Below are 57671 nucleotides of genomic sequence, written 5' to 3'. Positions count from 1 at the left end.
GGTCTCGACAACATCCGGATCGCCGGGGTCGGCGACGGCCACCTCGATCCGGAACCGGGGCGGGTCCTGCGGGACGGCGCGCAGCCCGCGTGCCGTACGGCGGATCCAGTCGGCGCGCTGCTGTTCGTCCCGGCCGGCCGGGAGCCTGCCCCGGCCACGCCGCCGTGTCCAGGAGGGTGCGGTGGAGGGCCTCGCGTCGGCCGGGCGGCCAGGGAAGGAGGTGGGAGGCGCCGCTGTGCAGATCGAGGGCGAGGGTGAGCAGCCGGGCCCGGTGGTCCACGTCGCGGGGCAGCAGGTGGGCGCGGGCGGTCACCGTCTCGTACAGGTCGACGGCTTCTCCGTACCGCAGGATCTCGGCCCGGTAGTCCCGGCTGCTGGTCATCCGGCCGAGGAGCCACACGGCCCGCGCGAGGATCTCGGGGTGGTCCGGTGCCGTCCGGAGGAGCCCTGCGAGGCCGACGGCCTCGGCGACCCGCCGGGCGACCTCGGGCCCCGGTCCCCGCCCGTCCGTGGGGAGACTCAGGAGCCGGTCGGGCACGGCCGCCCGGTCCCCGGCGGCCAGGGTGTCGACGAGCGCGCGCAGTTCGTCGCCGCGGGTCCGGTGGATCAGCCACACCAGGGCGGCGGCTCCCCGGTCCAGGGGGGCGAGGGCGGCGTCGACGGGGTGGACGAGTCCGTCGAGCAGGCCGAGGACACGCAGGTACGGCACGTCCTCGGGTTCCGCGAGCCGGCTCAGGAGCCCCAGCCCGGCGGACACGCCCTGGACGGTCGTTCCGCTCCGGACGAGGTGCCGGGCGAAGGACCGGGCGAGGGCGCGGTCGGCGGGATCCTCGGGCGGTTCGATGGCCGCCGCCGCGGCGAAGACGGTCCGCTCGCGGACGACGCCCGTCGAGGCCAGCACGGATTCCGCGTCGGCGGCGGCGTGGGCGAGGTCGAGGACGTCGAGCGCTCCGAGGAGCGGGACCAGGGTTCCGGTGACGGCGGCGCAGGCCTCGCGGTACTGGAGGCCGGGAGCCCGTCGGCGGGGCCGCGCGCCGTCGGGGACGGGGTGGCCGCCCCGGGGCGGCGGCCCGTCGGGGTCGCTGTCGCGCAGCCCCTTGGCGTAGGCGTACAGGGAGGGTGCGAGCGTCGGGCGCTCGTACGGGGCGCTCATCGCGCGGGGTGGTACTCGATTCCGGAGTTCATGGCAGCATCCTCTCGGCCGGCCGCCCACCACGCCAGCGCTTTTCCCCGCTCCGGTACACGGAATCGGACGAAACATCGCCAAGGGGTGCGTATAGGCTGTCGGCCGCAGTTCTCGTACCCGACCTTCCGGAGTGCTCTCGGTGACCATCGCCCTCGACCCGTCCGACACCTCCCCCGCCGTCCCCGCGCCCGCCGACACGTCGGAGGAGTTCTGGGTCCAGCAGCCCGGGCCGCAGGCCGACGGGGCCGTGGAGACCACCGGGACCGCGCAGGCCGCGCAGGCCACCGAGGCGGCCGAAGCCGCGGACGACTCCGCCGATGAGCCCGCCGACTCCACCGACGAGTCCGGCGACGAGTCCGTCCCCGCCGCCGACCTCGATCCCGTCGTCGTCCGTGACGCCCAGGACTTCGGCGTGTACGCGCGTACCGGCGGCTGGGCCTTCGCGCTCAAGGTGGCCCGGAGCGTCCGGCCCGGCGGCCAGGCCGCCGAGGGGACGGCCCGGACGAAGATCTCCGCGAAGGCCTTCGCCGGGATCGCGGGCTGCTCGCCGGAGCGGGTCATGCGCCATTACAAGGCCTGGGACATGGCGGCCGACGACGGTCTGGTCCCGCAGTTCGAGGTGCTCGTCCCCGGCGAGGACATCGAGCTGCCCGACGCGGACGTCTGGCTGTCGTACTACACCTCCCGCAACAGCGCCTCGTCGGTGCGCGGCCAGGCCATCACGGCGGCGGCCGAGGCGGAGGGCATCCGGCCGACGAAGGCACTGGAGGTCGCCGAGAACCCGACGGCGCTGCGGGCCGCGATCCTCGCGGACCCGGGGACGGCGGAGGCGGCGCGCGGCGCGCTGCTCGACCGGATGAAGGAGGACCCGGCGCTCCAGACCGAGATGGCCCGCGCCTTCGCGCGGACGGACGACCTGAAGAAGGCGGTGGCGAGCGAGGCGAAGGCCGCCGACCGCATCGGGTACGTACGCCAGATCGTCGAGAACGGCCAGATCAAGACCCCCGCCGGGCAGACCGTGGAGGCGCCGGCCGAGCTGCGGGCCGAGGCCGAGCGGCACCTCTCGCTCCTCGACGAGCTCGACGACTCCGAGGAGGCGGGCGAATGGGCCGGTGAGGCGTACGACACCGTGAAGGGTCTGGTCGCCAAGGCGGTGGAGGAGGATCCGGAACTGCGCGTCCAGGAGCGGCGGACGAAGTTCTACAACAGCCTGCAGAAGGCGACGAAGGTCTTCGAGGAACTGACGCTCGACGAGGTCATGGAGGAGGACATCTACGAGGCGGACATGCTCCAGCGCCTCGAAGCCCTCCAGGAGGCGATCGGCACCTGCATCAGCGCGCTGCGCAAGGCGTCGACCACCTCCTGAGAACGGCCGCTCAGTCCTGGTGGCCGAGCTGGAGGTCGCGCTCGGTGCGGCCTCCGCCGGCCATCTGGAGGACCGTGGCGACGGGCGGGTAGCCGGCGGCGATCACCGTGTACTCGCCGGAGGACAGGTCCACGAAGCGGAACGTGCCGTCGGCCCCGGTGGTGAGGGTGTCCACGACGTTCCCGGCGGCGTCGAGCAGGGTGACCCGGGCGTCCTCGACGGGGCGCCCGCCGCCGGCCCGCACCGTGCCGCGCAGGACCGCGCCACCGGCGAGTTCGATGTCCTGCCGGGTCTCGCGGGCGGCCTGGACGCTCACCGGGAGCGCGGCGGGCCGGAAGGCGGGGGCGCTGGCGGCGAGCGTGTACTCGCCCGCGACCAGTTCGGTGATCTCGTAGCCGCCCTCGCGTCCGCTGCGGGTGGAGGCGACGACCTCGCCGCGTACGTCGGTGAGGGTGACGGACGCGTCGCGTACGGGCGTCCCGTCGGCGGTGACGACGCTGCCCGCGAGCCGTCCGGCGCCGCCGAGGACGACGTCGAGCTCGATCGGGCGGTCTCCGACGGTCACGGAGACGGCCTGGGGCTGGTGTCCGCCGGCCGCCGCGATCAGGACGTACGCGCCGCCGCCGGGGACGCTCAGCGCGTATCGGCCGTCCTCGCCGCTGGCGCCTCGCCCGACCTGTCGGCCCTGGACGTCGATGAGGGTGAGCGCGGCCCGGGGGACGCGGCTGCCGTCGTGGTGCTGGACGGTGCCGCAGACGGGCATGCCGGAGTGCGGCGGGGCGGCGGCGGGTGCGGTGTGGTGCGGAGCGACGTACTGCGGGGCGGCGTGGCGGGCCTGCGGGACCGCCTGGGTGGAGCCGAAGTCGTCGGCCTCGGTGGCCTCGGTGGTGGGGCTGTGGTGGGACACCAGCGGTTTCTCCTTGAGGAAGAAGGCGAGGACGAGACCGACCGCGAGGACCGGCACGAGGTAGAGGAAGATGCGCGGCATGGCGTCGGCGTACGCCTGGATGTAGGCGTCGCGCACGGCGGGCGGCAGGGTGTGCACCGACTGCGGGGTGATCGACTCGGCCGGCGGCAGGGCCGTACCGGCGGAGAGGACGCCGGCGAGCCGGTCGGCGAGGGCGTCGTCGAGCCGGGAGGCGAAGAGGGTGCCGAAGACGGCGGCGCCGACGCTGCCGCCGATCTGGCGGAAGTAGTTGTGGGCGCTGGTGGCGGTGCCGAGGTCGCCGGGCCGTACGGAGTTCTGCACGGCGAGGATCAGTACCGGCATGACGAGTCCGATGCCGGTGCCGAGGACGGCCTGCCAGAGGCTGTGCTGGAGGCGCGGGGTGTCGGTGTCCATGCGGGAGAGCAGCCACATGCCGAGGACGGCGACGGCCCCGCCGATCACCGGGTAGATCCTGTAGCGGCCGGTGCGGCTGATGAGCTGCCCGGAGACGACCGAGGAGACGACGATGCCGCCCATGAGCGGCAGCATCATGAGGCCGGACTCGGTGGCGCTGGCGCCCTCGACCATCTGCAGGAAGCTGGGGAGGTAGCTGGCGGCGCCGAAGAGCGCGACGCCGATGACGGCGCCGACGAGGGCGGTGACGGTGAAGACCGGGTCGCGGAACAGCCGGAGCGGGATGAGGGGTTCGGGCGCCAAGTGCTCGACGACCAGGAAGAGCAGGGTGCTTCCGGCGGCGCCGCAGGCGAGGGCGATGACGACCCGGGAGCCCCAGGCGTACTCGGTGCCGCCCCAGCTGGTCAGCAGCACCAGGCAGGTGGAGGCGGCGGCGAGGAGCAGGGCGCCGAGGACGTCGAAACGCGCGCGTGCCGTGGGCTTGGGGAGCTTGAGGACGACGGCGACGACGGCGAGGGTGACGAGCCCGAACGGCACGTTGAAGTAGAAGCACCAGCGCCAGGAGACGTGGTCGGTGAAGAAGCCGCCGAGCAGGGGGCCCGCGACGGAGGCGAGGCCGAAGGCGGCGCCGATCAGGCCCATGTACCGGCCGCGTTGCCGGGCGGGGACGATGTCGGCCATGATCGCCTGGACGCCGATCATCAGGCCGCCGGCCCCGAGGCCCTGGACCGCCCGGAAGGCGATGAGCTCGTCCATGCTGCGGGACCAGCCGGCGAGGGCGGAGCCGATGACGAAGACGACGATCGCGAAGAGGAAGACGCCCTTGCGGCCGAGCAGGTCGCCGAGCTTCCCGTAGACCGGGAGGCCGATGGTGGAGGTCAGCAGGTAGGCGGTGATCGCCCAGGACATCCGGTCGAGGCCCTGGAGTTCGCCGACGATCTTCGGCAGGGCGGTGGCGACGATCATCTGCTCCAGCGCGGCGAGGAGCAGCGCGAGCATCAGACCGCAGAAGACGAGGCGGACGCGGCGGGGGTCGAGGGCGGCGGGTCCGGGATCGGGCGGCGGTGGTGCGAGCTCGGCGGGCGGTCCGCCCGCGGCGGGCGGCTGCGCGCCCTCGGTGTCCGCCGTACCCTCGGCGGACTTCACCATCGTGATCGCACCCACGTACCTGCTCCCCTCGTGACGGCGTCTGCGCCGCGCCATTCTTCGCATTCGCCGCGAAGGGGGAGCAAGTCGGGCGGTACGGGAGGCCGGTGACGTCCGGGGGGCCGAACGACCCCACGCTACGGCGCACTTGGGTCGCTCATCAGCGCGTTTACGAGGGGGCCCGCGCCCCCCGATGCGCCGGGGCGCCGTCACGGGGGTGCGGGCGATCCACTCGAATCGGTGAACGCTCCGGGCGTTACTTCTCGACCTCGTCCGCCAGCTTGGCGAGAACGGCGTCGTAGATCCTGCCGAGACCCTTGGGCGCGAAGGTCCGCTCGAAGAAGCCGCCGACGCCGCTCGCGCCGTCCCAGACGGTGGTGACGACGGCACGGGACTTGCCCTCGCCGGCGGGGGTCACGACCCAGGTGGTGACCATGGAGGAGTTGCGGTCCTTCTCGACGAGCTGCCCGTCGGTGGGCTCGGTGACCTCCAGGAGGCAGTCACGGACACGCTTGCTCGTGGCCTGGAGCTTCCAGTGGACGAGGGTCCCCTCGCCGTCGCCGCCCTCGCGCACCTCGTACTCGCTGAAGTGCTCGGGGAGCAGCTTCGCGCGCGTGCCGCTGTAGTCCGCCAGCGCGTCGAACACCGTCTCCGCGTCCGCCGCGACGATCCGTTCCGTGGTGGCCTCGACCTGCGCCATGACTTCCTCCAGCTCGTGGTTCCTCAGGGGTGTGGGCCAAGCGAACCACGTGGGCTCCGGGGCGCGAAATCGGGGTTGCGGCGATCAAGGGAACAAGTGTTCTATTCTGGCCGAACGGTCGACAGCGGGGCCCGAGCGGACCCCGGCGACGACCCGCAGCAGACCGGAGCAGGCCCGCAGCAGAACCACCGAGGAGGCGTCCATGCGCTGGGACAATCTGGGCGACACCCCCGCCACTCCCGCCGACATCGCCCTGTTCGGCACGGACGCGGTCACCACCAGGACCTTCGACACCCCAGAGTTCCGGGGCATCACCTTCCACGAGGTACGGGCCCGCTCGATCCTCAACCGGGTGCCGGGCGCCTCCCGGATGCCGTTCGAATGGACGGTCAACCCCTACCGGGGGTGCACGCACGCGTGCGTGTACTGCTTCGCCCGCAAGACCCACAGCTATCTCGACCTCGACACCGGGCTCGGCTTCGACTCCCAGATCGTCGTCAAGATCAACGCACCCGAGGTGCTGGCCCGCCAGCTCGCCTCCGCCCGCTGGCAGGGCGCGCACGTGGCGATGGGCACCAATGTCGACTGCTACCAGCGGGCCGAGGGCCGGTACCGCCTGATGCCGGGCATCCTCGCGGCGCTGCGCGACCACGCCAACCCGTTCTCGATCCTCACCAAGGGCACGCTGATCCTGCGCGACCTGGACCTCCTCACCCAGGCGGCCGGGGTCACCGAGGTCGGCATCTCCGTCTCGGTCGGCTTCACCGACCAGGAGCTGTGGCGGACGATCGAGCCCGGCACGCCCTCCCCGCAGCGCCGGCTCGATGTCGTCCGCACGCTCGGCGAGCACGGCATCGACTGCGGGGTCCTGATGGCGCCCGTGGTCCCCTTCCTCGGCGACCGGCCCGAGCAGCTGCGCGACACGGTCCGGGCCATCGCCGAGTCCGGGGCGAGTTCGGTCACCCCGCTCGTCCTGCACCTGCGGCCCGGCGCCCGCGAGTGGTTCATGCAGTGGCTGCGCCGTCACCACCCGGAGCTGGTGGGGCGGTACGAGCGGATGTACGCGGACGGGGCCTACGCGCCGACCTGGTACCAGCGCCGGATCACCCGTCAGGTGCACGAACTCGCCGCCGAGTTCGGGATCGGCCCGGCCGACCGGGGCGCGGCGCGCCGCATATCGACATCGGGGCCGGGACCGGGAGACGCGCCGACATCGCGACCGGGACCGGCACGGGCGGGGACGCCGGAGACGCCCGCCGCCTCGACCGTCCCCGAGCAGCTGACCCTCCTCTGACTTCCGATCATCGGACCGATCGCCTGACACACCGTCGGACCGTCCTCTGTTCGGGTCAACTCTGGCCGGAACAGGTCCTGACACGGCCCGTTCGGGGCACGGACGCCCTATGACCCCACGCGCAGGAATGCTGATCGCCGCAGGAGCGCTGGTCGCCGGGACGGTCACCGTCCTGCCCGCCGCCCCCGCGAGCGCCGGTGAACCGACCCCCCGCCCGCTCCCCCCGCTCACCTGGACCGACTGCGCCACCAAGGCGTACCCGAAGCTCCAGTGCGCCACCGTCAGGACGCCCCTCAACCACGACGACCCGGCGGGCCGGACCGTCACCCTCGCCCTCACCCGGGTCCAGCACACCGCGAAGACCTTCCAGGGGCCGCTGCTCGTCAACCCCGGCGGGCCCGGCGGCAGCGGGCGGGGCATGGCCGGGTACGTGGCCGCCACGCTGCCCCCGAAGGTGGCCGCCGAGTACGACGTCATCGGCTTCGACCCGCGCGGGGTGGGCAGGAGCGAGCCCGCGCTCGACTGCAAGCCCGGCCAGTTCAAGCCGGTCCGCCCGGACTCCGTGCCGCGCGGCGCCGAGGGCGAGCGGGTCGGGGTCGAGCGGGCGCAGGCCTTCGCCAGGGCCTGCGGCGAGAAGTACGCGGACGTGCTGCCGTACATCGACACCGTGAGCACCGCCCGGGACCTGGACGTCATCCGCCGGGCGCTCGGCGCACCGAAGATCAACTACCTCGGATACTCGTACGGCACCTACCTGGGCGCCGTCTACGCCCGGCTCCACCCCGACAGGGTGCGGCGGATGGCGCTGGACTCCGTCGTCAACCCGCACGGTGTCTGGTACGAGGACAACATCGCGCAGGACTACGCCTTCGACGCCCGCCACAAGGACTTCATGGCCTGGGTGGCCCGGCACGACTCCGTGTACAAGCTGGGCACGGACCCGGCGGCGGTGGAGGCGGCCTGGTACCGGATGCGCGACCGGCTGCGCGAGACCCCGGCCGGCGGGAAGGTCGGACCGGGCGAGCTGGAGGACACCTTCCTGCCCGGCGGGTACTACAACGGCTACTGGCCGCGACTGGCGAGCGCGTTCGCCGCGTACGTCAACGACGGGAACGCGGTCCCGCTGACGGAGGCGTACGAGCGGTACGGGGAGGCCGACGCCGCCGCCGACAACGGCTATTCGGTCTACACGGCCGTGCAGTGCCGGGACGCGGGCTGGCCCCGGGACTGGAACGTCTGGCGCAAGGACAGCTGGGACGTGCACGCCAAGGCGCCCTTCTCGACCTGGAACAACGCCTGGTACAACGCGCCCTGCGCGTTCTGGCCGGTGGACTCGCTCACCCCGCCGGACGTCAGCAACGACCAGGTGCCGCCGGTCCTCGTCCTCCAGGCCACGGACGACGCGGCGACGCCGTACGAGGGCGGGGTCGCCCTGCACCGGCTGCTGCGCGGCTCCAGCCTGGTCGTCGAGGAGGGCGGCGAGAACCACGGGGTGACCCTCAGCGGGAACGACTGCCTCGACGAGCACCTGGCCACCTACCTCGCCACGGGCAAGGTCCCGCGCGCGAAGGACGACGGCGAGGTCGACGCGGTCTGCGCGTCCCGCCCGGAACCGGAGCCGGCGCCGGCGGCACCCCCGGAGGAGAAGCAGAGCGGGATGCAGGCCGGGAAGCAGACCAGGGAGCGGGCCGGAACCCCCGCGAGCCGGTCCGTCACGGTTCCCGCCTCCGCCACCGCCCCCGCGAGCCGGTCCGTCACGGTTCCCGCCTCCGCCACCACCCCCGCCGAGCCCGCCGCCGCCGTCCTGCACGGGCTCCTCGGCCAGGTGCGCTGACACCGCAGCCCGACCACTGACAGCCTGCCGACAGCCCGCCCGCGACGCCCGCGCCCCTTGGGGCGCGGGCGTTGTCAGTGCCGTGCGCGAGGATGTGGGGCATGACCAGCCACCTCACCCATGTGCCCGCTCCCGAGGGCCTCGCCGCCAGCCCCCAGTACAGCCATGTCGTGTGGGGGACGGGCCGCTTCGTCGCGATATCCGGCCAGTGCGCGTTCGACGCCTCGGGCGCGGTGGTCGGGGAGGGCGACGCGGCGGCGCAGGCCCGTCAGGTCTTCGCGAATCTGGAGCGCTGCCTCGCCGCGGCGGGCGCCGGTTTCGCGGATGTGGTGAAGCTGACGTACTTCGTCACGGACGTGGCGCATCTGCCCGCGGTGCGGGACGCCCGGGACGCGTATTTCGCTGGGGCGCCGCTGCCCGCCAGCTCGGCGGTGCAGGTGTCGGCGCTGGTCCGTCCCGAACTGCTGCTGGAGATCGAGGCGTTCGCCCTCGTGCCGGAGCAGGCCTCGGCGGCGCCCGGCGAGGCCGGGGCGGGGCTCCGTCTGCTGCGCTGAGGGATCAGTCGGCGGCGCCCAGTCTCGCCAGTGACCGTTCGGCCGCCGCGCCGAGCCGGGGGTGCGGGAGCGCCGCTTCCAGGGCGGGACGGGCCCGGGGGTCGCCGAGGGTGCCGAGGCCCTCGACGCAGGCGAGGCCGACCCGCCAGTGGGGGTCGGCGGCCGGAAGGCGGCGTTCGAGGACGGCGATGAGGGCCGGGACGGACTCGGGGGCGCGGAGGTCGGCGAGCAGCCGGACCGGCAGCAGGGCGTAGGCGACGCGGAGTTCGTTGGTGGCGAGGGCGGCGGCGGCGCGGGCGGTGCGCGGGTCCCCGAGCCGGGTCAGGGCGTGGGCGGCCGTGACGCAGCGCTCCGGGTCGCGGTGGTTGAGGAGGAGGACGAGCGCCTCGAAGGCGCGCGGGTCGCGGGCGACTCCGAGTGCGTAGGCGGCGATCTCGCGGGCCCAGAGGGGCTGTCCGGGTGCGGTGAGGACGCGGTGCAGTTCTTCGGGGTCCTCGGTTCCGGCGAGTTCCGTGAATGCCTCCGGGACTTCTCCGGAGGCATTCTCGATCTCGTCCCGCAATCGATCGATCATCGAGCAGAATTCCGGATCCTCGGAGATTTCCATGAATCCGACCCTATCCGCGATCCAGATCACACTTTCCCAACTTGCCGGGACTGGCGCGCTCGTTACCGGCCGGTTAGTCTCAGGTGAGCGGGTCACCCCCCGCACTCCGCACAACGGCCTGGTGACGCAGCCGTTGTGTTCGCTGGTCGGTTCGGCAGTTTCGACGTGGCTCCGGGACAGAGTCCGTCGCCCCTTTTCCCAGGGCATCGCCCTTTCTCCGGGCAGAGCCCTCGCTCTTTCCCGCACCCTTTCGTGCGCGCACTGCCCTCAGTCGTCACTCTTCCTCCCAGGAGTCCCCTGATGGACACCCCTCTCTCCACCATCGCCGTCGTCGGTCTCGGCACCATGGGCACGGGTATCTCCGATGTCCTCGTCCGGGCGGGCCGCGAGGTCATCGGCATCGACATCAGCGACACCGCCGCCGCCCAGGCCGTCGCCGCCCTGGAGGCCTCCACCGCCCGCGCCGTGGCGCGCGAGCGGATCACCGAGGAGGAGCGGCAGGACGTGCTGGCCCGCTTCCGTACCTTCTCCGACCTCCAGGCCGCCGCCGAGGCCGATCTCGTGATCGAGGTCGTGCCCGAGTCGTACGAGGCCAAGCAGGAGGTCTTCCGCGCCCTGGACGGGATCGTCCGGCCCGGGACGATCCTGGCCACCGGCACCAACGCGCTGTCCGTGACCCGGCTCGCCGCCGACTCGGCGCACCCCGAGCGCGTCCTCGGCCTGCACTTCTTCACCCCGGTCCAGGCCATGAAGCTGGTCGAGGTGGTCTCCTCCGTGCTGACCGACCCGCGGGCCGTGGACGCCGTGACGCGGCTCGCCCAGGAGCTCGGCAAGGAGCCGGTGGCGGTCGGGGACCGGGCCGGTTTCATCGCGGACGGGCTGCTCTTCGGATACCTGAACCAGGCCGCCGCCATGTACGAGGCCAAGTACGCGTCCCGCGAGGACATCGACGCGGCGATGAAGATGGGCTGCGGTCTGCCCATGGGCCCGCTCGAACTGCTCGACCTGATCGGCGTGGACACCGCCCGTACGGTCCTGGAGGCCATGTACGCGGACTCGCACGACCGGCTGCACGCCCCCGCCCCGATCCTCAAGCAGCTCAGCGAGGCCGGTCTGACCGGCCGCAAGTCGGGCCGCGGCTTCTACACGTACGAAGCGCCCGGCTCCGGCGAGGTGGTGCGGGACGCGCTGACCCCGCTCGGCTCCGCCGAGGCAGCCGCGGGCCGTGAGGTCCGCTCGGTCGGCGTCGCCGGCTCGGGCACGATGGCCTCCGGCATCGCCGAGGTCTTCGCCAAGGCAGGGTACGAGGTCGTGCTCGCCGCCCGCTCCCAGGAGAAGGCGGACACGGCCAAGGCCCGGATCGCCAAGTCGCTGGCCCGCTCCGTGGACAAGGGCAGGATGACGGGCGAGGCGCGTGACGCGACGCTGGCCCTGATCACCCCGGCGGGCACGCTCGACGCCTTCGCCGAGGTCGATCTGGCGGTCGAGGCGGTCGCCGAGGACCTGGAGATCAAGCAGGAGCTGTTCACCCGGCTCGACAAGATCTGCAAGCCGGGCGCGGTGCTCGCCACCACGACCTCCTCGCTGCCGGTCATCGCCTGCGCCCGGGCCACCACGCGCCCGCAGGACGTCATAGGGATGCACTTCTTCAACCCCGCTCCGGCGATGAAGCTGGTCGAGATCGTCCGTACGGTGCTCACCGGCGACGATGTCCACACCACCGTCCGCGAGGTCACCGCGAAGATCCGCAAGCACCCGGTGGACTGCGGCGACCGGGCCGGGTTCATCGTGAACGCGCTGCTCTTCCCGTACCTGAACAACGCGATCAAGATGGTCCAGGACCACTACGCGACCCTGGACGACATCGACGCGGCGATGAAGCTGGGCGGCGGCTACCCGATGGGCCCGTTCGAGCTGCTCGACGTGGTCGGTCTGGACGTCTCCCTCGCGATCGAGCAGGTGCTGCACCGCGAGTTCCGCGACCCGGGCCTCGCCCCGGCCCCGCTCCTGGAGCACCTGGTGGCGGCCGGCTGCCTCGGCCGCAAGACGGGGCGCGGCTTCCGCGAATATGCCCGACGCTGAGCCGGGAACGGCCGGCTGGGGCGGTCTGCTGAGCCCCCGGGGCGCCGTCGGCGCCCCGGGGGTGCGCCCGCCCCCACCTGGGCACACTCCCCCTCCGATGCAGTACGTTCGGACCATGCCCAAGGCCGCGAAGACACCCCGTGCCACCTCCTCGTCCGACGCTCCGGAGAGCGCGGCGGGGACTCGTGCCGCCGCGCAGCGGCTCAAGATGCGCCGGGAGCTCGCCACCGCCGCGATGGAGCTCTTCGCGACCAAGGGGTACGAGGCCACCACGGTCGACGAGATCGCGGCCACGGCCGGGGTCGCCCGGCGGACCTTCTTCCGCCACTTCCGTTCCAAGGAAGAGGCGATCTTCCCCGATCACGACGACACCCTGGTCAGGGCGGAGGCGGTGCTGAACGCGGCGCCGCCGCACGAGCACCCGCTCGACACGGTGTGCCGGGGCATCAAGGAAGTCATGAAGATGTACGCGGGTTCGCCCTCGGTCTCCGTGGCGCGCTACCGGCTCACCCGTGAGGTACCGACCCTGCGGGAGCGGGAGATCGCCTCGGTGGCCCGCTACGAGCGGCTGTTCACCCGCTATCTCCTCGGGCACTTCGACGAGCGGGACCACCACGACGGCAACGACGACCCGCTGCTCGCCGAGGTGGCCGCGTCGGCGGTCGTGACGGCCCACAACCACGTGCTGCGGCGCTGGCTGCGGGCGGGCGGCGAGGGCGATGTGGAGACCCAGCTCGACCACGCCTTCGCGATCGTCCGGGATACCTTCGGCTCGGGCATAGGAGCGGGCCGTCCGGCCCCTTCCCCGGCCTCCTCCTCGCCGTCGCCGTCGCCCCTCTCCCCCTCCCGTGCCGTCGAGCCGGCTCCGGCCGTGCGGGCCTCCACCACCGGTGACGTGATGGTCGCGGTCGCCCGTACGGACGCATCTCTCGACGAGGTCATGCGGACGATCCAGCAGGCGCTGAAGCCCAGCTGACCCCTCTCCATGACGAAGGCCGCCCCTCTCCGGGGCGGCCTTCGTCCGTTTTCACCCCTGGTTCGATCGATCATCGCTCATCTGTGACCGGCAGATTGCATCTGAGTGAAATTGTTGGCACGCAGTGCCTTGTCAGGTGACACGGCGTGCCATACGTTGATGTTGTCCGGGTGGCCGGCGCGCAGAGTTCTCCTCGTGCGCCGACTGTCCCCACAAGCGATCGTGATTGTGCGCCCGGACGCCTGCGTCACAGGCACCCCCGCGCCTCACCCGGCGCCGCGCCACCGCACCACCCAGCCGAACCGACGGCACACCTCCACAGCAGCAGACTCCCCGCCGTAACCCTCAGGCGTCCTCCCCTCGGACGCTCATCGCCGGAGGCAACCCGTGAAGGAAATCCTGGCCGCGATCCAGTCGCAGGACTCCACGTCCGCCGACTTCGCGAACATCCCGCTCCCCGAGTCGTACCGTGCCGTCACCGTCCACAAGGACGAGGCGGAGATGTTCGCCGGGGTCGCCAGCCGCGACAAGGACCCGCGCAAGTCGCTCCACCTCGACGACGTCGCGCTCCCCGAGCTCGGCCCGGGCGAGGCCCTGGTCGCGGTCATGGCCAGCTCGGTCAACTACAACTCGGTCTGGACCTCGATCTTCGAGCCGGTGTCGACCTTCGGCTTCCTGGAGCGCTACGGCCGGCTCTCCGAGCTCACCAAGCGCCACGACCTGCCGTACCACGTGATCGGCTCCGACCTCGCGGGCGTCGTCCTGCGCACCGGCCCCGGCGTCAACGCCTGGCGGCCCGGCGACGAGGTCGTCGCGCACTGCCTCTCCGTAGAGCTGGAGTCCTCGGACGGCCACAACGACACGATGCTCGACCCCGAGCAGCGCATCTGGGGCTTCGAGACCAACTTCGGCGGCCTCGCCGAGATCGCGCTCGTCAAGTCGAACCAGCTGATGCCGAAGCCCGACCACCTCAGCTGGGAGGAGGCGGCGGCCCCCGGCCTCGTCAACTCCACCGCGTACCGCCAGCTGGTCTCCCGCAACGGCGCCGGGATGAAGCAGGGCGACAACGTCCTCATCTGGGGCGCGAGCGGCGGACTCGGCTCGTACGCCACACAGTTCGCCCTGGCCGGCGGCGCCAACCCGATCTGTGTCGTCTCCTCCCCCGAGAAGGCCGCGATCTGCCGGGCGATGGGCGCCGAGGCGGTCATCGACCGCAACGCCGAGGGCTACAGGTTCTGGAAGGACGAGCACAACCAGGACCCGCGCGAGTGGAAGCGCTTCGGCTCGAAGATCCGTGAGCTGACCGGCGGCGAGGACGTGGACATCGTCTTCGAGCACCCGGGCCGCGAGACCTTCGGCGCCTCCGTGTACGTCACCCGCAAGGGCGGCACCATCGTCACCTGCGCCTCCACCTCGGGCTACAACCACGAGTACGACAACCGCTACCTGTGGATGTCCCTCAAGAAGATCGTCGGCTCGCACTTCGCCAACTACCGCGAGGCGTGGGAGGCCAACCGCCTGGTCGCCAAGGGCAAGATCCACCCGACCCTGTCGAAGGTCTACTCCCTGGAGGACACCGGCCAGGCCGCCTACGACGTCCACCGCAACCTCCACCAGGGCAAGGTCGGCGTCCTCGCGCTGGCACCCCAGGAGGGCCTCGGCGTCCGCGACCCCGAGATGCGCGCCCAGCACATCGACGCCATCAACCGCTTCCGCAACATCTGAGCCCGGGACCATAGATGACTGAGCGTCAGAAGGACCGGCCGTGGCTCATGCGGACGTACGCCGGCCACTCGACCGCCGAGGCGTCCAACGAGCTGTACCGGCGCAACCTCGCCAAGGGTCAGACCGGCCTCTCGGTCGCGTTCGACCTGCCGACGCAGACCGGCTACGACCCCGACCACATCCTCGCCCGCGGCGAGGTCGGCCGGGTCGGCGTCCCCGTCTCGCACCTCGGTGACATGCGGCGGCTGTTCCAGGACATCCCCCTGGAGCAGATGAACACCTCGATGACCATCAACGCCACGGCGATGTGGCTCCTGGCGCTCTACCAGGTGGTCGCCGAGGAGCAGGGCGCGGACGTGACCCGGCTCCAGGGCACCACCCAGAACGACATCGTGAAGGAGTACCTGTCGCGCGGGACGCACGTCTTCCCGCCCGGCCCCTCGCTCCGCCTTACGACGGACATGATCGCGTACACGGTCAACCACCTCCCGAAGTGGAACCCGATCAACATCTGCAGCTACCACCTGCAGGAGGCCGGGGCCACCCCGGTCCAGGAGATCTCGTACGCGATGTCCACCGCGATCGCCGTGCTCGACGCGGTCCGCGACTCGGGCCAGGTCCCCGAGGAGCGCTTCGGCGAGGTCGTCGCCCGCATCTCCTTCTTCGTGAACGCGGGCGTCCGCTTCATCGAGGAGATGTGCAAGATGCGCGCCTTCGGCCGCATCTGGGACAAGATCACACTGGAGCGGTACGGGATCGAGAACCCCAAGCAGCGCCGGTTCCGCTACGGCGTGCAGGTCAACTCGCTCGGACTCACCGAGGCCCAGCCGGAGAACAACGTCCAGCGGATCGTCCTGGAGATGCTGGCCGTCACCCTCTCCAAGGACGCCCGCGCGCGGGCCGTGCAGCTGCCCGCCTGGAACGAGGCGCTGGGTCTGCCCCGGCCCTGGGACCAGCAGTGGTCGCTCCGCATCCAGCAGGTCCTGGCCCATGAGTCCGACCTGCTGGAGTACGAGGACATCTTCGCCGGCTCGCATGTGATCGAGGCCAAGGTCGACTCGCTCGTCCAGGAGTGCCTGGCCGAGATCGAGCGGATCCAGGAGATGGGCGGCGCGATGGCCGCCGTCGAGTCCGGCTACCTCAAGTCGCAGCTCGTCTCCTCGCACGCCGAGCGGCGCGCCCGGATCGAGAACGGCGACGAGAAGATCATCGGCGTCAATATCTTCCAGGCGACCGAGGAGAACCCCCTCACCGCCGACCTGGACACCGCGATCATGACCGTGGACCCGGCGGTCGAGGCCCGGGTGGTCGGCTCGCTGACCACCTGGCGGGACAACCGCTACCAGCCGCCGTTCAACCACCCGCGCCCCTGCAAGGCCCTGGAGCGCCTCAAGGAGGCCGCGCGGGGCACGGGCAACCTGATGGAGGCCACCCTGGAGTGCGCCCGCGCCGGTGTCACCACCGGCGAGTGGACCGGGGCCCTGCGCGAGGTGTTCGGCGAGTTCCGCGCCCCCACGGGCGTCTCCTCCGCCCCGGTCGCGGTGACGGCCGAGGCCGGCACCCCGCTGGCCCTCGTCCGGGAGAAGGTCACCAGGACCGCCGACGAGCTCGGTGTCGGGCGGCTGCGCCTCCTGGTCGGCAAGCCCGGTCTGGACGGGCACTCCAACGGGGCCGAGCAGATCGCCGTACGCGCGCGTGACGCCGGTTTCGAGGTGGTCTACCAGGGCATCCGGCTGACCCCCGAGCAGATCGTCGACGCGGCCCTCGCCGAGGACGTGCACTGCGTGGGTCTGTCGATCCTCTCCGGCTCGCACGCCGAGCTGGTCCCGGACGTCCTCGACCGCCTCCGTGAGGCGGGCGCGACCGACGTACCGGTCATCGTCGGCGGGATCATCCCGAACGCCGACGCCACCGAACTGAAGCGCGCGGGCGTGGCCGCCGTCTTCACACCGAAGGACTTCGGTATCACGGAGATCATCGGACGTATCGTCGATGAGATCCGGACAGCCCACAAGCTCAGCCCCCTTGAAAGTACGGAGGTCCTCGCATGACCAGCCCTGTGAACCGGCTCCGCCCCCGCCGCTCCTGCCTGGCGGTCCCCGGCTCCAACCCGCGCTTCCTGGAGAAGGCCCAGGGCCTCGCGGCCGACCAGGTCTTCCTGGACCTGGAGGACGCGTGCGCCCCGCTGGCCAAGCCCGAGGCCCGGCACACCATCGTGAAGTTCCTCAACGAGGGCGACTGGACCGGCAAGACCCGCGTGGTCCGCGTCAACGACTGGACGACCCACTGGACGTACCGTGACGTCGTCACCGTCGTCGAGGGCGCCGGCCAGAACCTCGACTGCATCATGCTGCCGAAGGTCCAGGACGCCCAGCAGATCGTGGCGCTCGACCTGTTGCTGACGCAGATCGAGAAGACGATGGGCTTCGAGGTCGGCAAGATCGGCATCGAGGCGCAGATCGAGAACGCCCAGGGCCTCACGAACGTCAACGCCATCGCGCAGGCCTCCCAGCGCGTCGAGACGATCATCTTCGGCCCGGCCGACTTCATGGCCTCCATCAACATGAAGTCGCTGGTCGTGGGCGAGCAGCCGCCCGGCTACCCGGCGGACGCGTACCACCACATCCTGATGAGCATCCTGATGGCGGCCCGCGCCAACAACCTCCAGGCGATCGACGGCCCCTACCTCCAGATCCGCAACCAGGAGGGCTACAAGGCCGTCGCGCAGCGCGCCGCCGCCCTCGGTTTCGACGGCAAGTGGGTGCTGCACCCGGACCAGGTCGCCGCCGCGAACGAGATCTTCTCGCCCTCGCAGGAGGACTACGACCACGCGGAGCTGATCCTCGACGCGTACGACTACTACACCTCCGAGGCCGGCGGGAAGAAGGGCTCCGCGATGCTCGGCGACGAGATGATCGACGAGGCCTCCCGCAAGATGGCCCTGGTCATCTCCGGCAAGGGCCGTGCCGCCGGCATGCAGCGCACCTCCAAGTTCGAGATCCCGGAGGCCTGAGCCCGATGCAGTTCGGCCGCACCTACGAAGAGTTCGAGATCGGTGCTGTGTACAAGCACTGGCCCGGGAAGACGGTCACCGAGTACGACGACCATCTCTTCTGTCTGCTGACGATGAACCACCATCCGCTGCACATGGATGTGAACTACGCCGAGAACACGACGGACTTCGGCAAGAACGTCGTCGTCGGCAACTACATCTACTCGCTGCTGCTCGGCATGTCGGTGCCGGACGTCTCCGGCAAGGCCATCGCCAACCTGGAGATCGAGTCGCTGCGGCACGTGGCGCCGACCTTCCACGGCGACACGATCTACGGCGAGACCACGGTCCTCGACAAGACCCCGTCCAAGTCGAAGAACGACCGCGGCATCGTCTACGTCGAGACCAAGGGCTACAAGCAGGACGGCACCCTGGTGTGCGTCTTCCGCCGCAAGGTGATGGTCCCCACGGAGACGTACATCAAGGAGCGCGGCGGCGAGCAGCCCGGCCGCCCCGAGCTGATCGAGCCCGCCAAGAAGACGGAGAAGTAGCCATGGCCCGACTCGCCCAGACCGCCGGGCTCACGGACGTCCAGCAGGAGATCCTCAAGACCGTCCGGGAGTTCGTCGACAAGGAGATCATCCCGGTCGCCACCGAGCTGGAGCACCGCGACGAGTACCCCCAGCAGATCGTCGACGGGCTCAAGGAGCTCGGTCTGTTCGGTCTGATGATTCCCGAGGAGTACGGGGGTCTGGGTGAGTCGCTGCTCACCTACGCGCTGTGCGTGGAGGAGATCGCGCGTGGCTGGATGTCGGTCTCCGGCATCATCAACACCCACTTCATCGTGGCGTACATGCTGAAGCAGCACGGCACCCAGGAGCAGAAGGACCACTTCCTTCCGCGGATGGCGGCCGGCGAGACGCGTGGCGCGTTCTCGATGTCGGAGCCGGGTCTCGGTTCGGACGTGTCGGCCATCACGTCGAAGGCGGTGAAGGACGGCGAGGAGTACGTCCTGAACGGCCAGAAGATGTGGCTGACGAACGGCGGCACCTCGTCGCTGGTGGCCGTCCTGGTGCGAAGTGACGAAGGACACCCGGAGGGCACCGCCCCCCACAAGTCGATGACGACCTTCCTCGTCGAGAAGGAGCCCGGCTTCGGAGAGGTCCGTCCCGGACTCACCATCCCCGGGAAGATCGACAAGATGGGTTACAAGGGCGTCGACACGACGGAACTCATCATGGACGGACTACGCATTCCGGCCAATCGGGTCCTCGGCGGCGTCACCGGCCGAGGGTTTTACCAAATGATGGACGGCGTCGAGGTCGGTCGCGTCAATGTGGCGGCCCGTGGCTGTGGTGTCGCTCAGCGTGCTTTCGAACTCGGTGTCTCATATGCCCAGCAACGTCACACTTTCGGTAAGGCCATCGCTCAGCACCAGGCGATTCAGTTCAAGCTCGCCGAGATGGCTACCAAGGTCGAGGCCGCCCATGCGATGATGGTGAACGCAGCACGCAAAAAGGACTCCGGGGAACGAAACGACCTCGAAGCAGGGATGGCGAAGTACCTCGCCTCCGAGTACTGCAAGGAGGTCGTCGAGGATGCCTTCCGCATTCACGGTGGTTACGGGTTCTCGAAGGAGTACGAGATCGAGCGCCTCTACCGCGAGGCGCCGATGCTTCTCATCGGTGAAGGTACCGCCGAGATCCAGAAAATGATCATTGGTCGTCGGCTGCTCGAGGAGTACCGATTCCAGGGTTGATTGTCGGTTTCGGGTCGGTTTGGCCGCGAAGAAGATCACACCCTGTGTTCGCCTTCCGGCCGCCGACTCGGTTCCTGGCTTACCCAGTTGCGCCCCGCAACCGATAACATCGCGGGAAAGCCGCCGTCCCCCGTTGCCAGTGCGGCATCATCCGCTACGAAGGTCATCCATGCCCCACAGCCAAACCTCTGCACACCGCGACAGCCTCACCGGCGTACGCCTCGCGCGCGGAGCATCGCCGTGGCTTCTGCCGACCGTCGCCACCGCGGCGCTCAGCCTCGTGCGCGCCCGCAAGTCCAGGCGCGCCGCGGCCATCGCCGTGCCGGCCACCGCACTCGCGGCCGGCATGCTGTGGTTCTTCCGCGACCCCGAGCGCGAGATCGCTCAGGGCCGGGTCATCTCCCCCGCCGACGGTGTGGTGCAGAGCATCATGCCGTGGAAGGACGGACGCACCCGGGTCGCCATCTTCATGAGCCCGCTGAACGTCCACGTCAACCGCGCGCCGCTGGCCGGCACCGTGACGTCCGTGGAGCACATCCCCGGCGGGTTCGTCCCGGCGTTCAACAAGGAGAGCGAGAACAACGAGCGCGTTGTCTGGCACTTCGACACCGAGCTCGGCGACATCGAGATGGTCCAGATCGCGGGCGCCGTCGCCCGGCGGATCGTGCCGTACATCCCGCAGGGGACGAAGGTCGAGCAGGGTGACCGTATCGGTCTGATCCGCTTCGGCTCGCGCGTCGACATCTACCTCCCCGAGGGTGTCGAGGTCGCCGTCGAGGTCGGCCAGGCCACCACAGCGGGGGTGACTCGCATTGACCGTGATTGATCCCGACACACGGGCCGCCGACTGGGTCGCCGGCACCGATGCGGAAGCGGCCGAAGAGGCCGAGGAGATGCCGCTGTCGTTGAGGCTGTCCATAGCGGACGCCCTCACGCTCGGTAACGCCACGTGTGGGTTCATGGCGGTGTACTTCACCACCACCGGAATCCTCATCCCGCACCTGACGGGCAGCACCGAGACCGGCATGGCGCGCAACAGCGCCGCCACCGCCGTCATCCTGATGCTGTGCGCGGCGATCTTCGATCTCTTCGACGGGATCGTGGCCCGCAAGCTGCGCTCCTCGCCCATGGGTGCCGAGCTCGACAACCTGTCGGACCTGATCAGCTTCGGTCTGGCCCCGGCCTACTTCGTGCTGGTGTACGGGATGGTCGCGGACGACGCGCAGCAGAAGGTCTCGGCGGTCGCCGCGATCGTGGTGCTGCTCGCGGTGGTGCTGAGGCTCGCGAGATTCTCCTGCGTGACGATGAAGGACGGCATGTTCCAGGGCATGCCGAGCCCCTTCGGCGCGCTGACGGTGGTCTCGATCGTGCTCCTCGAGCTGCCGTTCATCCCGACGCTGCTCGCGATCATCGGTGTCGCCTGGCTGATGGTGAGCCGGGTCGAGTACCCCAAGCCGCGGGGTGTCCTCGCGGTGGCGATGCTCAGCTGGATCGTCGGCGCGATGGGCATGCTGGCGGCCTGGGCGTTCGACGCCCCGGGCGGGCAGTTCCTGCTCCAGACCGGTTGCGCGCTCCAGGTCGTGATGGGCGCCGTGATCCCCCTCTTCGCGACGGCCCGTCGGGTGAACACCTTCCGCGGCAACCGGCGTGAGAACCGGGAGGCGCGGGCGGCCCAGCTGCCGTAGCGCACGATGTGAACGTACGAGAAGGGCCCCGGAGGCGCATCGCCTCCGGGGCCCTTTCGTGTGCCCGGGGCCGGGAACTAGCCGAGCCGCTTGTAGTAGAGCGTGGTCGGGCGCAGGACGCCCGACGGGTCGGCGGCGAAGTCCGGGATCGTGCCGGCGGCCGTCCAGCCCGCGCCCCGGTAGAGGCGCTCGGCCGGGCTGTCGGTCTGGGTGTCCAGGACGAGCAGGGTGAGGCCGGTGGCGGCGGCGTGGGCCTCTGCGGTGGCGAGCAGCCGGTACCCGAGGCCGCGGCCCCGGGCCGAGCGGTGCACCAGGAGGCGGGCGATCTCGCCCCGGTGCCCGCCGTTGGCCGCGCCCACACGGACGAGGGTGACGACACCGGTCAGGCGCCCGTCCGGGCCGCGGGCCGCCCAGACCTCCCGGACACCCGCCTGGGCCTCGTCGGCGACGCCCGCCCACCAGGCGGCCGCCTCGGCCGGGTCCAGGGGCGCAGGGAAGCCCACGGAGGCGCCGCCGTCCACGGCGTCCACGAGGAGCGCGGCGAGACCGTCGGCCGCGTGCGCCCGTACCGCCTCGGGGGACAGCCGCTCGACGGCGTCGAGCGGCTTCTCCAGACAGAGGAGGTCCGGCCGGTCGTCCCAGGGATCCACGGTGGCGAAGCCGAGGCCGCGGTAGAGGGCGAGCGGCTCGTCCCGCCAGGACCAGACCGTGAGGCGCACGGCGGGCGCCCCGGAGGCGGCGGCCCGGCGCAGGGCCTCGGCCATGAGCGCCTTGGCGAGGCCCTTCCGGCGGGCCTCGGGCATCACCCAGAGCCGCTTGATCTCGGGGGCGCGGCCCTCGCGGGTGGCCTTGAGGACCACGCAGCCGACGGGCTCGTCCCCGCCGGGCGGGGTGGCGAGCAGGACGGTGTCGGCGGCGAAGGCGGCGGCCGGATCCTCGGCCTCGGCCCGGTATACGGCCGGGAGTGCGGCGACCGTCGCCACGGCCGTCCCCTTCTCGGCCTGGTTGACCAGGTGGTACGCGGCGAGCAGGTCGGGAAGGCGGGGGTGGGAGCGGTTCTCGTCGATGCGTGGGTTCACGAGGCCCTAGCTTCACACCGGCATGTTTCCGGGACGTGAAGATCTTCTGGCCCGGGCCCGGGGTCCCCGGCGCCGGAGCGCCGAGGGTGCGGGGGTGCCGTGAGGGCCCGGCATCAAAGGGCGCGCCCCCGGACGGCCCTGTCGCGCCGCGGGCTCTACTCCAGGAAGTCCCGGGCGATTCGGGCCGCCGTGTCCTCCAGGAGCGGGCCCGCGTTCGCGATGCACTTCGCCGTGTCCGGTTCCAGGTCCGTGAGGGCGTACGCGCGGCGGATGCCGGCGGTTCCCAGGGCCTCCGGCGGGAGGGCCAGACGGCCGCAGACCGCGACGACCTCCTTGCCGGCGGCGCGGGCCGCCGCGGCGACGCCCGCCGGGGCCTTGCCGTGCAGGGTCTGCTCGTCGAGCGAGCCCTCGCCGGTGATGACGAGCGTCGCGCGCTCAAGGGCGGGGGCGAAGCCGAGGACGTCCAGCATCAGTTCGATGCCGGGTCGGAAGCTCGCGCCGAGGATGAGCGCGCCGTAGCCGATGCCGCCCGCGCCGCCCGCGCCCGGGGCGAGGGCCGCCTCGGCCGCCTTGGGGCCGATCGCCTTCTCCAGGACGGTGGCGAAGTGGGCGAGGGCCGTGTCCAGCGTGCGGACGTCGTCCGGGGTGGCGCCCTTCTGCGGTCCGTAGACGGCGGGGGCGCCCTTGGGGCCGGTCAGCGGGTTGTCGACGTCGCTGGCGAGGATCAGGTCGACCGTCTCGAAGCGGGGGTCGAGACCGCTGAGGTCGGCGGTGGCGAGACCGGCGAGGGCCGCGCCGCCGGGGCCCACGGGCTGACCGTCCGCGTCGAGGAGACGCGCGCCGAGCGCGGCGAGCATGCCGGCGCCGCCGTCGGTGGTGGCGCTGCCGCCGACGCCGAAGACGACGGTGGTCGCACCGGCGTCCAGGGCCGCGCGGAGCAGCTCACCGGAGCCGTACGTGGTGGCTGTGAGCGGGGCGAACAGACCGGCCGGGAGGAGCTGGAGGCCCGAGGCCTCCGCCATCTCGACGACGGCGGTGGTGCCGCGCAGCGCGAACGCCGCGGTGACCGGTTCGCCGACCGGCCCCGTCACCCGCACCTCGTGCCGTTCGAATCCGGCCGCGACGGCCGCCGCGACGGTGCCGTCGCCGCCGTCGGCGACGGGCAGGGTCTCCACCGTCAGCTCCGGGACGACCCGTCGCAGTCCTGCTGTGACCCGCTCCGCGACCTGCACGGCCGTGAGCGAGCCCTTGAACTTGTCGGCCGCCACCAGCACGTGAGCGACCTGAGTTGCTGCTCCGTCCGTCACCTTGCATCCCTTGCTTTCGAACGTGCAGTCGCGCCGAGGCCGACCCTATCCGTACCGCCGGACGGCGTGCCACCCCCGGATCGGCCCATATTTCGCACCATAGTGGGGTCACATGAGTACGGAACCGATGGAACGGGGCCAGATGGACCCGCCCGACCAGCACGCGCCCGACGGCAAGGTCATCGGGATCGGAGTGGCTGCCGTCGTCGCCGTCGTCGCCTGGGCCGCCCTGGGCGAGGATTCCTTCGACAGCGCCTCGTCCACGGCCCTGCGGTGGGTCCTGGCCAACTTCGCGTGGCTGTTCGTCGTCGCCGCCGACACCTTCCTGGTGCTGTGCGTGGCGATCGCGCTGAGCCGGTTCGGCCGGATCAGGCTGGGTCCGGACGACTCGGAGCCCGAGTTCACCAATCTGGCGTGGATCGCGATGATGTTCAGCGCCGGCATGGGCATCGGTCTGATGTTCTACGGGGTCGGGGAGCCGCTCCAGCACTATCTGAGCCCTCCCCCGGCCAGCGGCGCCCCGGCGCGTACCGGTGCGGCCGCCCTGACGGCGATGGAGTACTCGTTCTTCCACTGGACGCTGACCCCGTGGGCGATCTACGGCATCGCCGGGCTCGCGCTCGCGTACGCGGGCTTCCGCAAGGGCCGCGGCAACCGGCTGAGCGCGGCGTTCGTGCCGTTGATGGGGGTCCGGCGGGCGGAGTCCTGGCCGGGCAAGGCGATCGACCTGCTCGCGGTGTTCGCGACGGTCTTCGGCACGGCGACGAGTCTGGGGCTCGGCACGCTCCAGGTCGCCGAGGGCCTGAACCTGACGATGAGCGTGGAGAACTCGACCGCCACCCAGCTGATCATCATCGTGGCGCTGTCGGCGGCCTTCGTCCTCTCGGCGTTCTCCGGGCTCCACAAGGGCGTGAAGTGGCTCTCCACGATCAACATCGTGCTCGCGGCCTGTCTGATGCTGTTCGTGTTCCTGCTCGGCCCGACCGTCTACATCCTGGACACCATCCCCGCCTCCGTCGGAGGCTATCTGGACCAGCTGCTCCCGATGGCGAGCCGCACCGGCGCCTTCACCGACCGTGCCTGGCTGGGCACGTGGACGATCTTCTACTGGGCGTGGTGGCTGTCCTGGGCGCCGTTCGTCGGCACCTTCATCGCCCGGATCTCGCGCGGCCGGACCATCCGGGAGTTCCTGATGGGCGTGCTGCTCGTGCCGTCCGGGGCGACGGTGATCTGGTTCTGCGTGATGGGCGGCACGGCGATCCGGCTGGAGTCCACGGGCGCGGCGGACCTGGCGACGGCGGTCAAGGACGGGGCGGAGGCGTCGCTGTTCGCGATGCTGGAGGCGCTGCCGATCGGCACGGTCACCTCGGTCATCGCGATGCTGCTCGTCATGACGTACTTCGTCACGAGCGCGGACTCGGCCTCGCTGGTCATGGGTTCGCTGACGAGCCGCGGCTCGCTGCACCCGCCGACCTGGCTGGTGGTGACCTGGGGCGTCCTGATGGCCGCGGTGGCGGCGGTGCTGCTGGTGGTGGGCGGGCTGAGCTCGCTCCAGACGGCGACGATCCTGGTGGCGCTGCCGTTCGTCCTGGTGATGCTGGTGCTGTGCTTCGCCCTCCTGAAGGAGCTGCGGGAGGACCCGGGCGCGGGCCCGGCCCGGCACCACGCGCTGCACGGCCTCGGGGACGCGGTGCGGGCGCTGGTCGGGGAGGCGATGACGGAGCAGGGCGGCGACCGCCACCGGCGGCTGCGCCGGGCGGCGAAGTCGAACACGGACATCGAGTCGCCGGAGCACGAGGGCTGAGCGGCCCGGGCGGCAGACCGGCGGGAGCAGGTGATCGGCGGGAGCGGGTGACCGTGGGCGGGTGAGCGGCGGGTCCCCGCCCCATCGGACCGTGCCACCCATCGCGCCCCGCCGCGCGCGCCACCGCCCCGTTCGGTACACCGGAGGTATGGGCCTCACGCGCGCGGAACTCGCCGACCGGATCCTGGGCGGCTGGACGGGCCGGATCGCCGGGAACATGCTGGGCAAGCCCGTGGAGCAGGGCGAGCACTGGACCCGGGAGCGCATCGACGCGTATCTGCGTCTGACCGGCGCGCTCCCCCTGACGGACTACCTCCCTCCCCCTCCCCCCGGCGCGGCGAGCTTCGAGCTGCGCCCCGAGTGGGAGCGGTGTGTGCGCGGCGGGATCGACGGGAGCTGCCGGGACGACGACATCGACTGGTCGATCCTCGGACTGCACCTCCTGGAGGCGTACGGCTCCGGCTTCACGACCGAGCAGGTGGGCCGGGAGTGGCTGCTGCGGCTGCCGTACCTCCAGACCTTCACGGCCGAGCGGGCCGCGTACCGGAACCTCGTCGACGGGCTGCGGCCGCCGCTGACGGCCACGTACGACAATCCGTACCAGGAGTGGATCGGCGCGCTGATCCGCGCCGACGCGTACGGCTGGACCTGTCCGGGCGATCCGCGCCGGGCGTCCTCGCTGGCGCGGCGGGACGCGGTCCTCTCGCACACCGGGAACGGGGTGTACGGGGCGATGTGGGCGGCGGCGCTGATCGCGGCGGCCTTCACCGCACCGGACGTCGGGTCGGCCCTGGAGACATCCCTCGAAGGGATTCCGGCGGGCAGCAGGCTCGCCAGGACCGTACGGGACACGGCGGCGCTGTACGAGGCGGGGCTCGACTGGTCGACCACGCTCACCACCCAGGCGGAGCGTACGGCGGGGCTCGGCTGGATCCATGTCGTCCCCAACGCCGCCGTGCTGACCGCCGGACTCCTGTACGGGGAGGGGGACTTCACCCGCACGATCGCGCTGACCGTGCGGGGCGGTCTGGACACGGACTCCAACGGCGCGACGGCCGGTTCGGTGGCGGGGGTGATGTGCGGCGCGGCGGCGGTCCCGCCGCGCTGGTCGGCGCCGCTGCGGGACCGGGTGAGCAGCGCGGTCCTCGGCTTCGACGGCATCCGGATCAGCGAACTGGCGGAACGGACGCTGCGGTTGGCCGAGCGGGCGGGGTGAGGGGGCGGAGTGAGGGGGCGGCTCGCTCCGTACCCGCGTGACGCCGTCAGCCACCCCGCTCAGAAGAGGGCGTCCGGTTCCGCCGTACCCGATTCGAAGGCGAGCAGCCGCTGCTTGCGGTCGAGCCCGCCGCCGTATCCGGTGAGGCCGCCGCCCGCCCCGACCACCCGGTGGCAGGGGACGATGATGCCGACGGGGTTCTTTCCGTTGGCGAGGCCCACGGCCCGGGAGGCGCCGGGGTTGCCCAGTTCCTCGGCGAGTTCGCCGTACGTCCGGGTCTCCCCGTACGGGATGCGGCACAGCTCGGCCCAGACCCGCAGCTGGAACTCGGTGCCGATCAGGTGCAACGGCAGGTCGAACTCGGTGAGTTCGCCGGCGAAGTACGCGTCGAGCTGGCGGACCGCCTCCCCGAAGGGGCGCGGGTCGGGCTCGCCGAAGGTCTCCTCGGGCGGGCGGTGGCGCTGACCGGTCATGTGGACGCGGCTGAGGACGCCGTCGACGGCGACGAGGGTCAGCGGCTCGTACGGACTGTCCACGACGGTGTGCCGGACGGTGGGGGCCATGGCGGTTCAGTGTCCTTCGCTGGGCATGAGGTTGATCGGGTGGTCGTCGGTCGCCCACAGATACTGAACGGCGTAGGCGCGCCAGGGGCGCCAGTGCGCCGCGCCGGCGGTGAGGGCGGCCGGGGTTCCGGGCAGGCCGAGGCCTTCGGCGGCGCGGCGGACGCCGAGGTCGCCGGGGAGGAAGGCGTCGGGGTCGCCGAGGGCCCGCATGGCGATGATCTCGGTGGTCCAGGGGCCGAATCCGGGAAGGGCGAGCAGCCGGGCGCGGGTCTTCTCGCGGTCCTCGGCGGGGCCGAGGGAGAGGGAGCCGTCCGCGAGGGCGCGGACCAGGGTGAGGAGGGTGGTGCGGCGGCTGCGGGGCAGGGCGAGGGTCTCGGGATCGAGGGCGGCGAGCGCCTCGGGGCCCGGGAAGAGGTGGGTGAGACCGCCCTCGGGGTCGTCGACGGGGGTGCCGTACGCGGTGACGAGCCGGGCGGCGTGGGTGCGGGCGGCGGCGGTGGAGACCTGCTGGCCGAGGACCGCCCGTACGGCGAACTCGTCGGGGTCGACGGTCCCGGGCACCCGGCGGCCGGGCGCCGAGTCCACGATCGGCGCGAGCAGCGGGTCGGCGCGCAGCCGCTCGTCGACGGCCACGGGGTCGGCGTCGAGATCGAGGAGGCGACGGCAGCGGCTGATCGCCTGGGTGAGGTCGCGGGGGTCGGTGAGGGAGAGACGGCAGGCGATGTGGTCGGCGCGGGGCGCGAGGGCCACGATGCCGTGCCCGTAGGGGAGGCTCAGGGTCCGCCGGTAGGCGCCGTCCCGCCACTCCTCCACGCCGGGGACGGCGGTCGCGGCGAGGTGGCCGAAGAGGTTGGAGGGTTCGAGGGGGGTGCGGAACGGCAGCCGCAGACTGATCACACCGGGGGTGGCGGCGGCGGTTCCGGCGCCGCCGGCCCTGCGGGCGGCGCGGGCGCGGAGTTCGCCGGGGGTCAGCGCGAAGACCTCACGGACGGTGTCGTTGAAGGTGCGGATGGAGGCGAAGCCGGCCGCGAAGGCGATCTCGCCGAGGGGCAGCAGGGTCGTCTCGATCAGGACCCGGGCGGTCTGGGCGCGCTGCGCGCGGGCCAGGGCGAGCGGCCCGGCGCCGAGTTCCGCGAGGAGCTGGCGTTCGATCTGACGGGTGGACCAGCCGAGCCGCCGGGCCAGCCCGGGGACGCCCTCCCGGTCGACGACCCCGTCCTGGATGAGGCGCACGGCGCGGGCGACGGCGTCGGCGCGGACGTTCCACTCGGGCGAGCCGGGGCTGGTGTCGGGGCGGCACCGCTTGCAGGCCCGGAATCCGGCGCGCTGGCAGGACGCGGCGCTGGGGTGGAACTCCATGTTCTCGGGCTTGGGAGGGACGACCGGACAGCTCGGCCGGCAGTAGATCCGGGTCGTACGGACGGCGGTGAAGAACACGCCGTCGAACCGGGCGTCCTTCGACTGGACGGCCCCGACGCAGCGCTCGGTGTCGGTGTGCATGGTTCAAGGATCGGGGACGGACGGCCCATGGGCTGGCGAGAAAACGACATGGACCTCCGTCCCCGGCCGGTGGGCTCAGCCGGTGACCGTCCGGTAGTGGGTGGTCAGCCGGCCGTCCTCGCCGAGCTCCCCGGTGACGAGGACGGCAGCAGGCTCGTACGGCAGGTCCTCCGGGTGGCGGAGGACCGCGCGGGTCCGGTCGGCGCTGCGCGGTCCCCCGTCGACATGGATGTCGCCGACATGGGCGATGGCGATCGTGCGACGCGGCCCTCCGCTGCCGCCGGGGGCCTACCGCCCGCCCACCGGGCCGACGTACGTGCCGGGGCGAGTGGCCGCGTCCTGGCGCAGGACCGAGGAGAAGTCCCAGGTCAGCGTGGTCGAGTGGGTCTCACCGGGCGGGGTGACGACAATCTTCCTCGGCTTGAACTCGACGCTGCCGCTCGCCGGGTCGTACGACAGGTACGTGATGGTGAAGCTGGTCGAGGCCCCGGGCGCCAGCGTGACCTGCCGGGGCTTCTGGGAGGTCTGCCGGGTGAGCGACCAGGTGTCGTCGCCGACGAGGTCGACGCCCGGGTAGCCGTTCAGCAGGCAGGTGGCGCCGCCCTTGTTGGTCAGGGCGACGACGACCGCGCCCTGCTCGCCGACGGACTGGGCGCCGCTGCCGGGCGCGACCGCGAAGCCCAGGCCGGCGGTGGTGCAGCGCGTCGCCGCCCCGGAGCCGCCGGAACCGGAACCGGAACCCGACCCGCCGGACGTCCCGCCGGACGCCGAACCGGACGCCGAACCGGACGTCGTACCGCCGGAGGAACCGCCCGAGGAGGACGTACCCCCCGACGACGTACCGCCCGAGGAGGAACCGCCCGACGACGTGCCGCCGGTGGCCGCGGCGGACGAGGACGACGAGGCGGACGGTGCCGGGGCCGAGGACGCACCGGGCCCCGCCGAACTGCCGCTCGCCGACCCGCTCGACGAGGGGCCGGAGCAGCCCGTCAGGGCGAGGCCGCACACGAGCGCGACGGTGGAAAGGACCGGAACACGAAGACCACGCAAGGCTGGAACTCCCCCGTTGGTGTGCCGCGTTCGAGCGGCACAAGATCACTTGTCGGCACACGATCACATGCCGCTACACGGTCGGCCGCACCGGCGCGCCGGACTATTCGAACCGCGTGGTGTCCCCGGCCCCACGGCGCAGGATCTCGGGCTCACCACTGGAGAAGTCGACGACAGTGGTGGGTTCGGTTCCACAGTCGCCGGAATCCACCACCGCGTCGACCTGGTGGTCGAGCCGCTCCTTGATCTCCCAGCCCTGGGTGAGCGGCTCGGACTCGTCGGGCAGCAGGAGGGTGCTGGAGAGCAGCGGCTCGCCGAGTTCGGCCAGCAGCGCCTGGGTGACGACATGGTCGGGGATACGGACGCCGACCGTCTTCTTCTTGGGGTGGAGGAGCTGGCGCGGCACCTCCTTCGTCGCGGGCAGGATGAAGGTGTACGGGCCGGGAGTCGCCGCCTTGACCGCGCGGAAGACGTCGTTGTCGATGTGCACGAGCTGGCCCAGCTGGGCGAAGTTCTGGCACATGAGCGTGAAGTGATGCCGTTCGTCGAGGTCGCGGATCGCACGGATGCGGCTGATGCCGTCCCGGCTGCCGAGGCGGCTGCCGAGCGCGTAACAGGAATCCGTGGGGTACGCGACGAGCGCCCCGTTCCGGATGCTGTCGGCCACCGCTGCGATGGTGCGCGACTGGGGGTTGTCGGGGTGCACGTCGAAGTACTTCGCCATGGGGACAGTCTATTTTCGCAGCCGGCGCCAGACCGCCTTCGCCGCGTTGTGGCCGGACATGCCGTGCACACCGGGTCCCGGCGGGGTCGCGGAGGAGCAGAGGAAGACCGCCGGGTGCGGGGTGGCGTAGGGGCGGAGCGAGAGGGTGGGGCGCAGCAGGAGCTGGAGGCCGCGGGCGGCTCCGCAGGCGATGTCGCCGCCGACGTAGTTGGCGTTGCGCGCGGCGAGCTCGGGGGGTCCCGCGGTGGCGCGGGCCAGGACGCGGTCGCGGAAGCCGGGGGCGAAGCGCTCGATCTGACGCTCGACCGCCTCGGTGAGGTCGCCGGTCCAGCCGTTCGGCACATGGCCGTACGCCCAGAACACGTGCTTGCCCTCGGGGGCGCGGCTCGGGTCGACGAGGCTGGGCTGCGCGGTGATGAGGAAGGGGGCGTCGGGGGCGGTGCCGGAGGAGGCCTGGCGCAGGGCGGTGCCGATCTCTCCGGCGGTGGGGCCGATCTGTACGGTGCCGGCGCGCCGGGCTTCCTCGGCGGTCCACGGCACGGGGCCGTCCAGGGCGTAGTCGACCTTGAAGGCGCTCGCGCCGTACTTGTAGTGGTCGTAGTGGCCGCCGAAGCGCGCGATCCGGGCGAGGGCGGTCGGCGAGGTGTCGAAGACGTAGGCGCGGGCCGGGGGGAGGTCGTCGAGCCGCTTGACCTCGAAGTCCGTGTGGACGGCGCCGCCGAGGTCCTTGAGGTAGGCGGTGAGGGCGTCGGAGATGGACTGGGAGCCGCCGCGGGGCATGGGCCAGCCGTTGGCGTGGGCGGCGAGCGCGAAGACCAGGCCGACGGCGCCGGTGGCGAAGCCGTCGAGCGGGGCGATGACATGGCCGACGAGTCCGGCGAACAGGGCGCGGGCCTTCTCGTCCCGGAAGCGGCGCATCAGCCAGGTGGACGGCGGCAGTCCGACAAGGCCGAAGCGGGCGAGAGTGACGGGGTCGCGGGGCAGCGCGGTGAGCGGCAGCTGCATGAAGTCCCGGGCGAGGGTGTCCCAGCGGCCGAGGAAGGGGGCGACGAGTCTTCGGTACGCGCCCGCGTCGCGCGGCCCGAAGGAGGCGGCGGTCTCGGCGACGGAACGGGCGAGGACGGCGGCGGTCCCGTCGTCCCAGGGGTGGGCCATGGGCAGTTCGGGGTGGAGCCAGTCCAGTCCGTACCGCTCCAGCGGCATCGTCCGGAAGACGGGCGATCCGATGCCGAGGGGGTGCACGGCGGAACAGGGGTCGTGGCGGAAGCCGGGGAGGGTGAGTTCCTCGGTCCTGGCGCCGCCGCCGACGGTGGACCTTGCCTCGAAGACGGCCACGGAGAAGCCCCGGCGGGCCAGTTCGACGGCGGCGGTCAGTCCGTTCGGCCCCGCTCCCACGACCACGGCATCGAGCATCGACGTCACCTTCGACACCTTCGGACTCCTTCGTCAGCCGATCGCCAAGGCTCCCAGGATAGGCCGGTGGTGGCGCCTGACCCAGGGCCCTCGGGGGTCGCCGCGTCAGGCGCTCACCTCCCCCGGTGTCCGTCGCCCATGAGGAGTGCCCGGATGCGCTCGGCGGTCGCCGTGTCCCGGGCCACCGTGAACGGCAGCGCGTTCCCTCCGGTGACGCGGAACGGCTCGCCGGCGATCGTCGTCTGCGCGCCGCCGGCCTCGGCGACGAGGAGGAGCCCGGCCGCGTGGTCCCAGGCGTACTCCCAGGAGAAGGCGGTGGCGTCGAGCGTGCCCCGGGCCACGGCCAGGTATTCGAGGCCCGCGGAGCCGCAGGGCCGGGGGGCGACGCCCTCGGTGACCAGGCCGAGCAGGGCGCGCTTCTGGTCCGGGGTGGTGTAGTCGGGGTGCGAGGTGGCGACTTCGAGGACGGCGCCGGGCGCGGGCGAACCGGCGTGCAGCGGCTGCCCGTTGAGGGTGGCGCCCCGGCCGCGTACGGCGACGGCGAACTCTTCGAGGGCGGGCGCGAAGGTCCAGGAGGCGAGGAGTTCGCCGTGCAGGGCGAGCGCGACGAGGGTGCAGAAGCCGGGGTCGCCGTGGACGAACTGGCGGGTGCCGTCGACGGGGTCCACTATCCACACGGGGGCGTCGCCGCGCAGCGCCTCGTAGAGGGCGGGGTCGGCGTGGACGGCTTCCTCACCGACGACCACGGAGCCGGGCAGCAGCGCGGTCAGGGAGGCGGTGAGGTGGGCCTCGGCGGCCCGGTCGGCGACGGTGACCAGGTCGTGCGGCCCGTTCTTCTCGACGATCTCCTCCGCGGCGAGCTGCCGGAAGCGCGGCATGATCTCGGCGGCGGCCGCCTTGCGGACCGCCTCCTCCACCTCGGTCGTACGGCCGCCGAGGACGTGCTCAAGGAAGTCATCGATCATATGTCCAGCTAAGCACGCGGGACTGACGGCCGGACCGGCGCACTTGTCATCCTCCGTTTCCCCGGGGAGTACGCTTTGGCCGAGTTCACCCCTTACATGCAGGGAGGGTCCGTGCACGGCGCGTACCACGGCGAGTACAAGGTCCCCGGCGGGAAGCTGGTGGTCGTCGACCTCGACGCCGAGGACGGCGTCCTGCGGAACGTCCGGGTGGCCGGGGACTTCTTCCTGGAGCCCGACGAGGCGATCCTGTCGATCGACCGCGCCCTTGAGGGCGCACCGGTCGACACGGACGCCACCGGGCTCGCGGCCCGGATCGACGCGGCGCTGCCGCCGGGCACGCAGATGTTCGGGCTGACCACGGAGGGCATCGGGGTCGCGGTCCGCCGCGCCCTCGCCCACGCCACGGACTGGACCGACTACGACTGGCAGCTGATCCACGAGCCGCCGCAGTCCCCCGCCCTGCACATGGCGCTCGACGAGGTCATCACGGCCGAGGTGGCCGCCGGCACCCGGCCGCCGACCCTGCGGGTCTGGGAGTGGGGCGCCCCCGCCGTGGTCATCGGCAGCTTCCAGTCCCTGCGCAACGAGGTCGACCCGGCGGCGGCCGGGCGGCACGGCATCCAGGTGGTCCGCCGGATCAGCGGCGGCGGGGCGATGTTCATCGAACCGGGCAACACGATCACGTACTCGCTCTCCGTGCCCGACGCCCTCGTGCAGGGCCTGTCCTTCACCGACAGCTACGCCTACCTCGACGACTGGGTGCTCGGCGCGCTCGGCGACATGGGCGTCCGGGCCTGGTACCAGCCGCTCAACGACATCGCGACGGACGCGGGCAAGATCGCGGGGGCGGCGCAGAAGCGGATGGTGGCGGGGCAGGGCGCGGTCCTGCACCACGTGACGATGGCGTACGACATCGACGCCGACAAGATGACGGAAGTGCTCAACATCGGCCGCGAGAAGCTCTCCGACAAGGGCACGAAGAGCGCGAAGAAGCGCGTGGACCCGCTGCGCCGCCAGACGGGCCTGCCGCGCGAGGCGGTCATCGAGCGGATGATCGCCTCCTTCCGCGGCCGGTACGGCCTGTCGGAAGGCCATGTCACGGAGGACGAGCTGACGCGCGCGAAGGAACTGGCGGAGTCGAAGTTCGGCACGCCGGAGTGGACGGCGCGGGTGCCGTAGCGGGGCGGGTGCGGCAGCCGGACCGGGGCGGGTGCGGCAGCCGGACCGGGGCGGGTGCGGCAGCCGGACCGGGGCCGTGGCCACGGTCCGGCTGCCGCCGGTCCCGCGTCGAGCGCCCGGTGGTCGCGTACGAGAGGCGGGGCGCCCCGTCACCGGTGCGGCCCCGTGATCGGGTGACCGGATCCTTCTCCCGTCGTTGAGCCCTCGCGGGCCGGAACGGCGTGTGGCAGACGTGCTGAAACGTCTCCGCACTCCCTCCGCCCCGGAACACGGCGTCGACGGTACGGAGATCAGGTGGGACGGGCGAGGAAGCTCATGGCGGCGGTCGCGGGCGCCGTGCTGGCGGTGTGCCCCCTGGGGGTCGCGCCGCCCGCGCACGCGGTCGTCGGCGGGCAGGAGGCGCGGCCCCACCAGTACCCCTTCATGGCGGGGCTCGTGGACGTCCTGGAGCGGCGGGTGATGTGCGGGGGCTCGCTGATCGGCGACCGGTGGGTGCTGACCGCCGCCCACTGTCTGACGGGGTCGTACGGCAGCACCACACGGGTGGGCGTGCTCCTGGGCGACCACGACCTGACGACCGGGGACGACAGCCCGCACGCGGTTCTGGTGACCCCGGACCGGTTCATCGAGCACCCCGGGTACGACCCGGAGACCCAGCGGAACGACATCGCCCTCGTCCGGCTGTCCGCGCCGGTCGGGCTCAACCGCGATGTGCGCCCGATCGCGCTGCCCGGCGCGTACGCCCCCGGCACCTTCGACCACACACAGGTCGAGGTCCCCGGCTGGGGCACCACCTCCTTCGGCGGCCGTACCTCCGACGTCCTGCGGACCGTGGCGCTCGGGACGATGAGCAACGCGGACTGCGCGAGCCGGGGCATGGGGCAGGTGGCCCCCACCCAGATCTGCACGTACTCCCCCGGGCGCGACACCTGCCAGTACGACTCCGGCGGCCCCCTGGTCCGCGTGGTCGGGGGGCGGCCGTACGTCGTCGGTCTGGTGTCCTACGGCAAGGAGTGCGCGACCGCCACTCCCGCCGTGAACACCCGTGTCCGGTCCTATGTCAGCTGGATCGAGCGGACGACCGGGAGGCTCCCCCGCGCCTCATGAGCGCGGTGCGGAGGACCAGGGAGGCGGCGAGTCCCACGGGCCCAGCCGTAGTCGGCGAGGGGCTTGAGGAAGGGGATGAGGCAGGCCGTCCAGGCCGAGGACGGCCCGGCGGACGAGCCGGCTCTTGACGTCAACTCAGATAGCCGCTGTGGAAGGGCCGTTCGGTCCGAAGGTCACCTCCGTCCACGGCGTTTCCCGCCGCCCGTCTCCGTCTCCGTCTCGTTCTCCGTCTCCATCTCGTTCTCCGTCTCCGTCTCGGCGGTCCGGGCGATCTTCCTGGCCATACCGCCGAAGACCACGGCGTGGAAGGGGGCCACACTCCACCAGTACGCCTGCCCCGCGAGGCCCCTGGGGTGGAAGAGCGCCCTCTGCCGGTACGAGGTCCGGCCCCGCTCGTCCCGGTCGACGGCCATCTCCAGCCACCCGAGGCCCGGCAGGCGCATCTCGGCCCGGAGACGCAGCAGGCGTCCGCGCTCGATCTCCTCGACACGCCAGAAGTCGAGCGCGTCACCGACCCGGAGGCGTACCGCGTCGCGGCGTCCCCTGCGCAGCCCCACTCCCCCGGCGAGCCGGTCCGCCCACCCCCGGACGGCCCAGGCGAGCGGGAAGGAGTACCAGCCGTTCTCCCCGCCCACCCCCTCGATGACGCGCCACAGCGACTCCGGACTCGCGTCGACGGTGCGTGACCTCTCGTCGGTGTAGAGGCTGCCGCCCGCCCAGTCCGGGTCGGTCGGCAGCGGGTCGCTCGGCGCCCCGGGCGGTGAGGCGGAGGACCAGCGGGTGGTGACCCGCGCCTCACGCACGCGGCGGAGCGCCAGCCGTAGCGACTCCCCGAAGGGGATGGGTTCCCCGGGGCCGTCCGGGACGTACCGGGCGATGTCGTTCTCGGCGCAGACCACCTCGTGCCGAAGCGATTCGGTGAGGGGCCGGGCGAGCGACGCCGGGACCGGTGTGACGAGGCCGATCCAATGGCTGGACAGCCGGGGCGTGAGGACCGGTACGGGGACGATCAGGCGTCTACGGAGACCGGCGACCTCCGCGTACCGCGTCATCATCTCCCGGTACGTGAGCACGTCGGGACCGCCGATGTCGAAGGTCCTGCTGACGTCGGGAGCCATGCCGGCGCTCCCCACCAGATACCGCAGCACGTCGCGGACCGCGATGGGCTGGACCCGGCTGTCGACCCAGCTCGGCGTGACCATGACGGGCAGGCGTTCCGTCAGGTACCGGAGCATCTCGAACGAGGCCGATCCGGAGCCGATGACGACGGCGGCCCGCAGCACGGTGGTGGGGACGCCCGAATCGAGGAGGATGCGGCCCACCTCGGTACGGGAACGCAGGTGGGGCGAGAGCTCTTCCTCCGCCACTCCGGGCGGGACGAGGCCGCCCAGGTAGACGATGCGCCGCACCCCGGCGGATCGCGCCTCGGCGGCGAAGGTACGGGCGGCGAGCCGGTCGGTGCGCTCGAAGTCCGAGGTCGAGCTCATGGAGTGGACGAGGTAGTAGGCGACGTCGATGCCGTCGAGCGCGTCGCGGAGACTCGCGCCGTCGGTGACGTCCCCGCGTACGGTCTCCGCACGGTCCGCCCAGGGAAAGTCACGGAGCTTGTCCGGGTGCCGCGCGAGGCACCGCACACGATGGCCGGCGTCGAGCAGCTCCGGCACGAGGCGGCCCCCGATGTAGCCGCTCGCGCCGGTGACCAGGCAGCGGGCGCCCTCGGACGGGGTGGAAGTGTCCATGCGCTGATCCGTTTCACCGATTGCGGCGGCGTACACGCCCTGCACCGCTTCTTCATCGTCGTGGGGGCACGCGGATGCGGGCCGGGCGGCAGAACCGGAGCGGACCCCCTGCCGGACGGCTTCGCCGCACGGGGACCGGGCCCCCCTTCGCATCGTTTCCGCGTCGTATGATGAACGACATGTCCGATTCGGCTCACGGGATCACGACGGGCGCCGTGGCACGGCGTCTGGGTGTCTCCCCCACCACGGTTCGGTCCTGGGACCAGCGGTACGGCATCGGCCCCGCCGTGCGCGCGGACGGACGGCACAGGCGGTGGAGCCCCGAGGACATCGCGATGCTCGAGGAGATGTGCCGCCTCACGGCGTCGGGTGTCCCGCCCGCCGAGGCGGCACGGGCGGTCCAGCGGACACGGCCCGTTCCCGGGGCGGCCGTTCCCGGGGCGGCGGGCCCGGCCGCGTCCCCGCAGGACGTTCCCCTGGGGAACACCGGGCGCGCCGGGCCCGGCAGCGGCCTGCCGCTGGGCGACGTACGGCAGGAGTGCCGCGGGCTCGCCCGCGCCGCCGTACGCCTCGACGGTCCGGCCATGGAGCGGATGCTCCAGGAGGTGCTGGCGGAGCACGGGCTGGTCACCGCCTGGGAGGAGATCATGGCCCCCACGCTGCACGCCGTGGGCCGGAAGTGGGAGTCGTCCGGCGACCGCTACGTCGAGGTGGAGCACCTGCTCTCCTGGCACGTCTCCACCGCGCTGCGGCGGGCCGCCGTCACCGGACCGGCGGTCGCCTCGTCGGCCGCTCCGGTCGTGCTGGCCTGCGTCCCCGGGGAGCAGCACACGCTGCCGCTGGAGGCGTTCGCCGCGGGACTCGCCGAGCAGGGGCTGCCGACGAGGATGTTCGGCGCGGCCGTACCCGCGGAGGCCCTCGACGCCGCGGTGCGGCGGTCCGGGCCGGCCGCCGTGGCCCTCTGGTCGCAGGCGCGGTCCACCGCGAACCACGCCCTGGCCCAGCACGTCGCGGCCACGGCCTTCGGGGTGCGGGGAGCGCGCACCGCGCCCCTCGTCCTGCTCGCGGGCCCGGGCTGGCTCGGCCGGACGCCCGCTCCCGGGATGGTGCGTCCGACCGGACTGCGTGAGGCGATCGGCGTGGTCTCACGGCTGTACGGCGCGCAGGCCGGGAGCGCCGAAGCCTGACACGGACCCTCACGCGGACCCTCACACGGATCCTCACACGGGGGGAGGGCTCGTCTCCCGTCCCCGGGTCCCGTCGCCGCCGGCCCGTTTCCCCTCCGTCGGCCGGCGGGGAGGCCGGGGGACGAAACCGCTCGTGCGCGCCCGGTAGGCCGCGTACCCGGGGCGATCGGCCATGTGGGCCTCCAGGAGCCGTTTGCCGCTGCCCCAGATGAGTAGGGCGCTCATGACGAGGGGCGAGACGAGGGTGAGCACGGCGGTCGGCCAGGTGGCGCACGCCATCAGGTACAGGCCCCACCAGACGAGGAAGTCGCCGAAGTAGTTCGGGTGGCGGGTCCAGCTCCACAGACCCCGGTCCATGACACGGCCCCGGTTCGCCGGATCGGCCTTGAACAGGGCGAGCTGCCGGTCCCCCACCGCTTCGAAGGCGAGGCCGGCCGCCCACACCACGAGGCCCAGGCAGGCGGTCGCGTCCAGGGGCGCGGGGATCAGGACGGCCACCTGGACGGGCAGGGACACGAGCCAGACCAGGGCGCCCTGGAGGAGGTACACCTTCCACAGCGCGTAGAGGGTGGGGTTGCCACGGGCCCGGGCGAGCATCCGGGCGTACCTGGGGTCCTCCCCGTGACCGCGCCCCCGGCGGGCGATATGGATGGCGAGCCGCAGTCCCCAGACGGAGGTGGCGAGCGCGACGACGGTCCGGCGGACGTCGTCGCCCTGACCGGCCGCGAGGAACCACGCCCCGACGGCGACCGCCGTGAAGGCGACTCCCCAGGCGACGTCGACGATCCGGTGCAGTCCCCTCGCGGTGCCGATCACGAAGGTCACCAGCATGACCGTCAGGGCGATGGCCGCCGAGGCGCCGAGGACGAGGCCCAGGGTCCCGGCGTCGACGGCGCTCATCGGGCGGCTCCCGGTTCGTCGGCGGTGAGCCGGAGCTGGCGGACGTCGAGGTACTGAGAGCGGAATCCGGCCTCGGAGTAGGCGAGGTAGAACTCCCACATGCGCCGGAAGACGGGGTCGAAGCCGAGCGCCGCCACGGCGGCCTCCTCCCGCAGGAAACGGGCGCGCCACTGGCGGAGGGTCTCCGCGTAGTGGTCGCCGTAGCTCGTGTCCCGAGTGACGCGCAGGCCCGCCGCGGCGCTCTCGCGGGCGATGGCCTCGGGAGAGGGGATCAGGCCGCCGGGAAAGACGTACTTGCTGATCCAGGTGTGGGTACGGGCGGTGGCCAGCATCCGTTCGTGCGGCATGGTGATGGCCTGGAGCGCGACGCGACCGCCCGGGGCGAGGAGACGGCGGAGCGCGCCGAAGTAGTCGGACCAGTACTCGGCGCCGACGGCCTCGATCATCTCGACGCTCACGACGGCTTCGTAACGGCCTCGGATGTCACGGTAGTCGAGCAGTTCGACGGTGACGCGGTCGCCGACGCCCGCGCGCGCGACGCGTCGGCGCGCGAGGGCGAGCTGTTCCTCGGAGAGGGTGACGGTGCGGACGCGGGCGCCTCTGGCGGCGGCGCGGATCGCGAGTTCGCCCCAGCCTGTGCCGATCTCCAGGAGTTCGGTGCCGGGACCTGTCCCGGCCAGGTCGAGGAGCCGGTCGATCTTGCGGTGCTGGGCGGCGGTGAAGTCCGTGTCGGGGAGGAGCACCGGCCGTGCCGGGAGGGGGTCGAAGATCGCCGAGGAGTAGCTGAGACCGGGGTCGAGGAAGAGGGCGAAGAGCTCGTTGGAGAGGTCGTAGTGGCGGTGGATGTTCTCACGTGCCCCGTCGGGGGTGTTGCGGTCGGCTGCGGGCCTGCTCCGGACCCAGGCGCCGCGGAGCCGGTGCAGCGGGGCGGGAACGAGGTCGTCGACGTGGCGGGCGAGCACGGTGAGGACGTCGACGAGGTCGTCGGCCTCCCATTCGCCGGCCATGTACGACTCTCCGAAGCCGATCAGCCCGTCGGCGCCGATCCGTCGGTGGAACGCGTCCGGATCGAGGAGCGTGAGGGTCGGCAGGGGGCGGTCGTCACCCGTCCGCTGGTGCCCGAGGGGCGTACCCCGGCCGGTCCGTATCCGCAGCGGCAGCCCGGCGAAGGCGCGCTCCACGAGACGGCGGGCGACGGCGGTGCGCACGGCGGAGGCGCGCGGTGGCCCGGCGACGTCGGGCCAGCGGTCCGGGTCCACCGGGAGCCGGCCGGCGGACGGCTCGGCCGGAGGGAGCGAGAGGGTCACGGGGTGCCTTCCTGCGGGGCGGTACGGGGACGGGGGCGGAGCCCCTTGAGGTAGAGGCGGATGCCGTGGCGTCTGATGCCGAGGGAGACGGCGGCGGTCGGCCAGGGGTGGCGGAGCGCGGCGGCGAGCAGGGTGCTCGTGCGGGCGGGCCGGTGGGTGCCGCGGACCGTGGCCGTCAGGGGGCGGGAGCCGTCCGCGCGGCGGAGCTGGACGGTCAGGTCGAGACGGTCGTCGGGGAGCGGAAGCCGCATGCGGTAGGTGCCCTCGACGTCGAGGAACGGCGACACGTAGAACTCCTTGGCCGTCTCCGCGCGGCCCCGTTCGTCGGGGTGCAGCAGGTAGGTGTGGCGCCCGCCGTAGGTGTTGTGCACCTCGGCGACGACGCGGACGGGGCGGCCGGCGCGGTCGTGGCACCAGTACAGGGTGAGCGGGTTGAAGACGTGCCCGAGGACGCGGGCGTGGGCGAGCATCAGTACGCGTCCGCCCGCGTCCGCCACCCCGTGGGCCGCGAGGCAGGCGTCGAGGCCGGCCCGCAGGGTGGGGGCGTCGCCGTCGAAGTGGTCGGACGGGTCGAAGCGGGCGAGGGGACGCAGGGGCGGGGGCAGGACGGGCGGGTGGTCGAGGTCGATGAGCCACATGTACGTGCGGTGGCGGAGCGCGTAGTGGAAGGGGGTGACGCGGGTGTGGGCGACCTCGGTCTCGTACAGGGCGGGGACGGACGGCGGGGCCGTGCCGGTCATGGCGACTCCACCCCCAGGTGGCGGGCGGCCTCGACACCGGACCGGCAGCCGTCCTCGTGGAAGCCCCATCCGTGGTAGGCGCCGGCGAAGGCGGTGACAGGGGTACGGAGGGTGGGCAGGAGGCGTTGGGCGGCCACGGACTCCGGGGTGTAGACGGGGTGTTCGTACGTCATGCGGGCCAGGACGGTGGACTCGTCGACGCGGTCGCCGGGGTTGAGGGTGACGATGTGGGGCTCATGGGCGGGGAGGCGCTGCAGCCGGTTCATGTCATAGCTGACCTGGACGGATTCCGGGCGGGCGGCGCAGGAGGGCAGCCAGTAGTTCCAGGAGGCCCTGGCGTGCGGGGAGCGCGGCAGGAGGGTGGTGTCGCGGTGCAGGACGGTCGGGTTGCGGGAGTAGGTGAAGGCGCCGAGGACACGCCGCTCCTGTTCGGTCGGGTCGGCCAGGAGGCGCAGGGCCTGGTCGGGGTGGACGGCGATCACGACGGCGGCGTGTTCGGCAGCCTCGCCGTCCGCGGTGACGACGGTCGCGCGGTCGGCGCCGCGCACGACGGCGCGCACCGGGGTCGCGGTCCGTACGGAGACGAGACCCTTCGCGATCCGTTCGACGTAGGCGGCCGACCCTCCGGTGACGGTCTTCCACTGCGGGGATCCCGTCACGGCGAGGAGGCCGTGGTGGTCGAGGAACCGGAACAGGTACGCGGCCGGGTAGCGCAGCGCGGTGTCGGGGGCGCACGACCAGACGGCGGAGACGAGGGGGATCGCGAAGTGGCCGGCGAAGTGGGCGGAGAAGCGGTGGGCCCGCAGGAAGTCGCCGAGTGTGCTCGTGGTGTCGTCGCCCGACAGGAGGCGGCGCGCGGCACGGTGGAAGCGGGGGACGTCGGCGAGCATCCTCAGATGGCGGCCGCGGCGGGCGCCTTCGCCGCCGAGAAGTCCGCGGACCCCGCGCGCGCCGGCGTATTCGAGGCCGCAGCCGTCGCAGCGGACGGACATGCTCATCTCGGAGTCCTGCGTGGTGACGCCGAGTTCGCGGAAGAGGCGCAGGAGGTGGGGGTAGGTCCGCTCGTTGTGGACGATGAAGCCGGTGTCCACATGGAGCGTCCCGCCCTCGGCGGTGGGCAGCTCGTGGGTGTGCGCGTGGCCGCCGAGCCGGTCGTCCGCCTCGTACAGCACCACGCTGTGGGCGCGGGACAGGACGTGGGCGGCGGTGAGACCCGCGACCCCCGCCCCCACCACCGCGACGGTTCGTCCGTTCATCGTCTCCACTCTCCTGTGGCGGCCGTCGGCCGGTCGGCGCGGCGGCCTGGGTTCTGCTGTCGGTTGTTCGGAGCCCTCGGGCGGCCGGACGGGCCGGTCAGGCGACGGGAGCGACGGGCGCCAGGCTGTGGCGCATGCGCCGGAGGCCGCGCCGGGCGTGGCTCTTGACCGTGCCCAGCGGCATGCCGGTGCGGTCCGCGATCTGTGTCTGGGTCAGGTCGGCGAAGTAGGCGAGTTCCAGGACGTCGCGCTGGACGCGGGGCAGCCTGGCCAGTTCTTCGGTGACGACCATCCGGTCGAGGACCCGCTCGGGCTGGTCCTCGGTCCCGGCCTCGTGCTCCAGGGCGGCGCCGAGGGTCGCCGCGAGCTCGGTGCGGCGGGTACGCGCGGTCAGCGTGTCGGCGATCTTCCGGCGGGTGATGCCGGTGAGCCACGCGGGCAGGGTGCCGCGCTCGGGGCGGAAGGTGGACCGTCCGCGCCACGCGGCGACGAACACCTGCTGGGTGATGTCCTCCGCCTCGCGCGGGTCCCCCAGCGCCCGGGCCGCCAGCGTGTGGACCAGACGGCCCCAGCGGTGGTACGCCGCGGCCAGACAGTGCTCGTCGCCGCGGACCAGGCCCCGGGCGATCCAGTCGTCGCCGTCCTCGGCCGGCGTGTGACCGGAGTACGGCTCCGCCGCTTCGACGAGGTGGCTGGTGATCCGGTGTGCGGTCATGGCGCGTCCTCCTGCGGGTGGACCTCGTCGGCCTCGTACGCCCTCACGTTCCGGCCGACACCCTTCTCCGCACAACTCGCATCGTTTTCGCATCGAAATCGACGTCGCGCCCACCGGTCCGCGACGGGGAGACCGGTCAGGAGCTGCTCCGGGCCTCCCGGAAGCGCGCCAGGCCTTCGGAGAGCTCGACCACCGGATCCGGATAGTCGAAGGACGCCCGGTCCAGTCCGGTGAGCCGCCAGGGTTCGTGGACGGCCGGCCCTTCGAGGCCCGCGAGCTCCGGGACCCAGCGGCGGACGTAGCTGCCGTCGGGGTCGTACCGTCTGGCCTGCCGCACCGGGTTGAGGACGCGCTGCGGCCTGGTGTCCGTACCCGTGCCCGCCACCCACTGCCAGTTGAGCTGGTTGTTCGCGATGTCACCGTCCACCAGCAGGGACAGGAAGTGACGCGCCCCCTCCCTCCAGTCGATGTAGAGCGTCTTCACCAGGAAGGAAGCGGTGATCAACCGGCCTCGGTTGTGCATCCATCCCTCGTGGGCGAGTTGCCGCATGGCGGCGTCGACGACGGGATAGCCGGTTCGGCCCTCCCGCCAGGCGGCGAGGTCCGCTTCGGCGCCGGCGCCCCGCCTCCAGCGGTCCTGGCGCGGACGGTAGTCGGCGCCCGCGGCCTCGGGCCGCGCGGCCAGGACCTGATGGTGGAAGTCGCGCCAGCACACCTGCCGTACGAAGGCGTCCGCTCCCGGGCCGCCCCGCCCGCTCGCCCTGTGCACCGCCTCGGTCGCGGAGACGGTACCGAAGTGGAGATGGGGCGAGAGCCGGGACGTGACATCGCCCGCCAGGTCGTCGTGACGGTCCTGGTAGCTGTCGACGTGGTCCGCCAGCCACGAACCGAGCAGCCTGCGCCCCTCGCTCTCCCCGCCCACGGCGAGGGCGGGAGACACACCGGTGACCGCGGTACGTCGTGGAATGCGCTCGGACCGCACCCCCGAGGGGACCCGCACCGATCTGGGGGCGGCGAGCGGTACCCGGAGCGGCTCGGCGGTCCAGCGCTTGAAGTAGGGCGTGAACACGGCGAAGTGATCCGATCCGTACGGAAGGACCTCACCGGGCGGTACGACGTCGACCACGCCGTCGTGCACGTACAGCCGGCAGCCGTCGGCTTCCAGCGCGCGGCGCAGTCGTGACTCCCGTGCCGTGGCGAACGCCGTCACGCCCGCGGCCATGTGCACCTCGTCGGCGTCGGTCTGCCGCACCAGGGCCCGCACCTCGGACACCGTGTCGCCCTCCCGCACCACGAGACGGCCGCCGCGGTCCCGCAGTCCCCGGTCCAGATCGGTGAGGCAGTCGGCGAGGAATGCCAGCCGGTTGGGGGCCGCGAACCCCGCCCGGTCCACGGCCGGGTCCCGGACGAACACCGGAAGCACCTCCTGCGCCCCTTCGAGCGCGGCCCTGAGGGGCGGATGGTCGTGGACCCTGAGGTCGGAGGTGTACAGAACGACGGAGACGGTCATGGCGCCTTCCCTGATCGGCCACCGGCCGCGAGCACGCGCCGGGGTACTGGTGTCGCACTCCTGTATCCGGCGTTCCCCGGGGCCTCCTGCGGCGGATGCACGCGGTGCGGCCCGACCTCCCCGACCCGGGCACACCGGCCACCCCGCATCCCTCGGACGAGGGATACGGGGCCGTCGAGTGCTCCGGGCCGCCCGAGCGGTGCTACTGGGGCATGAGGACGGTGTCGACGATGTAGACGTTCGCGTTGGCGGTCCTGACGTTGCCGCAGACGACCTTGGAGGTGTCGTTGACGGTGTAGGACTCGCCGGAGCCCTTGGTGGTGATCATGCCCTTCTGGAGGGTTTCGAAGGTGCCGTTCTCCAGCTGCTTCGGGGTGAGCCGCTGGCCCACGACGTGGTACGTGAGGATCTTGGTGAGCGTGTCCTTGTCGGCGAGGACCTTGTCCAGGTCGGCCTTCGGGATCTTCGCGAAGGCGTCGTTCGTGGGCGCGAAGACGGTGATGTCCTTCGCGTTGTTGAGCGTGTCGACCAGGCCGGCCTGCTTGACGGCGCTGACCAGGGTGGACAGGGCCGGGTTGTTGGACGCGGCGGTGGCCACCGGGTCCTTGGCCATGCCGTCGAACGAGCCCGCGCCCTCCTTCGGTACGCCCGCGCAGGCCGGGCCGAAGGGCTCGTCCGTCGTCATCGCGTCCTCGGTGGGCGCCTGGCCGGTCCGGGCCTGATCGCCCGCGGCACTCGTGGCGGCTCCCGCCTCGGTGCCGCTGCCGGAGTCGGAGCACGCGGCGAGCGAGAAGGGGAGGAGGGTCGCGGCGGCCACGGCGAGCGCGCTGCGGCGGATGCGAAGGGTGTTCATGTCGGGTGCTCCTTGAAGGATCGGTTGTCGTTCTTCGGAAGGGCAGTGGTGCTTGCCGGGCCGGCGGTCGGGCCGGTCCGGTGGCCTAGGTGACGGTGACGAACACGCTGTGCCGGCCGCTCGCCCCGTCGGGGATGGTCCGGGCGCGCCGCTCGGACTGGACGGCGCCCGTCCCGTCGGTGGCGCGGACGGCGAGGGTGTGGCCGCCGCGCGTGGCCTGCCAGCGGTAGACCCACTGGCGCCAGGTGTCGACGGTGTCCTGCGCGGCCAGGTCCGCGTCCTGCCAGGGCCCGTCGTCGACACGGACCTCCACGCGGGTGACGCCTCTCCGCTGGGCCCAGGCGACCCCGGCGACCACGACGGTGCCGGCGGCGGGCCGCGCGAACGGGCGTGGGGTGTCGATGCGGGACTGGGTCTTGACCGGCGCCCTGCGGGCCCAGTTCCGCTTCACCCAGTAGGGGTCGTACGCGTCGAAGGTGGTGAGTTCGATGTCCTCGATCCACTTGCAGGCCGACACGTATCCATAGAGCCCCGGGACGAGCATGCGGACCGGGAAACCGTGGTCGAACGGCAGGGGCTCGCCGTTCATGCCGACCGCGAGCATCGCGTCCCGTCCGTCCATGACGTCCTCGACCGGGCTGCCGAGGGTCATGCCGTCCACGGACCGGGCCACGAGCTGATCGGCCCCGCCGCCCTTCGACGGTGGTCTCACCCCGCAGTCGTCCAACAGGTCCGCCAGCGGGACGCCGAGCCAGCGGGCGTTGCCCACATAGGGGCCGCCGACCTCGTTCGACACACAGGTGAGCGTGATGTCGCGTTCGATCAGGGGGCGCGCGAGGAGATCGGCGAGGGTGTACGTACGGGCGCGGGCGAGGCCCTCGCCGTGGATCCGCAGCCGCCAGGTGCCGGCGTCGACCTCGGGGACGACGAGCGCGGTGTCCACGCGGTAGAAGGCCCGGTTCGGGGTGGTGAACGGAGTGATCCCGGCGGTCCCCAGCCGCGCACCGGCCGGTACCGCAGGCGCGGGTGAGGCAGGTGCGGGCAGGACGAGACGGTTGCGTGAGGCCACGGCGTCCCGGCCGCGCCGCGCACCGAGGAAGCGCCCCAGAGCGCCGGCTCCCGCAGCTGCCCCGGCCGTGACGGCGGCGGCGGTGAGGAAACCGCGCCGGTTCCAGCGGCCCGCCCCTCCACCGCCTTCGGGCCTTCCGGTCCCCGGCCCGGGAACCGCTCGGAACCGGCCCGTCCCTCCACCGTCTTCGGGCCGACCGGTCTCCGGCTGGGAAACCGCCCGGGACGCCAGCAGGCAGAGGACCGCCGCTCCGGTCAGCGAACCGATCACGGACGGCAGCACGTCGGCGGGGCCCGCGTCCGGCCGGCTCATCGCCGCGATCGCCCCGACCAGGCCGAACAGCAGGACCCCGGCCGCGCCGGTACGCCGATGACGCGGGGCGAGCAGACCGAGCCCCGTCGCGATGAGGACGACGACAGCGAGGATGCCGATTTGCAGGACCGACTTGTCGTTCTCGCCGAACGAGCGGATCGCGAAGTCCTTCACCGCGGACGGTGTCCTGTCGATCACTGCCCCGCCCACCACCGCGACCGGCGCGGCCGCCGGGCGCACGAGGCCGGCGACGAGTTCTGCCACCCCCAGGGCGGAGAACCCGGCGACCAGACCGGCCAGAACTCCGGGCCCCGCCCCGACGACGATGTTGCGGAAGTTGCTCACGACGGGAATTCGGCGGCCACCGCCCTGCGGATGGGTCCATCAGCCGAAAGAGTGAGAGCCCGCTGCTCCCTGACAGACGGACCAGGATGCGCGGCAGGGCCTCGGGACGCCGGTGAAGTCACGGCGGACATCCCGCTCATCGGCCCCATCCGGACGCGTCTCCGCTACGAAGGGCTCGCAGAGACATCCCGTGACGCTGCGACCGGCCCGTGCCGGGCCAGGCTCTACCGACGAAGGACCAGCATGCGATGGACAGCCCTCCCCCACCCGGCCCCGCCCGACCGCTTCGTCTCGTCGCGGGCGACGGAGAGCCCGAGGTGAACCGACCACTCCCCTTCGACCGCGCCACGGACAGCACCGACCCCGATCTCGCCGCGGTCATGCACCGGGTCGCCCGGGGCGACAAGGACGCCTTCTCCACCCTTTACGACGCGCTCGCACCGATGGTCTTCGGCATCGTCATGAGGCTCGTGCGCGACCGTGCCCAGTCCGAGGAGGTCGCTCAGGAGGTCATGATCGACCTGTGGCGGCGGGCCGCCCGCTACCGCAGCGAGGCCGGCTCGGTCATCTCCTGGGCGGCCACCATCGCCCACCGCCGGGCGGTGGACCGGGTCCGCTCCGCCCAGGCCGCGACGGACCGCGAGAACGCCCAGGCCGCCCACGGTCACCACACCGCCTACGACGACGTCGCCGAACGAGTCGAGACCCGCCTGGAGAGCGAGCAGGTCCGCCGCTGCCTGCGCGGCCTCACCGAACTCCAGCGCCAAGCCGTGACATTGGCCTACTACCAGGGACTGACCTACCGTGAAGTCGCCGAAACCCTGCGCACGCCCCTTCCCACCGTCAAGACGCGCATGCGCGACGGCCTCATCCGGCTCCGCGACTGCATGGGGGTGACCGCGTGAACGCGTCCGACATCCACATCCTCGCCGGCGCCTACGTCCTCGACGCCCTCGACGCCGAGGAGGCCGATTCCTTCACCCGCCACCTCGCCCGATGCGAGGCATGCCGGCGGGAGGTGGCGGAGTTCCGGGCCACCACCGCACGCCTTGCCGGTGCCGCGGCCAAGGAACCGCCCGCCACGATGAAGCAGCGCACGATGGAGGCCGTCACCGGCGTACGCCAACTGCCCCCACGACTCAGCACCCCGCCGGTCACGAAGACCATCGGCGGCCGGCTGCGCCGCGGAGCCTGGCCTCTGGGACTGGCCGCCGCCCTGGCCACGGCCGTGTCCTTCGCCGGTCTCACCGGCTGGCAGTACCGGGAGGCCCAGCAAGCCGAACACCGCACCCAGCAGGCGGAACAGAGCCTCGCCACCATCAGCGGTGTCCTGGCCGCATCGGACGCGCGCACGGCACACGGCAGGGCCACCAACGGGGCCTTCACCACCGTCGTCACCTCCGCGCGCCAGAACCTGGCCGTCTTCACCGCGACCGGACTCCCGGCACCCGCCCCCGGCCGCACCTACCAGCTGTGGCTGCAACAGGACGGCGTCATGCGGTCGGCCGGATTCATCCACGAGGACGGCACCGTCCCCCTCCACGGCGACCCCGGCACCGCCACGGCGATCGGCCTCACCCTCGAACCCGACGAAGGATCGCGCCGGCCCACCACCACCCCGCTGCTCCTCATGGAGATGCCCACCTGATGCATCGCGGGCCGGATGTGCTCGATTCAGGTAGTAGCCGGCGCAGCCCCGGAATCCATCGCAGCCGCCGTCGTCGGCCCCGCCCTGGGGCGCCTGGGAGGCGCTTTCACCGCCCTGCCCCCCGTACCACCGGCCCGTCCGCGGTGCCCCCGGTTGGCAGGATCGTGCACGGCGGAGAGGCAGGAGCGTGCCAACGCGGGGACTGTGGAGGAAGGACGATCGCTGCGATGCTTCCGACATCGTCGGGGATCTCGCCCCGGGCACTCCCGAAGTTGCGGCGCCCCGGGCGCCCGGAGGGGAAGAACCATGATGCGCACCGTCATCGGCAGGGCCATCCTGGGGATCGCGGCGGCGGGGCTGATCGTGTCGGCGACGACGGGTACGGTCCGCGCCCTCGCGGGGGACAGCAAGCCGACGGACACGGCCGTCGTACTGGCGGACGACCACTGTCTCGGCGCCGCTGACCCGTGCCGGCCGGTCAACGGCTGGCAGAAGAAGCCGGGCACCTGATCCCGGGCGGCGAGCCCGCCCGGCGGCGGGTCCAGTGGTCCGGGTGCCGAGCAGCACACCCGGACCACCACCTCTCCGCTCATCGTCACCGACCGACTGTGGAGCACCACCGATGCACCGCATGCAGTTCCTGGGAATCAGCCCGGCGGAGGAGGAGACCTACCGCCACCTGCTGAGGCACCCCGGCAGCAGCGTCGACGAGATCGTCGCCGCGCCATGGCACCCCCGCGGGACCGGCGCGGCGGTCGTGGCACGGCTGAAGGCCCTGGGGGCCGTCGTCGAGGACGACGGAGCGCTGTGGCCGGAGAAGCCGGAGCTGGTGGTGGGCCGGCTGGCGGAGCGGCTGCTGACCGAGCTGCACACCATCACCCGCGGCCTCGCCCAGATCTACCCGATGGTGCTCTCCCTCCAGGACGAGGCCGCCGTCGGCAGCCTGCCCGAGGAGGTCGACACGCCACCGCCGGACGGTCGGTCGGTGGAGCGGATCACCGATCCCGCCGCGCTGCGCGCCAGGGTGGAGGCGCTCGCCCTGGGCGCCCGCTACGAGGTCCTCGCTAGTGGGCTCTGCGAGGAGTCCGAACACCGGCCCCCCTGGGTGACGGTGTCCCTGTGCCTGCGGATGCTGGACCGCGGCGTCACCGTGCGGCTCCTGGTGTGGCGGTCCGCGCTCGCCGGCCCGGCGGTCGTCGCCCACCTGCGCCGACTGGCCGACGCGGGCGCGCGGGTGCGGGTGCTGCCCACCTCCGACGGCCCGATGGTGGTGCACGACGGCCGGACCGTGCTGGTTCCGGTCGTGCCCTCGGACATCGGCAGGGGCGCGTTCGTGACGGGTGAACCGGGCATGGTGAGCATGGTCGTCAACCACTTCGAGCGACTGTGGGCGGACGCCCGGGAGTTCGAGGACGGCTGACGGCCGGGCGGACGACCGGCGGTCAGACCCACCCCCGTTCTCTGGCCAGCAGCGCCGCGTGGGCGCGGTTCTCCGCGCCGAGGATCCGCATCAGCTCCGAGATGTGGCGGCGGTAGGTGCGCAGCGCGGCGCCCACCTGGCGGGCGCCGGTCTCGTCCTTGGCGACCGTGCACATCGCCCGCAGCACCTGCACCTGCAGATCGGTCAGTTCGGGTTCGCCCGACGGGCTCTCCCCCGGCCCTACGAGGTCGGCGAACTCCACGGCCCCCGCCCACAGCCGCTCGAAGTTGTTGACGACGGCGGTGACGATGCCCTCCTCGCTGGAGCAGAGGGCGCCCTTGGAGGTGACCTTCGGGTCCACCGGGACCAGCGCGGTGTGCCGGTCGTACACGATCATCAGCTCGCTCAGGTCCTCGATCACCCGGATCCGGGCCCCGGCGTCGGTCAGCTCCTGGAGGTAGGCCCGCGTGGCGGCGTCCGCCACCGCGGAGGCGCGGACCAGGGTGCGAAGGACGACGCCACGGCGCAGGCAGCGCAGGTCCAGTTCGCGGGAGCGCTCGATGTTCTCCGGGGTGAGCGCGGTGTAGGGCTCGGAGGACAGGACCTCCGTACGGGCGAAGAACGCCAGTTCGTCCAGGCGCTCGCGGATGGCCGACAGCCCCATCAGCCTTTCCATCGGGGCCTGTTCGGAGTTCGAGCCACGGTCGTGCGCCTCACGCCGCAGGGCGTCCACGAGGGGGTTCAGGTCGGAGAGCGTGCGGATGGTGCTGTAGAACTCGTCCAGGCGTTGCTGGGCCAGCCGGTTGACCACCAGCTCCGGTTTGTGCGGCCACGCCTTGCCGTCGCCCTCACGGATGACCTGCAGCTCCCGCAGTCGACGCACCGCCGCCTCCGAGACGAGCCGGTCCTGCCGTACCAGGACGTGCACGTCGTCGAGTTCGACTCCGGGGTTGCGCAACAGGTGCCGGTAGATCTCCTCTTCCGCCGCCGTGAGGCCAAGGACCGCCATGTGGTACACGATCAAGAGGCACTCCGCGGGAGAAGGCTGGGAGGGGTGGCCGACGTCTGCTGCCGGGATTGTAGAAGGTGCGTGCACGAAGGGTAAAGGTTTCCCCATGCGTCGATGGTGACCACATCGTGAGATCCGCAGGAGAGGGACGATCGGGCCGGATCCTGCATCGGGTTGGCCGGATGCGGCCAGCAGGCCTTGTTCCTCCCCGCCTGAGGCGCTGCCATATTCGGCCCGGAGGGAGGCGTGGTGCCGACCACACGACGTCGGGGGACACGATGCCGTCGGCGGCGACCCCTGCGGCGGGGTCCGGTACGTGCCTGAGCACTTCACACGAGAGGTGACGGAGCCAGATGCTTTTCCGACTGCTGGGGCCTGTGAGAATCGCGGGCGGTGCCGAGATGCAGTCGGCCGCCCGCCGCGCCCTGCTCACCGCGCTGCTGCTGCGCCGGGGACAGTTCGTCGGCATGGGCGAGCTGACCGAGCTGTTATGGGACGAACCGCCGAGCTCCGCCGTGGCCAACATCAGGAGCCACCTCACCGGACTCCGCCGTGGCCTGGACTCCGAGCAGCCGGGACTGAGCAAGCGGCTGACCACCAGCCGGGGCGCGGAGACCGGGTACGCCCTCACCGTCGACGCGGACGAACTCGACCTGTCGCGCTTCCTGGGGCTCGCCCGGCAGGGCCGGGAACTGCTGGCCGCGGGCGACGACCGGAAGGCGGTCGGCATCCTGGACGAGGCCCTCGCCCTCTGGCGCGGCCCTTTCGGTCAGCGGCTTCCGGCCACCCGGTGGTTCCACGCGCACACCGTGGGCCTCAGCAACACCCGCTTCGAAGCCTGCCAGGACTTCTTCACCGCCTGTCTGCTGACCCACCGGACCGAGATGCTGGCGTACCGCATCGAGACGGTCCTCGCCGAGGCCCCCTACCGGCAGAAGCTGTGGCAACTGCTCGCCGCCACCTACTGCGCGCAGGGTGACGTGGCCAGCGCGCTGGGCGTGATCGAGAGGTGTCAGGCCGTCTTCGCCGACGAACTGGGCCTGGACGTCCCTCCCGGCGTCGAGGCCATCCGGGCCGCCGCGCTCTCCTGGGACACCGAGGGAGCGCACCGCCTGGTGGCAGAGATGGCGCGCCGGTGAGGGCGGGCGTCCGGCCGGCCGGGGTCCGGCGGCGGCTCCGGTCGCTCGCGCTGGGGGAACTGGTCAACGTCCCCCTGCAGACGGCCATCTGGTTCGGCGTGGTCGGCGTGCCGGCGACCGCCGCCAACCTCCTCGGGTTCGCGCTGGTCATCCTGCTGCTGCTGGAGGGCGCCGCGTACTGGACGGTGAAACTCCGCGCCCTGTCCGCGGGCAGCGGTGCGCCGCTGCCCGCGGCGGCCGTGTTCGCCGCCGCCCGGGTGGTCAACATGGTGCTGCTCGGGCTCGGCGTGCCGCTGACCGTCCTCATGGTGGCCGACGAACCCGGGACCGGAACCGTCCCGGGCCTGCTGTTCGCTCTCTTCGCCGTCCTGGAGCACGTCAACTACTTCCACACCCAGCTGATGTACGACACCCCCGAGGACCGGCGCAGCCGCCGCAGGAACGGCCGGCGCCGGGCACATCTGGCCCGTGACCTGGAACGGGCCCGGAAGCGGCCCGTTCAGGGCGCGGACTTCAGGATCTCGTAGAGGTCGGATGCGGCGGCCCGGGGCCCGTGGACCGCGCCGACCCCGGTGACGTTGAGGACCACCTCGTCCACGCCGAGCGCTCGGTAGGCGTCCAGCCGCTGGTGGATCTCCTCTGCCGTCCCGTAGAGGAAGATCCCGCCGTCCACCAGGGCGCGGACGTCGTCGGGCCCGCCGTCGCCGACGACGGGGATCCCGGCCCGCCGCAGCACGGCCTGATAGTGGGGGAACTGGATGTGCCCTCCACAGGTCGCCCGCAGCAGTTTCGCCATGTCCCGGTCGGGGCCGGCCAGCGCCACCGGGACGTACGCGGTGACCTTGGCCGGCTGCTCCGGGCGCCGCTCCTTCGCCCTCAGCACCGCCGGGATCAGGAACTCCTCCAGGTACGCCGCCGAGGCCATCCAGGTGATGACCACATCGGCCAGCTCTCCGGCGAGTTCGGCCATCCGCTCCCGCAGGACGCCCAGGCCCAGCGACACCTCCGGCTTGTGGAACGGCAGGAGCTGCGCCTTGGCGGAGAAGATCTCCCCCTCGCGCTCGCTGATCCCGCCGTCCAACAGGTCCCGGACGATGGTGATGTACTCCCGGCAGGCGGTGAGCTGGCTGGGATAGGGCCGTCCCATGGCACAGGTCTGCGCGGCGAGCGAGCCCGGACCGTAGCCGGCCACCACCTCGTGCCCGGTGGCCAGCGCCACCGACCGGGCCTCGATCGCCGCGTTGTACGGCGAGCGGTAGGGCATCAGGGACACCCCGAACCCGGCGGGCACCCTGATGCCGGCGCCGGCCAGCCAGTTCACGATGTGATGGCTCTCCAGAACGAGGCCCTGCCCCTGCCACAGCCGGGCCGCGCCGCCCCATCTGACGAGATTGGCGAAGGGGATCACCTGCTCGGGACGGGTGGCGTTGACGGGGAGGAGGATCGAGTGCCGCATCCCGGCAGCCCTTTCGACGAGTGGTGGAGCGGTTGACAGGCGGGCGGTCAGCCCCGGGGAGGCGCGGACAGTTCCAGGGGGAGGCGCAGTCCGGCCGGGTCGGCGCCGCCGAGCAGGGCGTCGACCATCAGGTCGGTGTCGCCCACGCCGGCCCAGCCGAGCATGTAGCCGATCAGCGAGGTCCGCCCGGCCGCGCCGGTGAACCAGCCGTCCTCGCGGATCCGGTCGAGGACCTCGGTCTGGTGGGCGACGGCCCGCTCGAACAGGTGCGGGCGTCCCAGCGTGCGGCCCGCGCCGATCAGGCACTGGACGACGCCGCTGCTGCCGTGGCAGGCGGAGAGGTCCACCGCGCGGCCGGGCGGCAGGGCGGTCGCCCGGCCGAGCAGCTCGGCAAGCCGGGACTCGGTCAGCCAGTCCGTCCTGTCCGCCGCGGCGAGGATCTCCGAGCCGGCCAGCAGGAGGCCGGCGGCGCCCTTGCACCAGCCGTGCTCGGCCGGGACGCCGTCCCGCTCCCAGCGGCCGATCAGCCAGTCGGCCGCCTCCTTGGCGGGGCGTTCCAGTCCCAGGACACGTCCGATCCGGGCGGCCGTCCAGCGCAGTCCCAGTTCGCCGTGGGCGAGGTCCGACCAGTGGGCCTCTCGCTCCCGGGCCAGGTGGGACAGGGCCAGGTCGGTCAGCCGCTCGACCGTCGCGGCGTCGGCGGGGAAGGCGGAGCCGTCGCGGCGGAGACGGTCGAGCAGGACCATCAGCAGTCCGGCCGGGCCGTTGGAGAGGTCGGTCTCCAGCACTCCTTCCGCCGCGCGCTCCTGGAGGGCCTTGAGCAGGGCGGCCAGCCGCTCGGACTCGGTCCCCGGGTCCTCGGGGCGCACCAGCAGAAGCGAGGCGGCCCCCGTGAACACCGACTCGGGGCGCTGCAGCAGTGCCTCTCCGTACTCGGCGAGCAGGGTGGTGAGCCCCCGGTCGGCGCTGCCGGCCGGTCCGGCGAGGCTCTCGTCGCGGGCGGCGGCGCGCCCCAGGAAGGCGGCCACGCCGGCCGAGTCGTGGAAGGAGACGAAGTTGCCCGGGGTGATGGTGGAGGCGTCACGGTCCGGGCCGATGCCGCCGACCCATCCGCACTCCTCCCGACCGTCGGGAGCGGTGGACGGCACCCGTATCTCGGCGATCCGGGCGGCGATCCCCCGCCACCAGCCGCCGGGACGGGCCCCGGCGAGCAGGGGCCCTCCGAAGACCCCGGAGGCCGAAAGGCCGCCGGGGGTGTCCTCGCCGCACAGCTCGCCGAAGCACTCCTCCAGGAGGAAGTGGTGGTACGCGTCGGTGCGGGCCGCGTTGTGGGCGGCGCCGCGCCGGGCGAAGTCCGACGCGGTCGCCGAATACACCCCGGGCGTCGACCCGTTGACGGTGCCGAGTGCGTCGGAGTCGCCCCGGGTGACGAAGTAGGGCACGTTGCCGCCGCGCAGCGAGGCGTGTTCCTGGTCCGCCGCGAAGCGCTCGGCCTCCGGGGACAGGTAGTCCTGGTGCATCTTCAGGAGTCCGAACAGCCGCTCGGCCTCCTTGGGGTCCGTCAGGTACTTCGGGTGCGTGGAGGCGTCGATGAACCGCCCGTAGATCATCGTGGAGCGCAGCAGCAGCCGCACCGGCACCTCGGGGTGTGCGTCGAGGACGCGGGTGACCGCGCCGTCCCGCAGGGCCCGCAGGGCCGCGCGGCAGCCGGCCAGGATGGCGTCGAACCACTCGGTGGCGACCAGGTGCTCCTCGCCGAGACGGGGCACGTTGTCACCCTGCCGGTAGTTGAACGGCTCCCGTGACACCGCGATGGCGTCCGTTCCCGGGTCGCGGATCACGGCGCTGGTCATGGACGACGGCTGGTCGCCCGCCACTCCGACGCCGGCCATGATGAAGTCGACCGGCGAGGTCGGGTTCACCATCGGCACCAGCATGGTGGAGGCGACGGACAGCTTGGTGTGGTTCATCAGCACGTCGGGGAGCGAGTCGTCGCCCACCCCGGCGTCCGGCCGGAGCATGGTCTCGGTGTCGATGACGCACGGGTGCTCGCCGCGGGCCAGCAGGTTCTCGTCGTGCAGGTCCGTGGCGCCGATGGCGCCGAACAGCACCGCCAGCGCTCCGATCCGGTAGAAGTAGCGGCCTGGCTGGTCCGCTTCCTCCATGGGGGTCGGCACGGTGAACTCCTGCCAGCCGTGCGTGCCCACGGTGAGCGACCGGGGGACGCAGCGGGACAGCGAGTGCTCCAGATGCGGGTCGACCGCCCGGTACAGGTCGCGGACGAAGTCGTCCGCGGTGAGCGGCCTCGGCTTGAACACCAGCCGGGTTCCGTTGGCCAGGTGAAGGATGTGCACCTGACGGTTGTCGTTGTGCAGGTCGGAGCCGCTGGGCGAGATCCCGGACAGCAGGCGGCCTGCATCGCCCGGCTCGCCGAGCAGTCCGGCCTCGGCGAGGAGCGGCCGGTCGTCGGCGAAGGCGGTGAGGAACTCGCGGTAGGCGTCCAGGGAGTGCGCCAGCATCGTGGCCAGCCGCCCCCGGAGCACCGGGTACTCCGCCAGCAGGGAGTCCGGGACGCCGGGCTCCTCCAGGCGGGCCGAGAAGCGGCGCAGAGCGGTGTCGGCGCCGGACTCCATCGGCAGGCCGAGGCGCTCCCGGAAGGTGTGGAACTCGCCGATGAGCATCCGGTAGGACTGGGTCTCCACCATCCGCAGCAGGGCGTCGTGGGCCTGGTCCACCACGCTGTCGTGGCGGTCCGGGGCGGCGGCCCGCAGCAGCGGTTCGCCCAGCTCCCGGACGACCGCGGAACGGGAGGCCACATGGGAGTAGAAGGGAAGGAAGGCCTCGACGGCCACCGCGCTCTCGCTCATGCCCCGGCACCTCCCGCCAGCAGTTCGGCCGTCCGGCCGGTCCCCTCGGCCGTCAGGCCGGTCTCCTCGGCCGTCGCCGCGTACAGATCCCGGTACACGCTGCCTCCGTCCATCAGTTCTGAATGTGTTCCTTGCTCGACGATCCGGCCCTGGTCGAACACGTAGATGAGGTCGGCGGACTCGATGGTCGACAGACGGTGCGCGATGACGATCTGGGTGGCGCCGATGCTCTCGATCAGCCGGGTCACCCGGCGTTCGTTGACGGTGTCCAGGGATGCCGTGGCCTCGTCCATGACGAGGATCGACGGCCGCTGCAGGAGGGTGCGCACGATGGCCAGCCGCTGCCGCTGCCCGCCGGAGAAGTTGGAGCCCATCTCGGCGACGAGGGTCTGCAGGCCCATCGGCAGGTCGTCGAGGAAGTCCAGGATGCCGACCTCACGGCAGAACTCCCGGACGGTGTTCTCGGGGATGTCCTGGCCCAGGGTGAGGTTCTCCAGGATCGACCGGTTGTGCAGGTGGACCTCCTGCGGGATGTAGCCGATCACCCGGCGCAGGGAGTCCCGGTCGTACGCGGCGGCGTCCCGTCCGCCGAAGCGCACCGAGCCGGAGGTGGGTTCGTGCAGCCCGCAGACGATCCGGGCCAGGGTGCTCTTGCCGGAGCCGGACTCGCCCACCAGGGCGACGCGGGCGCCGGCCGGGATGTCCATGGTGACGTCGCGGACCACCGGTTCGCTGTGCCTGGTGTAGCGGAAGGACACCCGGTCCAGCTCGACCGAGGGGGACGCCAGCTCCTTGACGTCGCCGCCCGTGCCCTCGGGCTCGGTGCGGGTGATGTCGCTCAGCCGGGCCATGTAGCGGCTGGTCTCGGTGAACTCCGCGTACGCCTGGAACACCGAGGTGGAGATCGCGAAGTAGGTGGCGGAGACGGTCTGCACCGCGATCGCCCCGCCGATGGTGATGGTTCCCCGGCCGACGAAGTACAGGCTGGCGAGCAGCAGCACCAGGGGCCCGAACATCTGGATGGTGGAGGCCACTCCGGACACC

The 57671-nt window shown here is 72.3% G+C and carries 49 protein-coding genes (2 of these 49 only partly in view); 24 read left to right on the top strand and 25 right to left on the bottom strand.

The annotated features are described in order from the left end of the window. Window positions 1-42 carry the start of a hypothetical protein gene (locus tag V4Y03_RS28480; protein ID WP_332436772.1) on the bottom strand. It extends 651 nt beyond the left edge of the window, so 42 of the gene's 693 nt are visible here — the first part of the coding sequence; its start codon is at window positions 40-42; its stop codon lies off the left edge, out of view. A gap of 1283 nt (window positions 43-1325) precedes the next feature. On the opposite strand from V4Y03_RS28480, the gene V4Y03_RS28475 reads away from it, so the two are divergent. Beyond that, window positions 1326-2552: a hypothetical protein gene (locus V4Y03_RS28475; protein WP_332436771.1), complete on the top strand. Its 1227-nt coding sequence runs from the start codon at window positions 1326-1328 to the stop codon at window positions 2550-2552. Window positions 2553-2562: 10 nt separating this feature from the next. Here V4Y03_RS28475 and V4Y03_RS28470 read toward each other — a convergent pair whose 3' ends face one another. Both V4Y03_RS28470 and V4Y03_RS28465 read right to left on the bottom strand, forming a co-directional pair. Further along, a complete protein-coding gene (locus V4Y03_RS28470; protein WP_332436770.1) occupies window positions 2563-5058 on the bottom strand; it encodes an MFS transporter in 2496 nt (831 codons plus the stop codon). Window positions 5059-5296: 238 nt separating this feature from the next. Beyond that, entirely contained in the window at window positions 5297-5740 is a 444-nt protein-coding gene (locus V4Y03_RS28465; protein ID WP_056562895.1) for an SRPBCC family protein, read from the bottom strand. A gap of 202 nt (window positions 5741-5942) precedes the next feature. On the opposite strand from V4Y03_RS28465, the gene V4Y03_RS28460 reads away from it, so the two are divergent. The 3 genes from V4Y03_RS28460 to V4Y03_RS28450 all read left to right on the top strand — a co-directional run bounded on the left by V4Y03_RS28460 (window position 5943) and on the right by V4Y03_RS28450 (window position 9422). Continuing rightward, window positions 5943-7034 carry an Rv2578c family radical SAM protein gene (locus tag V4Y03_RS28460; protein ID WP_332436769.1) on the top strand — a complete coding sequence of 364 codons (1092 nt, stop codon included), beginning with the start codon at window positions 5943-5945 and terminating at the stop codon, window positions 7032-7034. Window positions 7035-7143: 109 nt separating this feature from the next. After that, a complete protein-coding gene (locus V4Y03_RS28455) occupies window positions 7144-8868 on the top strand; it encodes an alpha/beta hydrolase (RefSeq protein WP_332436768.1) in 1725 nt (574 codons plus the stop codon). A 101-nt stretch (window positions 8869-8969) separates the two neighbouring features. Next, window positions 8970-9422: a RidA family protein gene (locus tag V4Y03_RS28450; RefSeq protein ID WP_332436767.1), complete on the top strand. Its 453-nt coding sequence runs from the start codon at window positions 8970-8972 to the stop codon at window positions 9420-9422. Between the two features lie 4 nt (window positions 9423-9426). Here the strand turns inward: V4Y03_RS28450 and V4Y03_RS28445 are convergent, their stop codons facing one another. Beyond that, the gene (locus V4Y03_RS28445; protein ID WP_332436766.1) at window positions 9427-10029 is read right to left on the bottom strand and encodes a HEAT repeat domain-containing protein; all 603 of its coding nucleotides are present in this window, start codon (window positions 10027-10029) and stop codon (window positions 9427-9429) included. A 300-nt stretch (window positions 10030-10329) separates the two neighbouring features. Here V4Y03_RS28445 and V4Y03_RS28440 point away from each other — a divergent pair, with 300 nt between their 5' ends. From V4Y03_RS28440 to pssA, 9 genes are all read left to right on the top strand, one after another. Continuing rightward, entirely contained in the window at window positions 10330-12111 is a 1782-nt protein-coding gene (locus V4Y03_RS28440) for a 3-hydroxyacyl-CoA dehydrogenase family protein (protein ID WP_332436765.1), read from the top strand. 115 nt (window positions 12112-12226) lie between these two features. Beyond that, entirely contained in the window at window positions 12227-13087 is an 861-nt protein-coding gene (locus V4Y03_RS28435; RefSeq protein WP_317874099.1) for a TetR family transcriptional regulator, read from the top strand. Window positions 13088-13474: 387 nt separating this feature from the next. After that, window positions 13475-14812 (top strand): crotonyl-CoA carboxylase/reductase, encoded by a 1338-nt coding sequence (ccrA, locus tag V4Y03_RS28430; protein WP_317874100.1) that lies wholly within the window; start codon window positions 13475-13477, stop codon window positions 14810-14812. A gap of 14 nt (window positions 14813-14826) precedes the next feature. Then, a complete protein-coding gene (locus V4Y03_RS28425; protein WP_332436764.1) occupies window positions 14827-16863 on the top strand; it encodes a protein meaA in 2037 nt (678 codons plus the stop codon). Beyond that, window positions 16860-17825, top strand: coding sequence for an HpcH/HpaI aldolase/citrate lyase family protein (locus V4Y03_RS28420; protein ID WP_015037486.1), 966 nt, complete (start codon window positions 16860-16862; stop codon window positions 17823-17825). Before V4Y03_RS28425 ends, V4Y03_RS28420 begins: the two co-directional genes overlap by 4 nt. 5 nt (window positions 17826-17830) lie before the next feature. Further along, on the top strand, window positions 17831-18355 hold the full coding sequence (locus tag V4Y03_RS28415) for a MaoC family dehydratase (RefSeq protein ID WP_229315537.1): 525 nt from the start codon (window positions 17831-17833) through the stop codon (window positions 18353-18355). A 2-nt stretch (window positions 18356-18357) separates the two neighbouring features. Then, window positions 18358-19563 (top strand): acyl-CoA dehydrogenase family protein, encoded by a 1206-nt coding sequence (locus V4Y03_RS28410; protein WP_317874103.1) that lies wholly within the window; start codon window positions 18358-18360, stop codon window positions 19561-19563. A gap of 169 nt (window positions 19564-19732) precedes the next feature. After that, window positions 19733-20389: a phosphatidylserine decarboxylase gene (locus V4Y03_RS28405; RefSeq protein WP_317874104.1), complete on the top strand. Its 657-nt coding sequence runs from the start codon at window positions 19733-19735 to the stop codon at window positions 20387-20389. Beyond that, window positions 20382-21248 carry a CDP-diacylglycerol--serine O-phosphatidyltransferase gene (gene pssA, locus V4Y03_RS28400; protein WP_317874106.1) on the top strand — a complete coding sequence of 289 codons (867 nt, stop codon included), beginning with the start codon at window positions 20382-20384 and terminating at the stop codon, window positions 21246-21248. Before V4Y03_RS28405 ends, pssA begins: the two co-directional genes overlap by 8 nt. Before the next feature lie 77 nt (window positions 21249-21325). Here the strand turns inward: pssA and V4Y03_RS28395 are convergent, their stop codons facing one another. Together V4Y03_RS28395 and V4Y03_RS28390 are read right to left on the bottom strand one after the other, a co-directional pair. Continuing rightward, window positions 21326-22327 carry a GNAT family N-acetyltransferase gene (locus V4Y03_RS28395; protein WP_332436762.1) on the bottom strand — a complete coding sequence of 334 codons (1002 nt, stop codon included), beginning with the start codon at window positions 22325-22327 and terminating at the stop codon, window positions 21326-21328. A 155-nt stretch (window positions 22328-22482) separates the two neighbouring features. After that, window positions 22483-23634 carry a glycerate kinase gene (locus V4Y03_RS28390; protein ID WP_332436761.1) on the bottom strand — a complete coding sequence of 384 codons (1152 nt, stop codon included), beginning with the start codon at window positions 23632-23634 and terminating at the stop codon, window positions 22483-22485. Between the two features lie 112 nt (window positions 23635-23746). On the opposite strand from V4Y03_RS28390, the gene V4Y03_RS28385 reads away from it, so the two are divergent. Then, complete coding sequence (locus V4Y03_RS28385; protein WP_317874490.1) at window positions 23747-25438, top strand: BCCT family transporter; 1692 nt, start codon at window positions 23747-23749, stop codon at window positions 25436-25438. 148 nt (window positions 25439-25586) lie between these two features. Beyond that, entirely contained in the window at window positions 25587-26654 is a 1068-nt protein-coding gene (locus V4Y03_RS28380) for an ADP-ribosylglycohydrolase family protein (protein WP_332436760.1), read from the top strand. A 59-nt stretch (window positions 26655-26713) separates the two neighbouring features. Here V4Y03_RS28380 and V4Y03_RS28375 read toward each other — a convergent pair whose 3' ends face one another. The 6 genes from V4Y03_RS28375 to V4Y03_RS28350 all read right to left on the bottom strand — a co-directional run bounded on the left by V4Y03_RS28375 (window position 26714) and on the right by V4Y03_RS28350 (window position 32869). Next, window positions 26714-27217 (bottom strand): methylated-DNA--[protein]-cysteine S-methyltransferase, encoded by a 504-nt coding sequence (locus tag V4Y03_RS28375; protein WP_317874492.1) that lies wholly within the window; start codon window positions 27215-27217, stop codon window positions 26714-26716. Between the two features lie 6 nt (window positions 27218-27223). Beyond that, entirely contained in the window at window positions 27224-28717 is a 1494-nt protein-coding gene (locus V4Y03_RS28370) for an AlkA N-terminal domain-containing protein (RefSeq protein WP_332436759.1), read from the bottom strand. A 288-nt stretch (window positions 28718-29005) separates the two neighbouring features. Continuing rightward, window positions 29006-29767, bottom strand: coding sequence for a DUF4232 domain-containing protein (locus V4Y03_RS28365; RefSeq protein ID WP_332436758.1), 762 nt, complete (start codon window positions 29765-29767; stop codon window positions 29006-29008). A gap of 103 nt (window positions 29768-29870) precedes the next feature. Further along, on the bottom strand, window positions 29871-30491 hold the full coding sequence (locus V4Y03_RS28360) for an L-threonylcarbamoyladenylate synthase (protein WP_317874495.1): 621 nt from the start codon (window positions 30489-30491) through the stop codon (window positions 29871-29873). Between the two features lie 9 nt (window positions 30492-30500). Beyond that, entirely contained in the window at window positions 30501-31913 is a 1413-nt protein-coding gene (locus V4Y03_RS28355) for a phytoene desaturase family protein (protein WP_317874503.1), read from the bottom strand. A gap of 104 nt (window positions 31914-32017) precedes the next feature. Then, window positions 32018-32869, bottom strand: coding sequence for an inositol monophosphatase family protein (locus tag V4Y03_RS28350; RefSeq protein ID WP_332436757.1), 852 nt, complete (start codon window positions 32867-32869; stop codon window positions 32018-32020). A gap of 111 nt (window positions 32870-32980) precedes the next feature. Between V4Y03_RS28350 and V4Y03_RS28345 the strand changes: the two genes are divergently transcribed. Further along, window positions 32981-34048, top strand: coding sequence for a lipoate--protein ligase family protein (locus tag V4Y03_RS28345; protein ID WP_332436756.1), 1068 nt, complete (start codon window positions 32981-32983; stop codon window positions 34046-34048). Between the two features lie 294 nt (window positions 34049-34342). Continuing rightward, entirely contained in the window at window positions 34343-35155 is an 813-nt protein-coding gene (locus V4Y03_RS28340; protein WP_332436755.1) for a serine protease, read from the top strand. 173 nt (window positions 35156-35328) lie between these two features. Here the strand turns inward: V4Y03_RS28340 and V4Y03_RS28335 are convergent, their stop codons facing one another. Then, window positions 35329-36894, bottom strand: a complete 1566-nt coding sequence (locus tag V4Y03_RS28335; protein ID WP_332436754.1) for an SDR family oxidoreductase — start codon at window positions 36892-36894, stop codon at window positions 35329-35331. 179 nt (window positions 36895-37073) lie between these two features. On the opposite strand from V4Y03_RS28335, the gene V4Y03_RS28330 reads away from it, so the two are divergent. Beyond that, entirely contained in the window at window positions 37074-38081 is a 1008-nt protein-coding gene (locus tag V4Y03_RS28330) for a MerR family transcriptional regulator (RefSeq protein ID WP_332436753.1), read from the top strand. Window positions 38082-38114: 33 nt separating this feature from the next. On the opposite strand, the gene V4Y03_RS28325 is transcribed toward V4Y03_RS28330, so the two are convergent. The 8 genes from V4Y03_RS28325 to V4Y03_RS28290 form a co-directional block, all read right to left on the bottom strand. Beyond that, window positions 38115-38981 (bottom strand): DUF1295 domain-containing protein, encoded by an 867-nt coding sequence (locus V4Y03_RS28325; RefSeq protein WP_332436752.1) that lies wholly within the window; start codon window positions 38979-38981, stop codon window positions 38115-38117. After that, window positions 38978-40288 carry a cyclopropane-fatty-acyl-phospholipid synthase family protein gene (locus tag V4Y03_RS28320; protein WP_332436751.1) on the bottom strand — a complete coding sequence of 437 codons (1311 nt, stop codon included), beginning with the start codon at window positions 40286-40288 and terminating at the stop codon, window positions 38978-38980. The genes V4Y03_RS28325 and V4Y03_RS28320 overlap by 4 nt, the downstream gene beginning before the upstream one ends. Further along, window positions 40285-41028 carry a DUF1365 domain-containing protein gene (locus V4Y03_RS28315; protein WP_332436750.1) on the bottom strand — a complete coding sequence of 248 codons (744 nt, stop codon included), beginning with the start codon at window positions 41026-41028 and terminating at the stop codon, window positions 40285-40287. Before V4Y03_RS28315 ends, V4Y03_RS28320 begins: the two co-directional genes overlap by 4 nt. Continuing rightward, the gene (locus V4Y03_RS28310; RefSeq protein WP_332436749.1) at window positions 41025-42284 is read right to left on the bottom strand and encodes an NAD(P)/FAD-dependent oxidoreductase; all 1260 of its coding nucleotides are present in this window, start codon (window positions 42282-42284) and stop codon (window positions 41025-41027) included. The genes V4Y03_RS28315 and V4Y03_RS28310 overlap by 4 nt, the downstream gene beginning before the upstream one ends. 97 nt (window positions 42285-42381) lie before the next feature. Further along, on the bottom strand, window positions 42382-42999 hold the full coding sequence (locus tag V4Y03_RS28305; RefSeq protein ID WP_332436748.1) for a sigma-70 family RNA polymerase sigma factor: 618 nt from the start codon (window positions 42997-42999) through the stop codon (window positions 42382-42384). A 136-nt stretch (window positions 43000-43135) separates the two neighbouring features. Continuing rightward, a complete protein-coding gene (locus tag V4Y03_RS28300; RefSeq protein WP_332436747.1) occupies window positions 43136-44509 on the bottom strand; it encodes a cryptochrome/photolyase family protein in 1374 nt (457 codons plus the stop codon). A gap of 202 nt (window positions 44510-44711) precedes the next feature. Then, window positions 44712-45362, bottom strand: a complete 651-nt coding sequence (locus V4Y03_RS28295) for a fasciclin domain-containing protein (RefSeq protein ID WP_317873416.1) — start codon at window positions 45360-45362, stop codon at window positions 44712-44714. An 85-nt stretch (window positions 45363-45447) separates the two neighbouring features. Continuing rightward, entirely contained in the window at window positions 45448-47088 is a 1641-nt protein-coding gene (locus V4Y03_RS28290; RefSeq protein ID WP_443079834.1) for a molybdopterin-dependent oxidoreductase, read from the bottom strand. Between the two features lie 317 nt (window positions 47089-47405). Here V4Y03_RS28290 and sigK point away from each other — a divergent pair, with 317 nt between their 5' ends. From sigK to V4Y03_RS28270, 4 genes are all read left to right on the top strand, one after another. Beyond that, window positions 47406-47993: an ECF RNA polymerase sigma factor SigK gene (gene sigK, locus V4Y03_RS28285; protein ID WP_443079833.1), complete on the top strand. Its 588-nt coding sequence runs from the start codon at window positions 47406-47408 to the stop codon at window positions 47991-47993. After that, the gene (locus V4Y03_RS28280; protein WP_332436746.1) at window positions 47990-48736 is read left to right on the top strand and encodes an anti-sigma factor; all 747 of its coding nucleotides are present in this window, start codon (window positions 47990-47992) and stop codon (window positions 48734-48736) included. Before sigK ends, V4Y03_RS28280 begins: the two co-directional genes overlap by 4 nt. A 306-nt stretch (window positions 48737-49042) precedes the next feature. After that, window positions 49043-49246: a hypothetical protein gene (locus tag V4Y03_RS28275; RefSeq protein ID WP_332436745.1), complete on the top strand. Its 204-nt coding sequence runs from the start codon at window positions 49043-49045 to the stop codon at window positions 49244-49246. Between the two features lie 112 nt (window positions 49247-49358). Then, complete coding sequence (locus V4Y03_RS28270) at window positions 49359-50156, top strand: TrmB family transcriptional regulator (protein ID WP_332436744.1); 798 nt, start codon at window positions 49359-49361, stop codon at window positions 50154-50156. Window positions 50157-50178: 22 nt separating this feature from the next. Here the strand turns inward: V4Y03_RS28270 and V4Y03_RS28265 are convergent, their stop codons facing one another. Then, window positions 50179-51165 carry a helix-turn-helix transcriptional regulator gene (locus V4Y03_RS28265; RefSeq protein ID WP_317873412.1) on the bottom strand — a complete coding sequence of 329 codons (987 nt, stop codon included), beginning with the start codon at window positions 51163-51165 and terminating at the stop codon, window positions 50179-50181. Between the two features lie 401 nt (window positions 51166-51566). Here V4Y03_RS28265 and V4Y03_RS28260 point away from each other — a divergent pair, with 401 nt between their 5' ends. Together V4Y03_RS28260 and V4Y03_RS28255 are read left to right on the top strand one after the other, a co-directional pair. Next, window positions 51567-52304: an AfsR/SARP family transcriptional regulator gene (locus tag V4Y03_RS28260; protein WP_332436743.1), complete on the top strand. Its 738-nt coding sequence runs from the start codon at window positions 51567-51569 to the stop codon at window positions 52302-52304. Further along, complete coding sequence (locus V4Y03_RS28255; RefSeq protein ID WP_317873410.1) at window positions 52301-52831, top strand: hypothetical protein; 531 nt, start codon at window positions 52301-52303, stop codon at window positions 52829-52831. The genes V4Y03_RS28260 and V4Y03_RS28255 overlap by 4 nt, the downstream gene beginning before the upstream one ends. Here the strand turns inward: V4Y03_RS28255 and V4Y03_RS28250 are convergent. The 3 genes in view from V4Y03_RS28250 to V4Y03_RS28240 are tightly spaced (at most 47 nt apart) and all read right to left on the bottom strand, a layout consistent with a single transcriptional unit that may run on beyond the window. Next, window positions 52804-53760, bottom strand: a complete 957-nt coding sequence (locus V4Y03_RS28250; RefSeq protein ID WP_317873409.1) for an LLM class flavin-dependent oxidoreductase — start codon at window positions 53758-53760, stop codon at window positions 52804-52806. The two genes, V4Y03_RS28255 and V4Y03_RS28250, sit on opposite strands and share 28 nt — an antisense overlap. A gap of 47 nt (window positions 53761-53807) precedes the next feature. Continuing rightward, window positions 53808-56627 carry a type 2 lanthipeptide synthetase LanM gene (gene lanM / locus V4Y03_RS28245; RefSeq protein ID WP_332436742.1) on the bottom strand — a complete coding sequence of 940 codons (2820 nt, stop codon included), beginning with the start codon at window positions 56625-56627 and terminating at the stop codon, window positions 53808-53810. After that, a protein-coding gene (locus V4Y03_RS28240; RefSeq protein ID WP_332436741.1) for a peptidase domain-containing ABC transporter crosses the window boundary here: on the bottom strand, window positions 56624-57671 show its 3' portion. It continues 1139 nt past the right edge of the window; the window shows 1048 of its 2187 coding nt (coding positions 1140-2187); its start codon lies off the right edge, out of view; it ends in the stop codon at window positions 56624-56626. The genes lanM and V4Y03_RS28240 overlap by 4 nt, the downstream gene beginning before the upstream one ends.

This window comes from Streptomyces sp. P9-A4 (assembly GCF_036634195.1).
GTDB lineage: Bacteria > Actinomycetota > Actinomycetes > Streptomycetales > Streptomycetaceae > Streptomyces.
Note: the sequence above shows the minus strand (reverse complement) of the source record. Positions and strands in the feature narration are given on the sequence as shown.

Coding starts and splice junctions, on each gene's coding strand:
- V4Y03_RS28465 (WP_056562895.1), bottom strand. CDS start 5,740: ATGGCGCAGGTCGAGGCCACCACGGAACGGATCGTCGCGGCGGACGCG.
- V4Y03_RS28335 (WP_332436754.1), bottom strand. CDS start 36,894: ATGGACACTTCCACCCCGTCCGAGGGCGCCCGCTGCCTGGTCACCGGC.
- V4Y03_RS28415 (WP_229315537.1), top strand. CDS start 17,831: ATGCAGTTCGGCCGCACCTACGAAGAGTTCGAGATCGGTGCTGTGTAC.
- V4Y03_RS28310 (WP_332436749.1), bottom strand. CDS start 42,284: ATGAACGGACGAACCGTCGCGGTGGTGGGGGCGGGGGTCGCGGGTCTC.
- V4Y03_RS28270 (WP_332436744.1), top strand. CDS start 49,359: ATGCACCGCATGCAGTTCCTGGGAATCAGCCCGGCGGAGGAGGAGACC.
- V4Y03_RS28370 (WP_332436759.1), bottom strand. CDS start 28,717: ATGCACACCGACACCGAGCGCTGCGTCGGGGCCGTCCAGTCGAAGGAC.
- V4Y03_RS28265 (WP_317873412.1), bottom strand. CDS start 51,165: ATGGCGGTCCTTGGCCTCACGGCGGCGGAAGAGGAGATCTACCGGCAC.
- V4Y03_RS28380 (WP_332436760.1), top strand. CDS start 25,587: ATGGGCCTCACGCGCGCGGAACTCGCCGACCGGATCCTGGGCGGCTGG.
- V4Y03_RS28450 (WP_332436767.1), top strand. CDS start 8,970: ATGACCAGCCACCTCACCCATGTGCCCGCTCCCGAGGGCCTCGCCGCC.
- V4Y03_RS28425 (WP_332436764.1), top strand. CDS start 14,827: ATGACTGAGCGTCAGAAGGACCGGCCGTGGCTCATGCGGACGTACGCC.
- V4Y03_RS28375 (WP_317874492.1), bottom strand. CDS start 27,217: ATGGCCCCCACCGTCCGGCACACCGTCGTGGACAGTCCGTACGAGCCG.
- V4Y03_RS28460 (WP_332436769.1), top strand. CDS start 5,943: ATGCGCTGGGACAATCTGGGCGACACCCCCGCCACTCCCGCCGACATC.
- V4Y03_RS28315 (WP_332436750.1), bottom strand. CDS start 41,028: ATGACCGGCACGGCCCCGCCGTCCGTCCCCGCCCTGTACGAGACCGAG.
- V4Y03_RS28385 (WP_317874490.1), top strand. CDS start 23,747: ATGAGTACGGAACCGATGGAACGGGGCCAGATGGACCCGCCCGACCAG.
- V4Y03_RS28260 (WP_332436743.1), top strand. CDS start 51,567: ATGCAGTCGGCCGCCCGCCGCGCCCTGCTCACCGCGCTGCTGCTGCGC.
- V4Y03_RS28300 (WP_332436747.1), bottom strand. CDS start 44,509: ATGACCGTCTCCGTCGTTCTGTACACCTCCGACCTCAGGGTCCACGAC.
- V4Y03_RS28275 (WP_332436745.1), top strand. CDS start 49,043: ATGATGCGCACCGTCATCGGCAGGGCCATCCTGGGGATCGCGGCGGCG.
- V4Y03_RS28420 (WP_015037486.1), top strand. CDS start 16,860: ATGACCAGCCCTGTGAACCGGCTCCGCCCCCGCCGCTCCTGCCTGGCG.
- V4Y03_RS28250 (WP_317873409.1), bottom strand. CDS start 53,760: ATGCGGCACTCGATCCTCCTCCCCGTCAACGCCACCCGTCCCGAGCAG.
- V4Y03_RS28350 (WP_332436757.1), bottom strand. CDS start 32,869: ATGATCGATGACTTCCTTGAGCACGTCCTCGGCGGCCGTACGACCGAG.
- V4Y03_RS28410 (WP_317874103.1), top strand. CDS start 18,358: ATGGCCCGACTCGCCCAGACCGCCGGGCTCACGGACGTCCAGCAGGAG.
- V4Y03_RS28455 (WP_332436768.1), top strand. CDS start 7,144: ATGACCCCACGCGCAGGAATGCTGATCGCCGCAGGAGCGCTGGTCGCC.
- V4Y03_RS28360 (WP_317874495.1), bottom strand. CDS start 30,491: ATGGCGAAGTACTTCGACGTGCACCCCGACAACCCCCAGTCGCGCACC.
- lanM (WP_332436742.1), bottom strand. CDS start 56,627: ATGAGCGAGAGCGCGGTGGCCGTCGAGGCCTTCCTTCCCTTCTACTCC.
- V4Y03_RS28305 (WP_332436748.1), bottom strand. CDS start 42,999: ATGACCGCACACCGGATCACCAGCCACCTCGTCGAAGCGGCGGAGCCG.
- V4Y03_RS28440 (WP_332436765.1), top strand. CDS start 10,330: ATGGACACCCCTCTCTCCACCATCGCCGTCGTCGGTCTCGGCACCATG.
- V4Y03_RS28295 (WP_317873416.1), bottom strand. CDS start 45,362: ATGAACACCCTTCGCATCCGCCGCAGCGCGCTCGCCGTGGCCGCCGCG.
- V4Y03_RS28435 (WP_317874099.1), top strand. CDS start 12,227: ATGCCCAAGGCCGCGAAGACACCCCGTGCCACCTCCTCGTCCGACGCT.
- V4Y03_RS28325 (WP_332436752.1), bottom strand. CDS start 38,981: ATGAGCGCCGTCGACGCCGGGACCCTGGGCCTCGTCCTCGGCGCCTCG.
- V4Y03_RS28405 (WP_317874104.1), top strand. CDS start 19,733: ATGCCCCACAGCCAAACCTCTGCACACCGCGACAGCCTCACCGGCGTA.
- V4Y03_RS28445 (WP_332436766.1), bottom strand. CDS start 10,029: ATGGAAATCTCCGAGGATCCGGAATTCTGCTCGATGATCGATCGATTG.
- V4Y03_RS28330 (WP_332436753.1), top strand. CDS start 37,074: ATGTCCGATTCGGCTCACGGGATCACGACGGGCGCCGTGGCACGGCGT.